At 56.3% G+C, this 43,521-nt stretch carries 37 protein-coding genes and 1 pseudogene; 7 read left to right on the top strand and 31 right to left on the bottom strand.

Annotated features, from left to right (window positions below; genetic code table 11):
- Positions 1-74: 74 nt before the first annotated feature.
- The 10 genes and pseudogenes from QK300_RS12165 to QK300_RS12210 all read right to left on the bottom strand — a co-directional run bounded on the left by QK300_RS12165 (position 75) and on the right by QK300_RS12210 (position 14,470).
- The gene (locus tag QK300_RS12165) at positions 75-2,699 is read right to left on the bottom strand and encodes a DEAD/DEAH box helicase (protein WP_281302045.1); all 2,625 of its coding nucleotides are present in this window, start codon (positions 2,697-2,699) and stop codon (positions 75-77) included.
- Positions 2,693-3,829, bottom strand: coding sequence for an EH signature domain-containing protein (locus tag QK300_RS12170; protein ID WP_281302044.1), 1,137 nt, complete (start codon positions 3,827-3,829; stop codon positions 2,693-2,695). The genes QK300_RS12165 and QK300_RS12170 overlap by 7 nt, the downstream gene beginning before the upstream one ends.
- Before the next feature lie 94 nt (positions 3,830-3,923).
- Positions 3,924-4,391, bottom strand: coding sequence for a hypothetical protein (locus QK300_RS12175; RefSeq protein WP_281302043.1), 468 nt, complete (start codon positions 4,389-4,391; stop codon positions 3,924-3,926).
- 50 nt (positions 4,392-4,441) lie between these two features.
- Positions 4,442-6,367 (bottom strand): anti-phage ZorAB system protein ZorA, encoded by a 1,926-nt coding sequence (zorA, locus tag QK300_RS12180; protein ID WP_281302042.1) that lies wholly within the window; start codon positions 6,365-6,367, stop codon positions 4,442-4,444.
- Positions 6,368-6,594: 227 nt separating this feature from the next.
- Positions 6,595-6,921: pseudogene (locus tag QK300_RS12185) on the bottom strand (transposase family protein); the annotation flags it as partial.
- Positions 6,922-7,214: 293 nt separating this feature from the next.
- Complete coding sequence (locus QK300_RS12190) at positions 7,215-7,610, bottom strand: phosphomannose isomerase type II C-terminal cupin domain (protein WP_281302041.1); 396 nt, start codon at positions 7,608-7,610, stop codon at positions 7,215-7,217.
- A gap of 4 nt (positions 7,611-7,614) precedes the next feature.
- A complete protein-coding gene (locus QK300_RS12195) occupies positions 7,615-8,934 on the bottom strand; it encodes a glycerate kinase (RefSeq protein ID WP_281302317.1) in 1,320 nt (439 codons plus the stop codon).
- A 2-nt stretch (positions 8,935-8,936) separates the two neighbouring features.
- Complete coding sequence (locus QK300_RS12200; RefSeq protein WP_281302039.1) at positions 8,937-10,562, bottom strand: sodium/solute symporter; 1,626 nt, start codon at positions 10,560-10,562, stop codon at positions 8,937-8,939.
- Positions 10,559-11,848, bottom strand: coding sequence for a trehalase family glycosidase (locus QK300_RS12205; protein ID WP_281302038.1), 1,290 nt, complete (start codon positions 11,846-11,848; stop codon positions 10,559-10,561). Before QK300_RS12205 ends, QK300_RS12200 begins: the two co-directional genes overlap by 4 nt.
- A gap of 126 nt (positions 11,849-11,974) precedes the next feature.
- The gene (locus tag QK300_RS12210) at positions 11,975-14,470 is read right to left on the bottom strand and encodes a TonB-dependent receptor (protein ID WP_281302037.1); all 2,496 of its coding nucleotides are present in this window, start codon (positions 14,468-14,470) and stop codon (positions 11,975-11,977) included.
- Positions 14,471-14,953: 483 nt separating this feature from the next.
- Here QK300_RS12210 and QK300_RS12215 point away from each other — a divergent pair, with 483 nt between their 5' ends.
- Positions 14,954-16,120 (top strand): ROK family transcriptional regulator, encoded by a 1,167-nt coding sequence (locus tag QK300_RS12215; protein WP_281302036.1) that lies wholly within the window; start codon positions 14,954-14,956, stop codon positions 16,118-16,120.
- Positions 16,121-16,196: 76 nt separating this feature from the next.
- Here the strand turns inward: QK300_RS12215 and QK300_RS12220 are convergent, their stop codons facing one another.
- From QK300_RS12220 to QK300_RS12260, 9 genes are read right to left on the bottom strand one after another with little or no spacing between them, the layout of a single operon-like run.
- A complete protein-coding gene (locus tag QK300_RS12220) occupies positions 16,197-16,301 on the bottom strand; it encodes a DUF2474 family protein (protein WP_281302035.1) in 105 nt (34 codons plus the stop codon).
- Positions 16,301-17,299, bottom strand: coding sequence for a cytochrome d ubiquinol oxidase subunit II (cydB, locus tag QK300_RS12225; protein ID WP_281302034.1), 999 nt, complete (start codon positions 17,297-17,299; stop codon positions 16,301-16,303). The genes QK300_RS12220 and cydB overlap by 1 nt, the downstream gene beginning before the upstream one ends.
- On the bottom strand, positions 17,296-18,702 hold the full coding sequence (locus tag QK300_RS12230) for a cytochrome ubiquinol oxidase subunit I (RefSeq protein ID WP_281302033.1): 1,407 nt from the start codon (positions 18,700-18,702) through the stop codon (positions 17,296-17,298). Before QK300_RS12230 ends, cydB begins: the two co-directional genes overlap by 4 nt.
- Positions 18,703-18,751: 49 nt before the next feature.
- Positions 18,752-20,521 (bottom strand): sulfate permease, encoded by a 1,770-nt coding sequence (sulP, locus tag QK300_RS12235; protein WP_281302032.1) that lies wholly within the window; start codon positions 20,519-20,521, stop codon positions 18,752-18,754.
- Between the two features lie 3 nt (positions 20,522-20,524).
- On the bottom strand, positions 20,525-21,805 hold the full coding sequence (locus tag QK300_RS12240) for an FAD/NAD(P)-binding oxidoreductase (RefSeq protein ID WP_281302031.1): 1,281 nt from the start codon (positions 21,803-21,805) through the stop codon (positions 20,525-20,527).
- Between the two features lie 32 nt (positions 21,806-21,837).
- Positions 21,838-22,248, bottom strand: coding sequence for a DUF6691 family protein (locus QK300_RS12245; protein WP_281302030.1), 411 nt, complete (start codon positions 22,246-22,248; stop codon positions 21,838-21,840).
- Positions 22,249-22,452, bottom strand: coding sequence for a DUF2892 domain-containing protein (locus QK300_RS12250; RefSeq protein ID WP_281302029.1), 204 nt, complete (start codon positions 22,450-22,452; stop codon positions 22,249-22,251).
- A gap of 22 nt (positions 22,453-22,474) precedes the next feature.
- Complete coding sequence (locus QK300_RS12255) at positions 22,475-22,921, bottom strand: YeeE/YedE thiosulfate transporter family protein (RefSeq protein ID WP_281302028.1); 447 nt, start codon at positions 22,919-22,921, stop codon at positions 22,475-22,477.
- The gene (locus tag QK300_RS12260; protein WP_281302027.1) at positions 22,918-23,835 is read right to left on the bottom strand and encodes an MBL fold metallo-hydrolase; all 918 of its coding nucleotides are present in this window, start codon (positions 23,833-23,835) and stop codon (positions 22,918-22,920) included. The genes QK300_RS12255 and QK300_RS12260 overlap by 4 nt, the downstream gene beginning before the upstream one ends.
- 106 nt (positions 23,836-23,941) lie before the next feature.
- Here QK300_RS12260 and QK300_RS12265 point away from each other — a divergent pair, with 106 nt between their 5' ends.
- Together QK300_RS12265 and QK300_RS12270 are read left to right on the top strand one after the other, a co-directional pair.
- The gene (locus tag QK300_RS12265) at positions 23,942-24,571 is read left to right on the top strand and encodes a peroxiredoxin (RefSeq protein ID WP_281302026.1); all 630 of its coding nucleotides are present in this window, start codon (positions 23,942-23,944) and stop codon (positions 24,569-24,571) included.
- Positions 24,568-24,963 (top strand): metalloregulator ArsR/SmtB family transcription factor, encoded by a 396-nt coding sequence (locus QK300_RS12270; RefSeq protein WP_281302025.1) that lies wholly within the window; start codon positions 24,568-24,570, stop codon positions 24,961-24,963. The genes QK300_RS12265 and QK300_RS12270 overlap by 4 nt, the downstream gene beginning before the upstream one ends.
- A 9-nt stretch (positions 24,964-24,972) precedes the next feature.
- Here QK300_RS12270 and QK300_RS12275 read toward each other — a convergent pair whose 3' ends face one another.
- The 4 genes from QK300_RS12275 to QK300_RS12290 all read right to left on the bottom strand — a co-directional run bounded on the left by QK300_RS12275 (position 24,973) and on the right by QK300_RS12290 (position 30,497).
- A complete protein-coding gene (locus QK300_RS12275) occupies positions 24,973-25,926 on the bottom strand; it encodes a RidA family protein (protein WP_281302024.1) in 954 nt (317 codons plus the stop codon).
- Positions 25,927-25,951: 25 nt separating this feature from the next.
- The gene (locus tag QK300_RS12280; RefSeq protein ID WP_281302023.1) at positions 25,952-28,456 is read right to left on the bottom strand and encodes a TonB-dependent receptor; all 2,505 of its coding nucleotides are present in this window, start codon (positions 28,454-28,456) and stop codon (positions 25,952-25,954) included.
- A 217-nt stretch (positions 28,457-28,673) separates the two neighbouring features.
- Positions 28,674-29,420, bottom strand: coding sequence for a sulfite exporter TauE/SafE family protein (locus QK300_RS12285; protein WP_281302022.1), 747 nt, complete (start codon positions 29,418-29,420; stop codon positions 28,674-28,676).
- Between the two features lie 135 nt (positions 29,421-29,555).
- On the bottom strand, positions 29,556-30,497 hold the full coding sequence (locus QK300_RS12290; protein WP_281302021.1) for an NAD(P)-dependent oxidoreductase: 942 nt from the start codon (positions 30,495-30,497) through the stop codon (positions 29,556-29,558).
- A gap of 304 nt (positions 30,498-30,801) precedes the next feature.
- On the opposite strand from QK300_RS12290, the gene QK300_RS12295 reads away from it, so the two are divergent.
- Positions 30,802-31,830, top strand: a complete 1,029-nt coding sequence (locus QK300_RS12295; protein ID WP_281302020.1) for a LacI family DNA-binding transcriptional regulator — start codon at positions 30,802-30,804, stop codon at positions 31,828-31,830.
- Here the strand turns inward: QK300_RS12295 and QK300_RS12300 are convergent.
- From QK300_RS12300 to QK300_RS12325, 6 genes are all read right to left on the bottom strand, one after another.
- A complete protein-coding gene (locus QK300_RS12300; protein WP_281302019.1) occupies positions 31,827-33,104 on the bottom strand; it encodes a dihydrolipoamide acetyltransferase family protein in 1,278 nt (425 codons plus the stop codon). The genes QK300_RS12295 and QK300_RS12300 overlap by 4 nt on opposite strands.
- Positions 33,105-33,127: 23 nt before the next feature.
- Complete coding sequence (locus QK300_RS12305) at positions 33,128-34,576, bottom strand: NAD-dependent succinate-semialdehyde dehydrogenase (RefSeq protein ID WP_281302018.1); 1,449 nt, start codon at positions 34,574-34,576, stop codon at positions 33,128-33,130.
- A 3-nt stretch (positions 34,577-34,579) separates the two neighbouring features.
- Positions 34,580-35,557, bottom strand: coding sequence for an alpha-ketoacid dehydrogenase subunit beta (locus QK300_RS12310; RefSeq protein ID WP_281302017.1), 978 nt, complete (start codon positions 35,555-35,557; stop codon positions 34,580-34,582).
- The gene (locus QK300_RS12315; protein WP_281302016.1) at positions 35,545-36,555 is read right to left on the bottom strand and encodes a thiamine pyrophosphate-dependent dehydrogenase E1 component subunit alpha; all 1,011 of its coding nucleotides are present in this window, start codon (positions 36,553-36,555) and stop codon (positions 35,545-35,547) included. The genes QK300_RS12310 and QK300_RS12315 overlap by 13 nt, the downstream gene beginning before the upstream one ends.
- A 70-nt stretch (positions 36,556-36,625) precedes the next feature.
- The gene (locus QK300_RS12320) at positions 36,626-37,933 is read right to left on the bottom strand and encodes a Xaa-Pro peptidase family protein (protein ID WP_042087544.1); all 1,308 of its coding nucleotides are present in this window, start codon (positions 37,931-37,933) and stop codon (positions 36,626-36,628) included.
- Positions 37,934-38,122: 189 nt separating this feature from the next.
- On the bottom strand, positions 38,123-40,438 hold the full coding sequence (locus QK300_RS12325; protein ID WP_281302014.1) for an NADP-dependent malic enzyme: 2,316 nt from the start codon (positions 40,436-40,438) through the stop codon (positions 38,123-38,125).
- A gap of 247 nt (positions 40,439-40,685) precedes the next feature.
- On the opposite strand from QK300_RS12325, the gene QK300_RS12330 reads away from it, so the two are divergent.
- Positions 40,686-40,976 carry a DUF2794 domain-containing protein gene (locus QK300_RS12330; protein ID WP_348651894.1) on the top strand — a complete coding sequence of 97 codons (291 nt, stop codon included), beginning with the start codon at positions 40,686-40,688 and terminating at the stop codon, positions 40,974-40,976.
- Between the two features lie 17 nt (positions 40,977-40,993).
- Here the strand turns inward: QK300_RS12330 and QK300_RS12335 are convergent, their stop codons facing one another.
- Positions 40,994-41,740, bottom strand: coding sequence for a glutathione S-transferase family protein (locus tag QK300_RS12335; RefSeq protein ID WP_281302012.1), 747 nt, complete (start codon positions 41,738-41,740; stop codon positions 40,994-40,996).
- A gap of 5 nt (positions 41,741-41,745) precedes the next feature.
- Positions 41,746-42,462, bottom strand: coding sequence for a deiodinase-like protein (locus tag QK300_RS12340; RefSeq protein ID WP_281302011.1), 717 nt, complete (start codon positions 42,460-42,462; stop codon positions 41,746-41,748).
- 356 nt (positions 42,463-42,818) lie between these two features.
- Between QK300_RS12340 and QK300_RS12345 the strand changes: the two genes are divergently transcribed.
- Both QK300_RS12345 and QK300_RS12350 read left to right on the top strand, forming a co-directional pair.
- Positions 42,819-43,187, top strand: a complete 369-nt coding sequence (locus tag QK300_RS12345) for a TonB family protein (protein ID WP_052371243.1) — start codon at positions 42,819-42,821, stop codon at positions 43,185-43,187.
- Positions 43,188-43,237: 50 nt separating this feature from the next.
- The coding region (locus tag QK300_RS12350; RefSeq protein ID WP_281302318.1) for a hypothetical protein at positions 43,238-43,521 on the top strand (284 nt) is incomplete at its 3' end.

Below are 43,521 nucleotides of genomic sequence, written 5' to 3' on the forward strand. Positions count from 1 at the left end.
ATTTTGCGATGACATCTGTGCTTCTCCTTGGTTCCATAGTTACCAAGCAAAGCGTCTATAAATCTAGGGGCATCTCAAACATCGAAAGGCGCCTGCGAAGTCTGGAAAGCCGTCACCATGTCCTGTCGTTTGTGGCCGGCAATCTTCCCGTTGATGCACATGGGCCGACGTCCAAGGGAGAAACGATCCTGAATGGCCATGGCAAGGAAGGCCTGCATTTCGAGGTCTTCGCAAAACAGGAGGGCCTTTTCGCCACGCTGTTCGATCTCCTCGAGAATCTCGAAGGTCTTCTTTAAGCGCGCAGACTGCTCAATATAGCCATTGATATCGGTTATTCCGCGCGGCGGTGCCGGATGGAGCGACGTACCGCGGAGCATATGAAGTACTTTAAGCATCGCGCCCTGTTCGCCGCTTTCTCTGAGCGCCCGTGCTCTGGCGAGCACAAGGTCGTAGGCCTGTGCTTGTGCCAGCGGCATCTCGACAGGGTATTTCCGAGCCCTCTTCTCCGGCAGGCCGGTTAGGATATCATCCTTCATGCGGCGCAGCATGAAAGGTGGCAGGTTCTTGTCGCGCTCAATCAGGCGTTGCTGAAGATCGCCCAAGCGCTCAAGATTATGAGCGGGAAAGCTGTTTTCAAATTCCCGGCTTGAGCCGAGAAACCCCGGATACACCGTATCGACGATTGACCAGAGATCTTGCAATCTGTTCTCGACCGGAGTCCCCGTCATGGCGATCTGGAGACGCCCATTGAGCGCCTTGGCCGCTCGCGTCATTTGGCTGGCCGGGTTCTTGAGTTTCTGGATTTCGTCGTAAACGATGGCCGCGAATGGAATGCGGGCAAAGCTCATGTGATAATCGCGCATCGTCTCGTAGGTCGTTAGAATGATGCCTGCCTCTTCCCATTGGGATACGTCCAGACGCGAAGTTCCTCCACGAATATCGCTCCCGGTTTCGAGGCGAAAGTCGCGCAGGTTCGTACCAAATGCTTCTACCACTGGCCCCATGAGATCAGCTTCGATGTGTTGGACCAGCTCGGCTTGCCAGTTTCGCAGCAAACCAGTGGGAGCGACGATCAGAACGGGCTTCAGGTGCGGAGAGCTCCGGCGCAGCCACAGCAGAAACATCAGGGCCTGAAACGTTTTGCCGAGGCCCATGTCGTCGGCGAGCAGAACGCCGGGCAACCGCCGCTGCCATGCCTCGGTGAGCCAGGCAAACGCCTCAATCTGGTGGGGCTTCGGCTCAGACTTCAGGCCTTCGGGAAGTTCCGGCGCGTCAAACGGCTCAGCGCTGGTTTCTGGGCGAGGCAGCCGGGCGTAGTTGAGTTGTTCGAAATTCTCGCCGACCTGAAGGAAGAAAATATCAACGGTCTCGCGGTCGCTTCTTTCAGAAGGCTGTTTTTGGGTCTCTGCAGTGACCTGATGTTCAAAGTCAGCAATTGCGCGTGCAGCCTGCAGTGTTGCGGGAGTAGCGGGGATGCTCTCGTCACGCCAGGCGATGGATTCTTTACCTTTCGCAATGGCTGTCTCGACTTCTCCTGCGAGCGTTTCGGCTTCGCCCGGAGCCAGCTCGACATGACGCGCATCTGGCGGATCGCCAATCCGCAATCCAAACCCTTCTGGAAGCCAGCTGTTTGGCTTGGGCTTTATCCATGGAAGGACGGGCTTTTGCCAGACCTCAATACCGCTGACCCGCTCGGAGAATTGCTGTGTTTCGATGAACAGACGGTCGGCTGCCTCATCGTCACCTGTTGCATCAAGCTTCAGCACTTCGCGCAGCACACGCTGCGGCGCACGCAGGAAATCACGCTTTTCCTGGGACGTACCAGTTTGTTTTGCCCGCACGATGTCGAGGGCCTTGCCCAGAAGCGGGTCAAGAAAAAGCAGGGTACCGTCTGAGAGCAGATAGCTTCGTCGTCCGCCTTCCTGTTCCTTGAACCGGCGCTGGAAATGCCGGTTGTCCTGCGGTGTCAGGAGCGATGCGTCTTCTTCATCGACCAAGTCTCCGTCAGCGCTCTCACGCACGTTTCTCGAGAAGAGAACCGGATCAAAATCAAAGCGCCCGTGATCGGTCTTGGCGTTCAGCGAGAAATTTGCCGCATAGGCGATCCGAATACGCTCGAGAAAACCATCGATCTCGATCCCTGCTCCAATCTCATCGCCGAGGATCGAGCGAAGCTCGGCGAAGGCCGCCCGCCGTTCATCAGAGTCAGCAGCTTTATTGACTGCGAGCGCTGCCTGGAAGACCGAGAAGATCGGTTCGGGAATTCTTCCGACCTTTCCACCCTCGCGCACGCGAGCGCCGGCGATATCGGCCCGAACCGATAGCCCGCCACGGCGAACCCATTTTATATCGACCCTGATTGTTCCATCAGCGAGCGATCCACCTGAGTTAAGCTGCAGCGTCAACGGCGTGGTTGGCGGGAGCCCGATCGCAAAGGCATCGGCCTCATCAAGCCGCGCCACGATTTTTGGCGGGAGGACGATGCCTTCCGCTAACTCGTTAATGCGGTTCTCATCGTCAAGAGCCCGGGCGAGTGCAAGCGCAGCCTGACCAGCTTCAGGCGCAACCCGGGGCCATTCCACAACTGGAACCATTTCCCCAGACGTCCGGCGGAACAGACGGCCTGACTGCTCGCGCAGCAGTGCAATGGTCTCTCCGCCGCTCTCGTGCTGTGTGGCGATAAACTTGGTGGTCACCATTGGCCATTCCTACTGCGCCCTCGGCCCCGTCCGTAATGGGGGTGAGCGATTGAAGTACGACGATGGATAAGTCCGGCAAACTTGCCTTCCCAGTCCGGACTTCCGGGAATGTGCTTTTTATATTCGAAGTCCGCACGGCCGGTGGTGGTGCGCAACTTTCCGCCTTCGTAAGTCTTGGCGTAAAGTTCCGGGGCTCCGGGGTCGCTGTCGCTCCAGAACCGGCATGATCCGTTGTCGCTCCACTCAGAAATCCGAAGATCACCTATCTGCATGATGATAGAAGAGGACGACGAAGGACCTCCCCGGATTATGCCATATTCTGGTCGTTCGCCGCTCTGTCGGATGATATCCGCAATATTGTTACGTGCCCGGCTCCCTAATGCAGGCCAGGCGTCTGAGACCAGACCTTCGTCGAGATAGGCCAACCAGAATTTTTCGCGCTGGGCCCACTGATCCAGTCTATCCGTTGTTTTAGCGATCGCGCGAAAAAACTCGCGCATGGCGACTTCAGTAAGCCAGCGCTTGAAAACCTGAGTGACTTCGCGCGCGCGCTCCTCGCCAATCGATTCTGCAAGAGAACGGAAGATCCTGTCCCAGCGTGTTCGTTGAAGACGTGGGTCACCAACCTGATCGAGTAACAGCTCCGAGATTGCCTTTCGATGTTCAGATTCCGGTTTGGTCCTGATCCATGGTTCGAGCAATGCGCGGACAACAAGCTCCAATTGTCCTGCCTGAGCCTCGCTATCGAACATTCGCAATATGTTGCGCTGCGCACTGACTGCCTCGTCGGGCTGAAGCTCAGCAGTCACTCTACAGGTCTCGGAAAAGACTGTCTGACCAAAGCCGCTCGCAGCCAAATTCGAACCCAGCCCGGTTTCGCGCATCAGAGGGGATATCCGCTCTGCATCACAGTCGACAAAATCGCGCGCCACCTTGACTGGACCGACTTGAGGCAAAAACAGGTCCCATCGGGAGCCGCGCTCACGCCAGACCCAGTTATGTCGACCGGCAGCGCGGGAAGCAGCTTCAGCAAGCTTCGGCATGACTGGGCGCTCGGTCGGAAAGTACGTGAGATATCCATTGATTATAGCCTGGTCAGAACTGCGTCGATGTTCGCTGTCGGCGCGCATCAGAGCTGCTTCGCCCAAGTCATCGAATTCAGAGCAACACCAAGCGCCGCGCAAGACCCGGTTAAGCTGAAAACGTGGCAGCCCGCCAATGCCTCTATTCGCTACTCCTTGCAAAAATGATTTCAGTTCGGCGTACCGAAAGCCCATAATTGTTCATACCGCCTGACATGACGTCGGAATCCGTGTGTCCCTCGACAAAGACGGCATCGATCAAGTGGGGTGATCGTTCGCCCTTGCATAAGTCAGATGCGGTGTAGCAAGGCAGGACGGCAAGCATAGCGTTGGCAACCTTGCTGATAGCGGCTTGCCCCTTGTCGGTCAGTTCCCACTGACCCTTGCCGAACAGGACATCGTCAGGGAGCCGCAGAACTCCGCTTTTCGTATCGATTTCCACTCGGAGCCCCCTGTCTTTAAGCGACTGCTGCAAGTCGTTGAGGATTTCAGCGCGGGTTCTGTTCGCGCCGGTCAGCGCTTCGGTTTTCGACTGCAGATTGAGGGCAAAATAGGCTAACAGGATGATGAAGATGAGCAGAAGACCCACCATCATGTCGGTCATGGACATGAAATAGCTCTCGCCTTCCTCGGGCGCTCTTCGACGAACGGAACCTTCCATTATTCAGCGGCTTCCTGATTCTGACGGGCCAGTATCTCTGCCAGCTCTTCAACGGTGTCACGCAGGGTGGTCAGCGGTTCGAGAGCACCGGCCAGCTGTGCCACGCCATCTCCCAGAGCCCGGTCGATCTGGCCAACCCGTTCGTTGAGGTTCGAAGCATGGTTTCCGGCAGCATCGGAGATTTTGTCGATGGCCTCTCCGAGCGCACGGTCCACATTTTCGAAACGGGCACGATATTCCGACCAAGCAGACGAAGCAGACGAGGCAGTGTCATTGAGAGCCGTAGCCATCTGGCGCATTTCATCGCGGGCGTTCTCCGACGAATCTGCATTTCTCGAAATGATCAATTCCACTGATTTGACCGCTTCGGCGATCGAAACCGCCGACTGGCGGACAGGCACAGTCGCAGCTTCGGCATCATGAGCGACAGTTCGGAAAGCTGTGGCGAGATCGTTGGAGCGAGCTGCCACCTGCTCGATTGCCCGCGTATGATCACCAATCGCGCTCTGCGCACTTGAAAGGCGATCAGCGGATGTCGATATAGCGCTGCCAGCATCTTTCATGCTGCCGACCAGGGGGGCTCCAATCTGATTGAATCTCTCGACAAATTCAGAGAACGACTTCTCCATTGCCTCCTGTCCGATACGTGCTGCATCATTCGCTGCCCGCGCCGAAGCTTCGCCCATCTGGCTTGCCGCCGACGCAAGGCCCGACTTCATGTCATCAAGTGTGTTGCCGAGATTGCTCAGCAATTCATCCATCCTGGCCCGCGCCAATTCACTTGCCTGTTCGTTTTCTTCACGCATGCGATCGGCCACGACACCAAAATTGCGATTGAGTTCCCCGAAGGCAGAGCGCATCTCTTCGGATGCCTGGCCAAAGCGTTTGATCGCCTCCTCGATCTGGCGGTCGGCCTCCCCGGTCTGCTTCTCAAGGCGCTCCGACATTACGGCCATGGAAGCGGTCATCACGCCAATAGCGTCCGCCAGCCCGGCCATCTCTGCGCCGGCGCCGGAAGCGATCGCGTCACGAACTGCCTCGCCGCCACCACCGCTGATCTTGTCAATTCCCTGCTGAATCGATCCCAGATGCGTGATCATCGGCGCCATTTGTTTTTCAAGCGCACCATCAAGCGCTGCAGCTAGCTGCTCGGAGAAAGTACGGAGCGCCGGGGTCTGCTCCTTGAGCTGCGCGAGCTGATCGCTGGCAATCCGCTGGGGCGGAAGATAGGCCATGCCATGCTCGAGCTTGTCGCACAGCATGGAAAGGCCATCATTGATCCGCTTACCAAACCGATAATCGAAAGACCGTAAGATGATAGAGGCCAAGATGCCGCCTACGGACGCCCAGAATTTGGCTCCGGCGACTTTCATGAGGCTGTTGAGCTTGCCCTGCATTGCGGCAGTATCGCCGCTGAAATCGAGGGTGGAGAGCGCGGCGATAATGCCAAGGAAGGTGATCAGCAATCCAATGGCGATAAAGATGTTCGCAAACCAATTCAGTCCGCGTTGACGATCGCCGAGGCTGATGAAGAAGTGTTCCGGACGGGCAGAGTTTTGAAGAACCTCGGCCGACGGATCGACGATAGTCTCGCGATATTCTTCCCACGTTCTGCGAAGGGGCCGCGCCACGAAGGTGTCCGCCTCCATCATTTGCGCATCGATGTCATTGAAGCGGCGCGCGAATTTGAGTCGTACTTCATCAACATCCGCGGTGCCGCCATCGGTTATTTCATCCAGCATCCGAATACGGGCTTTGATCGCAGACGCAAGTGGAGAGTGGTATTTTCGCTTATAGTGATACGCGATCACAAAGGCGGTTCCGATCAGCACGATTGCGAGAAACGCAGCCATCGCATCGCCGATAAGCGGAATTTCCGTGAAAAAATAGATTAGCCCATGTCCGAGCCATTCGGTAATTTGCACGTGCCCCCCCTTGAAACCCCATCTGATCGCAGGCCTCTGCAGACCGCTGCGATACCAGAACGAGCATTATTGCCGCGAGCGGATTGAGGGACTACTAATAGATTATGTTATCGAAGCACCAGCTCCGCGGCAAGATAGGTTGCGAGAATATCAAGAGGAATTCGCAATTTCGAGGTATTATCCTGAATTTTTATCCATTTGGGGCCAGAGCCTTTTGGGTTGATACGCTAAGTGGCGCGGGTGTCGGTTGCGGTGGAGAGGTGTTTGGCGAATTCCTTTGATGTCTGATAGCCCAGCGCCGAATGCGGGCGTGTTTCATTGAAATCGGCGGTCCAGGCCCGGATCACGACACGGGCGTGCGTCATGTTCCGGAACAGGGTCTCGTTCAAAAGCTCATCGCGCATGCGCCCGTTGAAACTTTCGACAAAACCGTTCTGCATAGGCTTTCCTGGCGCGATATAATGCCATTCGATCTTGCGTTCCGAGGCAAAGCTTGAGATCGCATGACTGGTCAGTTCGGTGCCGTTGTCGCTGACAATCATGCCCGGCTTTCCACAGCCTTGCGGTGTGCGCGGCGCAACAGTTTCGGGCTTTACAGCGGGCCCTAGCTTTTTTTGAAAGCAGTTCCTTCATCGCGCCCGACCAATGCTCGGTCAGAATGCCTATAATCTGTTCTTTCCTGTATCGCGTTCGTTTCATTGTCCGTCCCTTCCTTCGAGCGGACTCAAATGTTAGAAACAAACCACTAGCAGCATTTTCCGATCAAAGTGGATCAGAGGAGGCTCTCAATATCTGTTTGACGGCGATTTCCTTGCCGCGTCGTGATCCCACTCCGCTCGAAATCACTCTAGCGGCCATAATGATCGGCCAGGCGCTCGATGTCGCTTTCCATCAGGCGGTCGCCCAACTGCACTTCGATGAAGATCAACGCGGTGGTTCCGGGATTGCCGATGCGATGGATCATTCCCACGGGAATATCCACCGATTGGCCGGTGCCGAGCCGAATTTGTTGATCATTGAGCCAGATATCGGCTTCCCCGCTTGCAATCAGCCAGTGTTCGGCGCGGTATTGGTGGCGTTGTTTTGACAGCATTTCCCCCGGGGATACTTCGATCCGCTTGACCGCAAAGCTTGCCCCCACATCCAGAACGGTCCAGCGGCCCCAGGGGCGTTCTGCGCTTTCCCCGATATGATAGCCATCGCTGATGGCCTTTTTTGCTTCATCGTCATGGGTTTCGCTCATGCGTTCACCTCTTTTCAAAAGGGTCGTGCCTGGCGCTATGGGGATTGACGAGAATGGCCCGAAAATCATTCACATTGGTGCGGGTTGGCCCGGTTATGATCAGATCACCTAAAGCTTTGAAAAGCGGGTAGCTGTCATGCTGTCTCAGGCTTTCGGCAGGATCGAGACCAAGGGCCATCGCCCGCTCAAGGCTTTGGGGGTTGATGAACCCCCCGGCATGATCCCCCTTGCCATCGATGCCATCGCTATCGCAGGCGAGGGCGTAAATGCCCGGCGCGCCTTTGAGTTCCAGCATCATCCCCAGCAGATATTCCAGATTGGGCCCGCCCGCGCCGCCACCGCTGGATTGATTGAATTGAACGGTTGTTTCGCCCCCGGAAAGAATAAGCGTGGGGGTCTTCAGATCTTGCAGTTTCAAGGCCAGCCGCGCATGATCCTGACCGAGTTCAGCGGACACGCCTTCCAGCCGATCCCCCAGATCAATCACATCAAACCCCATGGTGCGGGCGCTTTTGCGGGCGGCAGACAGGCAATCGGCAGCCCGGGCAGCCATGATAATGCGATGCGGGCAGGGGTCGGATTTCGGGGTTTCCGCCTCTGCCCGGCCCAGAAGATCGAGGATTTCCTCAATATCCGGCGCGCCCCAGCGTTCGATGATCGCGCGCGCCTCTGCGGCTCGGCTTGGATCGGGGATCGTGGGGCCAGAGGCAACAAGGGCAGGATCGTCGCCCGGAACATCGGATATCACTAAAGTCAGGGCTTCGCCGACATGGCGGGCAGCCTCCAGCAAACGCCCACCCTTGATGGCAGAGACATGCTTGCGCACGATATTGATGTCGGAAATGGGGGCGCCACACAGCACCAGATGGCGCATCAGGGCACGCTTTTTTTCGAAATCCAGCCCCGGCATGGGGAGTGACAGCACCGAAGATCCGCCGCCGGATGCCAGAAAGATCAGCCGATCAACCGGCCCGGCGCTTGATGCCAGCGCCAGCATATCGCGCGCGGCTTTCATGCTCATCTCATCGGGCACCGGATGGGCTGCTTCGATCACGGGAATGCCGGGGATTTTTTCTCCGACACCATGGCCATAGCGGGTAACAACCAACCCTTCCACCCGTCCCGGCACAGTTTGGGAAACGATGTGCGCCATGGCGGCAGCCGCCTTACCCGCGCCAAGTACCAGTGTTCGCCCGATGGCAGGGCTTTTGGGCAAATGCTGCGGCAGGCAGTGATGTGCGGCAACCGAGGCCACGGCGCTTTTAAACAGATGCTCAAGCAGGGGGCGCGGGCTCATGGGATTTTGCGGGCTCTTGGGCTGCATGGTTATAAGGCCTTCGCAGCAGTTGCTTCAGGGGAAAATGTCAGGGCCGTCCACAGGCTTTCAAAGCCGATAATAACCCCAAGGATAACGCCAAAGGCGATCAGCAGGATGATGGTTTCACGCCAGGGCGCGATCAGTGTTGGCCCCTTATGGCTCGCCCGGGCAAAGCCTGCGAAAGCGGGTCGGCGTTGATCAATGATCAGACTGACGCCAATGGCAACGCCAAGCGTTATGAGAAGGCCGGTGACATTCCACCAGAACCAGAAAAGCTGAGGAACGAACAGCCAAAGATACAGATTGCTCCCCACACCGGCCATCAAGCCCCAATTGGCCCCCCGGGCGCTGATATCGCGCAGCATGATCGCCAGCAAGAAGGTGGCAAGGATGGGGCCGTAAAACAAAGAGCCAACCTTGTTGATCGCTTCGATCACGGTATCGGCGATGGCCCCACCGAAAAAGGAAAAGCCCAAAATCACCAGGGCCCAGAGCATCGCCGAAATCCGCGATAGCAGCACATAATGCCGCTCGCTCAGGCTATCGCCGCGCAGCAGTGCGATGTCTTCCGTGGTCACCGCCGATAAGGAATTGATGACCGAACTGAGCGAGGACATGGCCGATGACAGGATGGCGACAACCAAAAGCCCGATCAGCCCATGGGGCAAATAGGTGAGGATGAAGCGCGGGATCATGGTATCGGGGGTGGCGGCAATTTCGGATGCCGGAAGATCGGGTGACAGCAGCACAAGAGCGCCGATCAAAAGCCCCATCACACAATAGAGCAAAACCATGGGGAAGCGTAACAGCCCATTGGCGAGCAGGGTTTGGCGCATGGTGCGGGCGTCTTTTGCCGATAGGATGCGCTGCGCCTGTGTTTGATCGCAGCCATAATAAGAGGCATAAAGCACCAGGCCGCCAAACAACATAGGCAGAAAGCCGAATTCGTCACCATGGAGGCCTAAGCGTGCAAAGGATACGGCCTCAAACCGCGCGGGATCGAGCTGTTCGCCCACCGCGCTCAGCCCGCCAAGATGGTGAAGCGCAAAGGCAGCGCAGAGAAAAATCCCCAGAAAGATGATGCCCATCTGAATGGCATCGGCATACACAACGGCCTTCATCCCCCCCTGCAGGGAATAAAGTGCGGTGATCACCCCGATCATCAGCACCGCCCCCCAAAAGGGCAGACCCATCATGCTTTCAAGAATGAGGGCGATGGCATAGATGCTGATTCCCGTGCCGAAAGCGCGGCTGATCTGAAAAACGATGCTGATCAAAAAGCGCGTGACATGATCGAAACGATCTTCCAGAAATTCATAGATACTGACATGACCCGAAGCATAAAGCCGGGGCATGATCGTCCACATCAGAAAAATCATGGCAAGCGGCACAGCCAGTTCATAAGACAGCCAGATCATGCCGCCGCCATCGCGGATGCCGACAAAAGCAGGCGCTGAAATGAAGCTGATGGCGGATAATTGGGTTGCCATGGTCGATAAGGCCAGCGGAAACCAGCCAAGGCTGCGACCGCCGAGGAAATAATCGCCCCGGCTGCCCTGTTGGCGGAAGAGATAGCCCAAAAACAGCAGACCCACCAGATAAATGGCAATGATGCTGTAATCGATGCTGTTCATGCTTTGCCCGCCCAGAAAAGCCACATGGCAGCCGTCCAGGAAAATTGATCGCCCCCTGTGCCGCGTCCGCTGATCGGGCAAAAGGCTTCATAAAAGCCGGTATCGCGGATCAGTGCCGCTGTATCATGGCGCAGGCGTTCGGCCCATGCGCTTTCCCCTTCATCCAAAAGCCCCCGGGCGACCAGAAAGGTGACCACTGCCCAGCATGGCCCGCGCCAATAGCGCATGGGGTCAAAGGCCTCATGATCGGGGTCAAGACTTGGCAGCATCCAGTGTATTTTGCGTTCGATCCGTTCGAGATGTGCAATCAGGCTTTGTCTTTGTTTTTCAGTGCCAACACCTGCATAAAATGAGAGAAAAGAGGCGCTTGTGATCATCGCCGAGGAACGCCCATCGATCAGATCCCGCGAGCAGAAGGCCCCTGTTTCATCATTCCACAGCCAATCGATCCCGGCCCGGGATTTTTCGATCCATGCTTTTATTTCAGCACTATCCTGGCGGCGGCCCAAAGCTTCGGCCAGTGCCAGAAGATCGCGATTGGCCCGCAGCAGGATCATTGTCATCCCCACATCTGCCACCCGAAAGGGTCCTGTGCGGGCGATGATATCATGATCCCAGCCGTGCTCCCGGCCAAATTGCACGATGGCCAGATAGCGGTCATAATCGAGCTTTGTCGGCCGCACATGGGGTTCGAGATGGCTGGTATCGCGGCGTTCATAGGGGCCGATCCTGGAAATATCCACGCGCGATGCAGGTTGATCCCATTCCGGGGAATTGTCGCGCCCCGTTTCCCATGGATGGGTGGCAACCACCAGCCCACGGCCTTCGGGATCGCGATAGCGGGCGAACCAGCGGTGCCATTTCAAAACTTTTGGATAAAGTGCGGCCATGCGCTTTGTTTCCCGCTCAGATTTGGGGCCGGAATCCCACAGCCAGCGGATCATCGATGCAGCAATGGGTGGCTGGGTGATCCCTGATGTTGCGGGGTTTTCATGGGCATCCCAAACCGATGCGCCGGGGAAATAGCCGCTATCATCTTGCCAGAAAACGATATGCGGCAGGAAGCCATCATCCCATTGCGCTGCAAACAGCGTTTCAATTTCAAGCCAGGCGCGGTCGCGGTCAAAATCAGAAAAACCCAAAGCTACAAAAGCCGAATCCCAATTCCATTGAAAGGGATAGACCCGGCCATTGGGGACCGTATAACCGCCCCGGTCATTGGTTTTCAGGATCGCGCGGGCGCTGTCATCAATGATTTGTGTGTCTTTTGAGGGTATGTGCATCATGCCTGCCTAGGGCCCTTTATTGGTGACATCATCTATGGGGGAAAATGGCCGGCATCCGGTGTGTGCATGATGCCGGCCAGTTACAGAGGCAAGGGGAGGTTGCTTCTGTTATCCGTTTAATAAAGTCTAGAAATCATAGGTGAGACGGACGCTGTAGCGGCGCGGCAGGATCGGCCGTCCAACGAAGAACGCTTCGCCCTCGCTTTGCCCCACACCCTGACGCGGCGACCCCTCCGTTACGCCATCGCTATCAAACAGATTGAAGACGCTAAAGCCGATGCGTGCGGTTTGCGTGCCTTTCACGCTGAAAGTATAGCCGGTATCGAGCCGGGCAATATTATGCGAGCCTAAGCGCACCGTATTGGAATCATTGGCGAAATTATTTCCAACAAAGGTCTGGAAGAAGGCAAAATCAAAGCGGTCGTCATCATAGATCACCCCGGTATTGAACAGCAGATTGGGCTGACGACGCAGTTCATTGCCGATGAATTGCGCATTGCTGTCGAAATCGGTGAATTTGTGATCCTGTAAGGTGATATTGCCATCGAGCCGCAGGGCATCGGTCAGATAAAAGCTGCCGGTGGCTTCAATCCCATAGGATCGCGTCGATTGGATCGATGTGACTTCGGCAACACCGCCCTGACCGTCATTGACGAAATCCACGGAACGGCGATCATCCAATTCGGAATAAAACCCGGCAAGAGTACCAGAAAAGCGCGGGCCATTATATTTCACCCCGGCTTCCGCCTGTTTGATGATTTCAGCTTTAAAGGTTTGCGGTTCGCCAAGGCTATTGAAGCTGACACTGCGGATTTCAGGAAAGAAAAAGCCGCGTGCGCCATTGGCATAAAGGCTGATGCTATCGGTCAGCTTATACAAAACCCCAAGGGCCAGGGCCCATTCGCTGGTATCCACCTCGCCAATAGTGAAATCGCCATTGCCGAAAATCACGGATTGCAGATCGGGGGCGAGGCTTGGGTCGTCATTGATCTGGAAGGATTGCGATCCTTCGCGGCTGATATCGCCGAGAATTTTTTCAACCCGCAAGCCGAGATCAAAGACCCAGCGATCCATTTCCATCTGATCGGCGATATAACCGGCAAAGCGGGTAGCGGTATGCCGGTTATTGACGAAGCCGGCACCGGCATTGAGCAGGCCATTGCGTGAAACGGTGATATCATTGCCGTTTTCATCCTGAATGATCAGATTAACAAGATCAGGCCGATCATTGAATTCGGCAAGGAATGTGGTGGTGATATTTTCATCATCGGCTTCGGCGCGGGCAAAAAATCCGCCCAAAGTGATTGAGTGATCGATGGCACCAGTGAAAAGCGTTTTGGTGATATTCAATTCCGCCGTGAAATCTTCTGCCGGGCGGTTGCGATCTAGGATGCGATTGGCAAAAAGCAGGCTGTCGGGGGCCAGCGCCTGTCCGCTTTTCTCGTTGGTGAAGCTGGCATTGGCAAGGCTTCCCAGCCCGCGCGCATCCAGAAAGCCCGAAAGGGTTTCCGGCAGATTGACGATCCCGTCGCCATCAAGGAACAGATTGAACTCATGGGAATAGCGGGCATATTTGGTGCGGGCATTGAGGCCCCAGCCATTATCGAGATCCTTTTCAAAGGCGATGGTGACTGAGCCGCCTTCGGTGCTTGCCCCATCGCGGATTCCGGTTTCAAACACACCATCGGGCGTTTGAAAATTGAGATTTGCCGCCGCGTCGGTTTGCACTGTGTTGATGATCTTGCCGTCATTGCCGGTGGGGCGCTTTCTGTCGTCGCCGGTCAGCGGAAACGGCAGGAAGAACTGCACGCTGTCATCAATCCATTGGCCGTAAATCGTGAAGGAGCCGGACTTGTCTTCAAATTCGCGTTTGATATTGCCGCGCAGTTGAAAACCTTCCGTGGGAAGGCCGGATTTCAGCGGACCTTCATCATAGCGATAAAAGCCGGACAGGGCATAAAATGTGTTTGAGTCTTTCCCGCCAAGCGGCCCGGAGGTTGCAAAATCGCCACGAAAACGGCCTTCATCCGCCCATTCGAGTTGAACCGTGCTTTCCGATTCTGCGCTGCCGGTTTTCGAGATATAGTTGATCAGCCCGGCCACAGAGCCCGCACCAAACAGGTTTGAAACCCCACCCCGCACGAATTCAAGGCGTTCGATCCCAAGGTCATTGCGGTAATAAACATCGAAGGCCGAACTGTTGAGGCCAAAGGAACTGAACACCGGCACGCCATCATATTGCAAAGGCGTGAACTGGAACTGACCGCCTGATGGCAAGCCCTTGATAAAGACATTGGCGGCAACTTCACCGCCGCCGCCTTCGGCCTTGATGGTGGGGATAGAGCGTAAAATATCGGCCTGACTGCTGGCCGAATAACGACGAATACCCTTTTCATCGAGGTTGGTGAGCGACAAGGGCGTGTTCAATCCGCTGCGCGCCCGGCTGGTGCCGGTGATAACGATTTCTTCCAACGCAGCGGTGCGGCGCGGTTCATTGCTCGCTTCATCTTCCGCTGCACGATCAGTGTCGGCGCTTTGCTGGGCGAGGGTGGCGGTGGGGCTTGCTGCTAAAAATGCAAGGATAGCGCAGGATTGCAGATATCTATTCAGCTTGGATGTCATGTCGTCCTCCCAATTGATCCGTTCCCAGTCTTTTCTTAGCGAGACATATGGGGCGGTTGATGTGCTCGGCGAATGGTGAGGCAGCCTTGCCGCCGCCACCCATGGGCAAGGCGCGGATAGGGTGACAAAAGTCCGGCAAAAATTCCTGAATCTTCAGATGCGGCGATCATGAGAGAAGGGTGAAGATAGCTCTCAGATGATCCTGTGGTCCGACTTTAAGGGCGTCGATCCTGTCGCTCCCCGATCCGAAATTTTGCGCTTCTGTCTATCGGCATCTTCATTGCCCGCGCTTTGTTGTGATCTTTATGGCATAGCTGAAACATACAATCAACCCATTATGGGTATAATTTTGAGTTAATTAAATTCATGCAAAATATTGATGTCTTGCCTGAAGGCTTGCATAGGGGGCAAAAGCTCGCATGATCGGGTTGAAACGGATAAGAAAAGATGCTTGGGCTATCATTGAAAAGAAAGGCGAGAGACATGCGCATCAGTCAGGAAATGCCAGCATTGCCGCCATTTTTCGCGGACAATGGCATTTCGTCCATTTCGCAACGTGAAAAGGTCATTCTCGATCTGATCTTGCGTCATGATGGGCTGTCGCAGGCCGATATCGTGTTGCAATCGGGATTTGCCCAGCAAACCGTTTCGCGTTTGGTCAAGGGATTGACCGATGCAGGCATCCTGCGCGATGGCGAGCGGCAGGCGCAGGGGCGGCGCGGTCAGCCTGCGGTGATGATGCATGTAGTGCCGGAATTTGCTTATAGTTTTGGCATTGCCATGATGACTGATGCGCTTTCCGTGGTTTTGATGGATTTTTCCGGGGCTGTTTTGGAAGAAGAACACTGCGATATGCCGTCAATGTCGCGGCAGGCGGTTCTGGCGCAGCTTTCGCGCATGTTTGAAACCATTCGCGCCCGCCGTCCTATCGATCCCCGCTGCCTGTTTGGGATGGGGGTAGGGATTTCCGGCTATAATCTGGGTGGGCGTGCGCGATACAACACACCGCGTCAGCTCGATGATTGGGCGCTGGTCGATATCGACGATATTCTGATGGCGCAATTCGGGCTGCCGGTTTGGGTTGAAAATGATGGCAATGCAGCCGCCATCGGCGAAAGCCTTGTGGGGGTGGGGCGCAGTTATGGATCTTTCGCCTATTTATATATCGCGGCGGGGATTGGCGGCGGCATTATCGTCGATCATCATCTGATGCGCGGCACCAATGGCAATGCCGGTGAAATCGGCCTGATCCTGCCCAGCCTGATCTATCCTCATCCCAATCTGGAACTTTTGCGGCAGATGATTAGCCGCAAGGGGGTGGCGGTCGATGGCTTATCGGATATGGTGCGCCGCTTTGATCCATCCTGGCCCGGCGTGGATGAATGGTTGTCGCGCACCCGCGATAGCCTGTCGATGATCGCCTCGGCTTTATCGGCGATCCTTGATCCCGAAGTGATTGTTCTGGGTGGGCGAATCCCGCGCGAGCTGGCGCGTATGATGATCCCCCATATCGAAATTCACGATCACCGCAGGCGCGCCGAGCCGCGCCCCATGCCGCAGCTTGTGCTGGCGGAAAGTCCGGGGGATGCCTGCGCCATCGGGGCCGCCAGCTTGCCTTTTAAGCGCTATTTCTTCGCCGGTTCGCGATGAAGGGCCTCTCTATGAGGACAATTCAGATTTTGTAAGCGAATCAAAGGCTTCGCCCTTCCGGGGGCTCTGGTCAGCGTCAGTGCAATAGCCATCGGATCAGATAAGCAACAACCCCGAGGGCCAAAACACTGGCCAGCCAGATGCCGCCGAACCAGATCAGTTTGCCAAGGCCTTTACGCATCAATGATAGCCCTCGCTTCCCACTTTCCCGCGGAAAACCCAATAGGACCATGCGGTGTAGGCAAGGATGATCGGCACCATGATTGAAGCGCCAACCAGCATGAAAACCTGGCTGCGATGCGGTGCAGCGGCTTCCCATATTGTCACACGCGCCGGGATGACATCGGGCCAGATCGAAATGCCCAGCCCCAGAATGCAAAGACCGAACAAAGCGAGCGCCCAGAGAAAGGGCTGAATGTCTTTCCTCAGGCGGAGACTGCGATAGAACAGCCAGGTCGCAATCACCGTCAGAAAGGGCACCTGCGCCGTTGCCAGAACACCGGGAAAATCGAGCCAGCGTGCGTGATAGCGCGGTTCCAGCGTCAGCGTCACAAGACTGATCGCGCCGATCAGCAGTAAAAGCGCAATCCCCAGGCGCCCGGCATATGTCACGGCCTGTCGCTGCAAATTCCCTTCGGTTTTCCAGTTGAGCCAACATGCTCCCAGCAGGCTGTAGCCGACGACCAAACCGAAACCGGTCAGCACACTGAACGGCGACAACCATTCCCACCAGCCACCTGCATAGGCTCGATTTTCAACTGAAATACCCTGCAAAAGAGCGCCGAGCGCCAGCCCTTGCGCGAATGTCGCAATGAACGAACCGGCCGTAAAGGCGAAATCCCAAAATGCCCGATGTCCCGGGTCGCGCCAACGAAACTCAAAGGCCACGCCGCGAAAAACAAGCCCGAGCAACATCGCGATCATCGGCGCATAAAGCGCAGGAAGAATAATGGCATAGGCAAGGGGAAAGGCCGCGAGCAACCCACCTATGCCCATGACAAGCCAGGTCTCATTGCCGTCCCAAACGGGGGCGATGCTGTTCATCGCCCTATCGCGGTCCTCGCCAATCTCGAAGAAGGGAAACAAGATACCCATGCCGAGATCAAATCCATCCATCACGACATAGGCGATAATGGCAAAGCCGATGATGGCGGCCCAGATCATGGTCAGGTCGATCATTTTTTGGCTCCTTCCAGAATGGCTGGCGCGAGCGTGATCCCGGCGCTGCGGATGGGGGTGCCATCAAGCGTCGTTTCATGGGCCTCTGGCGGCTTCTTCATCAGGCGCAGGAGATACCAGATGCCCATGCCGAACACCGCGAAATAGACAAGAACAAAGGCAAGCAGCGAGGCGGCAATCGCCGGGGCATCAAGTGGCGATGCGCTATCCACCGTGCGCATGACCCCGTAAATCGTGAAAGGCTGTCGCCCGACCTCGGTCACGACCCATCCTGCGAGCACCGCGATCAATCCGGATGGTCCCATCATGACCGCAAATTTATGCAGCAGGGGCCAATCATAAAGCCGTCTTTTCCAGCGCGCGATCAAACTCCAAAGCCCTGTGCCCAGCATGAGAAAACCGATCCCGACCATGATCCGAAACGACCAGAAGACGATGCCAACCGGCGGCTCGTCAGCGTCGGGGATCGTATCGAGGCCAGCCAGCGGAGCATCAAGATCATGCTTCAAGATAAGCGATGATGCTTTGGGAATTTCGATGGCATAATCGATACGGCGTTCGGCGCTATTGGGAATCCCGAACAAAATCAGGGGTGCGCCATTGGGATGGCTGTCATAATGCCCCTCCATCGCCATCACCTTGGCGGGCTGATGTTCCAACGTATTGAGACCGTGAAAATCACCGGCAATAATCTGCAATGGCGCAACGATTGCAGCCATCCACATCGCCATAGAGAACATTTTACGGGCGCCGATATTTTGACGGTCCTTCAACAGATGCCACGCACCTACCGCGCCGACGATGAACGCTGTGGTGAGATAGGCTGCGAGCAGGGTATGGACGAGCCGATAAGGAAAGCTTGGATTGAAGATGATCGTCCACCAACTGTCGCCGGGCATGAATTGCCCGTTGGCTGCAATTTCATAGCCAACCGGCGTCTGCATCCAGCTATTGACCGACAAGATCCAGAAGGCTGAGATGAATGTGCCCACAGCAACCGCTAGTGTTGCAGTGAAATGCAGCTTGCGGCCGACCTTGTTGATGCCAAACAGCATGACCCCAAGAAATCCTGCCTCCAGAAAGAATGCGGTGAGCACTTCATAGGCCATGAGCGGACCGATGACCGGCCCTGCCTTGTCTGAAAAGACCGACCAATTAGTGCCAAACTGGTACGACATGACGATACCGGAGACGACACCCATCGCGAAGACGATGGCAAAAATCTTGAGCCAATAGCGAAAGAGATTGGCGTACACACCTTGTCCGGTCCTGAGCCACAGACCTTCCAGCACAGCGAGATAGCTGGCGAGGCCAATCGTAAAAGCCGGGAAGATGAAGTGAAAGCTGACCGTGAAGGCAAACTGCACCCGTGCAAGCAGTATGGCCCATTCCTGTTCAATCATTTTTCACCTCTTTCGGTTTTTCTGTCGATGCTTGAGATCATTGCGCTGGTCAGATCAGGCCACGGGCCAGCCACAGGTCGTCTTGCTTGTTTGATTCCTCCAGATCATTGGCCAGAATCATGAGGGCTGAGAAGGCTTCATTCTGCGAAAGCCATATTTTGCCCGTCAGATCATGGATCAGATGCGATCGTTCCAGCGCATCCATGACCGGGCCTTTCACCTCGGACAGGTGCAACTGGATGCCACCATCTGTCAGCCGATGATTGATCGCCTCGACACTTTCCAGCGCCGAAGCGTCAATGGCGTTTACAGCCGAACACATCAGGATCAGATGGCGAAGATCAGGCTGATCGGCCACCTGCTCCAGCACGAACGTCTCCAGCCAGCGCGCATTGAGATAAGTCAGGCTCTCGTCAATCCGAATGGTTAGAATGCGCGGATCTGTTAGCACCTTGTGCCGCTTAACATTTCGGAAATGCTCGGTTTTTGGCACGCGGCCAACGATCGCGGCATGAGGACGGGACGACCGCCACAAAAACATCGCCAGCGAAAGTCCGACCCCTGCCATCACCCCTGATTCGACCCCGGCCAGCAGGGTGACCAGAACAGTCGTTGCCATCGCTGCGAAATCGGGCTTGGAATAGGTCCAGATGGCCCGCGGGGTCTTGAAATCCACAAGGCTCAGGACCGCCACGATAATCGTCGCGGCCAGCGTAGCAATCGGAAGCGAGGCGAGCAGCGGGGTGAGAAACAAGGCGGCAATCGCAATCCCGACAGCGGTATAGGCCCCGGCGGCAGGGGTTTGGGCACCGGCATCGAAATTGACCACCGAACGAGCAAAGCCACCCGTCACCGGATAGCCGCCGGTGAAACTGGCAGCGATATTGGCCGAACCCAGACCGATCAATTCCTGATCGGGATCGATCCGCTGGCGTTTTTTGGCGGCCAGTGTCTGCGCAACAGAGACGCTTTCGACAAAGCCGATGACCGAGAGAAGCAAGGCGGGCACCGCAAGTTGTCGCCATAAATCCGCATCGAACAGCGGCAGGGTAAAGGGTGGCAGGCTTTGCGGAATGGTACCGACCACTTTTACGCCCGCCGCTTCAAGATCGAACAGCACCACGGCCATGGTTGAGAGGGCGACCGCAGCAATCGGCCCGGCTTTCGCCGTCAGATCCGCAGCCCTTGGATTGAGGCCAAGGCGGATGAGCAGTGGCTTCAGGCCTTTGCGCACCCAGAACAGAAATGCGATCGCCGTTCCCCCAATGATCGATGTGGGAAGATTGGTATCAGCCAGATTGGCAAATAACGTGCGAAGCAACTCGGGCATGGCCTCGCCACTGCCTGAAATGCCGAGAATTGACTTGAACTGGCTCGTGGCGATGATCAGGCCCGATGCTGTAATAAAGCCTGAAACAACCGGATGCGATAGCAGATTGGCCAGAAAACCGAGCCGCAGCACGCCCATGATGAGAAGGATCGCGCCCGATAAAAAGGCAAGGACCAGAGCGGCGGCAATGAACTGGGCGCTGCCCGGCGGCGCAATGGCGCTTGCCGCGGTCAGGGTCATCAGCGAGACAACCGCCACCGGGCCGACCGCCAGCGCCCGGCTGGTGCCGAATATGGCATAGGCAATGATCGGCAGGATCGATGCGTAGAGCCCGACTTCGGGCGGTAGCCCGGCCAGCATGGCATAAGCCAGGCTTTGCGGGATCAGCATGATCGTCACGATGGCAGCGGCAACCAGATCATTGGTCAGCGTGGCTCTATTATACGCGCGCCCCCAAGTAAGGATCGGAAGATAACGCCCCAAGGACATGAATCAGGCCTCGATCATATGCGGTTTCACCATCCACTCGCGCCCCTTGAGCATACCATGCCAGTAGATTGGTGGCAGGATCGTATCTTTCAGCAGCCACGATAGCCGCGAAGGCCGGGTGCCGTCGATCAGCCAATTGGGGAAGCTGGGGAGGAGTTTACCACCATAGCCGAATTCAGCGAGGATGATCTTGCCCGCCTCGACGGTGAGCGGGCACGAACCATAGCCGTCATAATCAGCCACAGGCGATTTGCCTTCGAGCGCGGCCAGAACATTGACCGCGACGACGGGAGCCTGCTTGCGTGCGGCGGCCATCGTTTTGGCATTGGGCGCAGAACAGGCATCGCCCAGCGCAAAAACATTGGGATAACGCACATGTTGGAGTGTCGCCTCATTCACGTTGATAAAGCCGGACGCGGCAGCGAGTGGGCTTGTGCGGACGAAATCAGGCGCGACCTGCGGCGGCACGATATGGATGATGTCGAACTTTTCCTCGACAATGCGCACAGTCTCATCTTGTTTTTGTTCAAAAATTGCTGTCTTGCCCGGCCCGTCGATTGCGATCAGACAAGATTCAAAATTGAGCTTTGCCCCATAGCGGTTCACATAGTTCATTAAGGCGGGCACATAGGCCGCAACACCGAACAGTACGGCCCCGGCGCTATGGAATTGAACATCGACATCCTTGAGAACGCCTGCCTTTTCCCAGCGGCTGCATGACATATACATCGCTTTTTGCGGCGCACCCGCGCATTTGATCGGCATCACCGGTTGGGTGAAAAGGGCGCGGCCCCCCCTGAAATCCTTGACCAGCCGGTTGGTATAGGGCGCAAGGTCATAGCCATAGTTGGAGGTCACTCCGTTGCGGCCAAGGGTTTCCGAAAGACCGGGAATGGCATCCCAATCCAGCTTGAGCCCCGGACAGGCAACCAGAACCCGGTAGCGGATATTATCGCCACTGGCCAAGCGCACGCGATTGTCTTCCGGGGCGAACCCGCTGGCGGAGGCCTTGATCCATTCGGCACCACGGGGCATCACAGATGCGGTGCTGCGGCGTGTGAAATCCCGGTCGAAAACGCCGCCGCCAACCATTGTCCAGCCGGGTTGATAGTCGTGAAATTCGGATGGTTCGATGATGGCAATGGTCAGTTGCGGCTTGCGCTTGAGCAGGCTGGCGGCCGTTGCGATGCCTGCGCTGCCGCCGCCAACGATGACCACGTCATAATCCGCCCTGCCGTTCCGGGGCGAAACGCTGCTATGGTCGCCGATTTTGGTGATGTGCATAGGATGTTTCCCCCGGATTGCGTTCGCACGCGTTATTGAACGGTGATTTTGTGCAGTGCCATGCCGCCCAGCATTGCGCCGATAAAAATGGCAGCAGGCCCGGGGGCAATGGCCAGATCGGCCAGCGCCGGTCCGGGGCACAGGCCGCTTATCCCCCAGCCAACGCCAAAGAACAGCGCGCCCAGAGCCAGCTTTTTATCAATCTGCCTTGTGCCGGGCAGATCGAATGCGCCTGCGGCCAGCGGCTTTTTCATGCCTTTGCGCAGCTTCCAAGCGATGGCCATCGGGATCATGGCACCACCCATCACGAATGCCAAAGTGGGATCCCACGCCCCGAAAATATCGAGGAAGGCCTGCACCCGCGCCGGATCGGCCATGCCGGATATGGCCAGACCCGCGCCGAAAATCAGGCCGGATAACAAGGATAAGAGGAGGCCCATCATCTAATTCCGCGAACAGGTGGATTGACCCAGCAATCTGTAGAGCGGGCAGAAACTGATCAGGCTGGTGAGGAGAAACACCGCGACTATCACTGTCAAAACAACGGCCAGCGTCCCCGATACCACGCCGGAATAAACCAGGATGCCCAGCGCAATCGCCGCGATCAGGCGCAGGATGCGGTCTATAGTTCCCATATTTTTCTTCATCGTCATTTTCCTTTTTAAAGACTTAACTCATGAATCCGAAAAGCCGCATCAGGCCCACTGTGGCAAATCCTGTGGCCATGAACAGAGCCGTCGCGACCATAGACCGTGGCGAAAGGCGCGATACGCCGCACACGCCATGGCCGCTGGTGCATCCCGATCCCAAACGCGTGCCAAAGCCCACCAACAGCCCACCGATAATCAGCGGCACGGGAGACGCGGGGAAATGAACCTCTATCTCTGCATAAAACAGGTTGATCATCCATGCGCCCGCAGGCAGCCCGAGGATGAAGGCAATGGCCAGCGCGCGTGCTTTGCTGCTGCCAGCAATACCGACCGACCGTGCAGCCAGGCCGCTGACCCCGGCGATGCGGCCAAGGCCCAGCAGCATGATGGCCCCGGCCAAACCGATCAGCAATCCGCCCAGCAATCCTTCGATGGGCATGGCATCGGGAAATCCGGGCAGGCTCATAATGCATTCACCGGGATTTTCAGATAAGTGACGCCATTGTCATCCGGCGGCGGCAGATGGCCTGCACGCATATTGACCTGAACGGAGGGCAGGATCAGGCGCGGCATAGCGAGCGTGGCATCACGAGCTTCACGCATGGCCACGAATTCATCCTCGCTTACACCATCATGGATATGAAGATTTTCTTTGCGCTCTGCCTCGACGGTTGTTTCCCAAACGAATTCCGTGCGGCCCGATGGCAAATAATCATGGCACATGAACAAACGTGTTTCGGGCGGAAGCGATAAGATACGCCGCGCCGAGCGATAGAGCGTGCGGGCGTCACCACCGGGAAAATCGGCCCGTGCCGTGCCATAATCGGGCATGAACATCGTATCGCCGACGAACACGGCATCGCCGATCACATAAGCGATACAAGCGGGTGTGTGCCCGGGGACATGCAGCACCGTGACGCCAAGCGACCCGATCTGGAACTGGTCGCCGTCTTTCCACAGTTGATCGAAATCCGAGCCGTCGCGTTGGAAATCACTGCCCGCGTTGAATAATTTGCCAAACACCTGTTGCACGCCGGTGATCTGCGCGCCGATAGCGATTTTACCCCCCAGTCTTTCTTGCAGATAGGGCGCTGCCGACAGATGATCCGCATGGGCGTGCGTTTCAAGCAACCAATCAACGGCCAGCCCCTTTTCCTCGACATAGGCGATAATCGCTTCTGCTGACGTGAAAGCGGTGCGACCCGAAGCCGGATCATAATCCAGCACGCTATCGATGATCGCAGCGTGATGGCTTTCGGGATCGTGGACGACATAGCTGACGGTATTGGTCGGCTGATCAAAGAAGGATTTAATGATGGGCACACCCGCTTGCGCGGCTGAAACCTGCTTGATGGCACTGGCAAGGGGGATGTCGCTCATGCAAAATTCCTTGAAATTCATAATTACATAAAATATGTAATCTAAAAGAAAGATTGCGTCAAGCCTGTATGAAAGGCATGGTCATAGACATGAGACAGCACAAGCCATGACAGACACACAAAACCCCGATCTAAACCGTGCCGTAAGGATTGGCGACCCCGCCCCGGATTTCGTTGCCCGCTCGACCAAAGGAGAGGTGAAGCTCTCGTCCTACCGTGGTCGTTGGCTTATTTTCTTTTCACATCCGGCAGATTTTACGCCCGTTTGCACAACCGAATTTATCGGTTTGGCCAAGCGCCAGCCCGCCTTCGATGAGTTGGATTGCGCACTCCTTGGGCTTTCGGTCGATAGCCTTTATGCGCATTTTGCCTGGGTTCGGGCGATCGAGGAACAGTTCGATATCACTATTGATTTTCCAATTATCGAAGATCCCAGCATGGCGATTGGCTTTGCCTATGGCATGATCGATCACACAAGCGCTGATTCCATGGCTGTACGTTCGGCTTATTTTATTGATCCGGAAGGGATCGTCCGCGCTGTCACCACATATCCGCATGATGTTGGGCGTTCGGTTGACGAGATGCTGCGATTGATGACGGCGCTGAAAGCGGTTGATGATGGCAAAGGATTTGCCCCCGAAGGCTGGCAGCCCGGCACCGCCCTTCTCGCGCCACCGCCTGATGGCAGAGGGCCGCTTGATGAGGGGGCAGACTGGTTTTGCAAAACCCGGCCATGACCGCACTTTATGAAAATCGCGATCTGGCCGCCAGCGTTTCAGAAAAGCTGAAGGTTTATGCGCAGCCGCAACGTCTGATGATTCTCAGTTGCTTGTGGCGCGGCGAACGCACTGTGGCAGATATAGGCCAGGCGACCGGCATCGTTCAGCCTGCGCTGAGCCAGCAACTGGCAGAATTGCGCCGCGCGGACCTCGTGCAGACACGCAAGGAAGCCAAACAGGTCTGGTATCGATTGGCGGATGATGGCGTTGCTTTATGCGTTCAAACGATGGAAAAAATCTTTTGTGAGACGCCTGAGCATGTGATGCCCATGCCGCCTCTTGTCAGTGGGCAGGACAAACGACCGGTCAAAGGTGCTGCGCGTTTTGTGCGCATGATTATAAACCGATGAGGCCCTGATTCAGGGGGCGGCGATGATCAGATCGAACATGATTTTCGCCCCCTTCATAGGCAGGGCATTCACCCCGATGGCCGAACTGCACGGCCGCCAGCCTTCCAGATAGCGCCCCATTTCGCGGCCGCTGAAATCTTCGGTGTAGAAAGAAACGATGCGGATGATGCGGCTTTTGTCCGCCCCGATGCCCGCCAGAATGTGATCGATATTCTGTGTGGCCATCCGCACCTGCATATCGAAATCATCGGGCAGGGGGGATCGGGCTTCATCCTGATCCAAAGGGGCGGCGGTGATCCCCGATAAAAAGATCATATCCGTTCCGGCATCGATGCGAATGCCCGGCGCAAAGATCATGCTATCGGCAAGGGCGGGGCGCGAGTGAATGACATCAATATCGTTCATCTTTCCATTCCTTTTGGGATCAGCCTTGGCAGCCGGGTGTGATGGGGGGGCAATGGCCATCAGCTCGATTTCAAGGAGCGAGTTGGGGGCGCTCAAACGTCTGATTTCAACGGCGGAAAGGGCGGGGTGCCAATCGCCAAAATAGCGGCGCAGCACAGCAAGGATGGCCGGGTAATCGGCCATCGCGCGCACATAAATCAAGGCATGGACCACATGGTTCCATGAAAGTCCGGCGATGCGCAGCACCTCATCAAGATTGCGCAGGGTCATATGGGTTTGGGCAACACTATCATCGGGCAGGATTTCATCGCGCGGCTGATGGGGATGGCGATGATAAAGATCAAGGGCCGCAGCCCCCGATAAAAACACCATATCCGCTGCAGCATCGGCTTTCACCCATGTGCCCGTGCCTGATCCGGGGCGAGGATCGGGGCCGGTGCTTTGGAAGGGGGCGGCGGCCTTGGCCACCACACCATTGGCTGAAAGGATCAGGCTGCCACCCAAAACCCCATTGAACAGATTGGAGAGAAACCCGCGTCTGTCGGCTCTTGGGCTCATGATCGCCTGATCCCTTTATTTCGCATCAGAAACGATAGGTAACATTCCCGCCCCAGGTGCGCGGACGACCAAACATGGTAGGACGATCCACGGTATTGGGCTGCGGCGGTCCGATATTGAGGATTTCCTTTTCCTCGAACAGATTTTGCACCCAAAGGGAAGCAAGCCAGTTGGTATCGGAGGATTCCCATGTCAGGCGCGAGCCAAAGATATGGGCGCTGGGGCGCAGGCGCATGGGCTTTGAGCTATCGGCCACCTGCGTCAGTTCGCGATTGATGATATCATCCCAGGCATTGCCCCGGCCGCGATAATCCCCGCGCAGGGTGAGCACCGAGCCATCATCAAGATCGAAATGATATTCGGCTGCGATGGTGGTGGTCCATTTCGGGGCATTATCAAGGCGGAAGCCATCGGTGGCATCGGGAATCCCATCGCCGGTGATATCCACATCGGCGGTCAATTCGGGATCTTGCAGGGCACCGCCGATTTCAAGACGCAGATTGGGGGTGATGAGGAAGGTGCCTTCCACTTCCACACCCAAAGTCCGGGCACTGCCGGCATTGGTGATGATCTGGAAAAAGCCCTGCTCGGTATTGCGGAATTGCAGCAATTGCAGATCATTATAATCGAGCCAGAAAGCGGTGACGCTCAAACGCGCCCGATTGCCAAAGCTGCCGCGCCAGCCAAGCTCGTAATTGTTCGATGTTTCTTCATCAAAAGGAATGCTGGCCGTTGAAACCGATTCCGGCTCGACCTGAAAACCCCCAGCCTTATAGCCCTGCGAGAATTGGGCATAAAACATGTGGCTATCATTCAGCCGATATTCGGCGGTGGCTTTCATCATCAGATCTTCCCAGCTATCGGAAACGATAACAGGTGTGGAAAAGCCAACCGGATTGGCGGCATTGCCGCAGGTGAACTGGACCGGTGGATTGAAATTACAGCCTTCGATCTGGGCAATCGGACCACCAAAGCCAAAGGCGGTGTGGACGATCGTGCCGTCTTTTTCATCTCGCGCCCAGCGGGCCCCGAAGGTAAGATTGAGCTTTTCCGTCACGTCATAGCTCAATTCACCGAAAATACCGATGCTATCGGTAGAGGTGGTGGTGAATTTGGTATCGCGGGTATCGGGCCGTCCGGCGGCACCATTCTGGAAAAACTGGTTTTCGCTGAACCAGTCATGATCATCGGCAAGATACATGGCCCCGGCCAGCCAACGGAAACGATTGCCCGTGCCGTGATTATCGATCCGCACTTCCTGGGTAAAGATATCGGCGGTTTGGCTGCCAGCCTGGAACAGGACATTTTCCGGCGTGCCATGGGCATCCTGCAATTGTTCCACATCGCCATCCACATAGGCGGTCACCGATGTGATATTATAGCCATCGGCCACTTCCCAGCTTATTTCACCGGTGAGATTGATCATTTCCCGATCAAGGAAGAAATCGCCATCGGAAATTTCGGTTTTCCAAGGGTCGCAGGGATCAAAGAAGGTTTGCGCAAAGGGGGGATGTCCCGGCGGGGCAAATTGCCCCCGCAAAGCCCCATCAGAGGCCGCGATCACCTGAGGCACCGAGCAATCCCGCGAACGCCGCACCGGCGCTTCGTCATTATCCTTGTTGTATTCCGCCTTCAGATAGATGCTCAGGCGTTCGGTCGGTTCCATCAGCAAAGAACCGCGAATGGCAAAATTTTCCTGACCATCCAAACCCTTGCCGGTGGAAACCGATTCGGTATAGCCATCGAATGTATCAAAATTATACGCGATGCGGGCGGCGACTTTTTCCGACAAAGGCACATTGATATAGCCATCGGTTTCAAAGCGTTCGTGGCTGCCAGCGCCAACGGTCAACCGCCCGGAAAGATCGAATGTCGGGCGTTGGGTGACCAGATGGACAAGGCCCGCCGAGGCATTGCGGCCAAAGGATGTGCCCTGCGGCCCGCGCAGCACTTCCACGCGCTGCATATCGAACATGGCCGGATTTTTCAGGATATCCTTTGAAATCGGCACATCATCAATGACCGTGAGAATGGCGGATTCAAGGGAACTGCCCTCGGTGCGGGAACTGATGCCCCGGATGCTGTATTCCGGCTGGGTTTTATTGAAGCCGACGAAGGTGGCCCCGGGGGTATTCTGGATCACGTCATCGGCGGTTTCGATGCGCTGTTTGATCATATAATCGGCGGTCATGGCCGTCACTGAAACCGGCGCATCCTGCACCCGGCGCGCATAGCGCTGGGCGGTGATGGTGATTTCCTCAAGGCCCTCAAAAACCACCGGTGCTGAAGGGCTATCGGTTTGGGCATCAGCCTGTGATTCCGTTTGAGCAAAGGATTGCGTGGGCAAAGCTAAGCTCAGCAGGCCGATGGATAGAGCCATCAGCGATGCGCCTGAGAGGTTTTTGGCGGGCCAGCGTTGGGTTGCCCGGCTTTGTGTGGCCCGGGTTTGTGTGGCCCGGGTTTGTGTGGCCCGGGTTTGTGTGGCTATGGCTTTATGCGGATCGTGGGACTTGATCGTTTTGATAGGCATAGATGATACTCCCCGAGGTTCAGTTTAACTTTTCCAAGCCTTCTGGCCCTTGTCGTCCATGCGGTCACACCGTCTTTTGCGGCATCTGCATGTGAAAGATGCCCCTTGTGAGCATCCATGAGAGACGCCTGTTAGGGCAAACGTTTGCATTTGACAGGCTAACCGATGAAATTTCCAAGCGCAATAACAAAGATGTGATGCCCTTATGAAAAACAGGTTAACTTTGTGAAATAAACCCGGAATAAATCAGCTCGATTTCCATCAGGATGAAAATGATCAGGAGCGCGATGCGAAATGTTTCCGCATTAAAGCGCCGCCCCAGCCACACCCCGATCTGAACGAAAATCATCACCGGAACAAGGGCATAAAGGCCTTGGACCAAGCGCTCCATCGTCCAGAGATCGGCAACAGAAAGGGCCGCGATCTGGGATGCGGAAAAAAGGGTGAAAGAAAGCGCGATGGAAAACACAAAGCTTTGGGCGGTAAGGCCAAGGCCGGTAAGATAAGGCGCAATGAGGGGCGCGGAAATCCCAGTGGCCCCTTGAACAGCCCCGGATAAAAGGCCGAATATTGGCCCCAAAAAGGGTGTTTTGGGCATGCGAAAGGATGGTTTCAGCACCAGTTGCAGCAGATAAAGCCCCAGCCACAGGGCGAGAATCCGGGTAAGGCTGCGATCATCCATAATCGCTAAAAGCCAGGTGCCCAAGGCCCCCCCAATGATCCCCGCAACAAGAAACGGGGCCAGAAGCCGGGCGGGCGGGGCCTGCCGACGATGGACAAAAATCAGCCAGCCATTGGAAAACAGGCTGGGCAGCACCATCAGCACCACCGCATGTTCAACGCCCAGATAGATCGATAATAAGGGCACCGCCAGCAAAGGCAGGCCGATTCCCGTTATGCCTTTCGAGATGCCGCCCAAGGCAAGGGCTGCGAATATCAGAAGAAGGGTGAGAGGATCATTCATCACGAGAGCGCATCCATTGCGGGACCAGGGCAGTGAGGCCACCATGAGAGTCGCTGAGGCCCGCCCCTGTCCTTATGAAAGGAGAAGGATGGGCCACAGCCATAGACCTTTTAGACGTTGGATGCGCTAAAGGCTTTATTTTTTCAGCCCGTCAGAAACGGTCATATTTTCAGATTTGAGGTCAAGGCCAGCGGCTTTGGCTTCCAGCTCCAATAGCGCACCGAAATCGATATCCTCATAGCCATGGCCGATCATCGCCTGTACCAGTTCACGGGTCATCGCGGTCAGGGGTTGGGGAACCCCCAATTCACGGCCCGCCGCCAGCCCCAGATCCAGATCCTTTTTCAAAAGGGCGGGGGTGAAGGTGGGTTTCCAATCCAGATTGACGAAAGCCGGTGTTTTATAGCGGGTGAAAACCGATCCCATCACGCTTTTATTGATGAAATCGAGGAAGGCATGGCGCTTCACACCGCCCTTTTCCGCCAGCACCGTAATTTCCGCAAGGCTTTGGGTCACCACACCCAAAAGGATATTGTGGCAGATCTTGACCATCCGGGCCAATTCGCCATCCCCCACATAAGATACGCCTTCGCCCAAGGCATCGAGCAGGGGCTCAACGGTTTTAAACGCCTGCTCCGGCCCGGAAGCCACGATCGATAACATGCCCGCTTCCACCACCTTGGCATTGCCAGAGACCGGTGCGGCGATCATGTCTGCGCCCCGTGCTGCCAGATCCTTGCGCACATCCGCTGAGCCTTCGGCGGAAACGCTGGAGCAATCCACATGGATTTTCGGGGCATGATCGGGATCGGATAAAACGCCTTCCGCGCCCGAGACGACCTGCTTGAGATCGGCGGGGCCAGAGACCATCGAGAAGGTGACATCGCAGCGCGCCAGATCGCGTGGGCTGTTGACGATTTTGGCGCCCAGGTCCGCCAGGGGTTCGGCTTTGGCGCGGGTCCGGTTGTAAACCGAAACTGTATATCCGGCCTTGAGCAATCGGCCTGCCATGGCATAGCCCATGCGGCCCGTGCCGATCCAGCCGATATGAAGCTGTTCTTTTGATGTCCCTGACATGATGTGACCTTTCTTTTATTCTGAACCGGTTTTTAAAGGCTGCCTGCCCTTTGTGGTTCTGGCTGTTTGGCTGACAGGCATGCATTGCCCGCCGGCCGTGTGAAGTGGGTGTCGAAATCTGGCGCTTATGCTGTTACGCAAAGCTTTGCGTAGATATAGCCTCAAACAATCTTTAGTGCAACAGTTTTACAAGTCTGTGTGAAACAGAGTTTGTAAAATTTGACGCTTTGGCAAAATCGGCTATGAATAGCGGAGATGAGATAGAGTTGATCTGGTGACAGGATCAAAAACCGGGGATAGAGATATGGCACGAGCGCGGGCAACGCTGCGGGATGTGGCAGAGCGCTGCGATGTGCATTTGTCCACAGTCTCGCGGGTTCTCAATAATAAAAAAGGCTATGCCGTTTCCGAGGAAGTGGCGGATCGCATTCGCCGCATGGCGGCTGAACTGGGCTATAAAACCAATCCTTTTGCTTATTCCCTGCGTGTTAACCGGTCGTTCACCGTGGGGGTTTTGATCCCTGATCTGAGCAATCCGATTTTCCCGCCGCTCATCCGCGGGATCGAACATCGCCTTGAACAATCGGGCTATACCGCCATTCTGGGCGATACCGATAATCGTGTGGAGGAAGAACGGCGCATCGTTGAGCGATTGAAGGCCCGGCAAACCGATGGCCTGATCCTTGCCACCGCGCATCGGGCCGATGATCTGATCCGCAGTTGCATCGATGAAGGCTATCATGTGGTGTTGATCAATCGGTCTTTGGATGATGATGCGGTGGCATCGGTGGTGAATGATGATGGAACTGGCATTGCCATGGCGGTGCGGCATCTTCTGGATCAGGGGCATCGCAGGATTGCGCATATTGCCGGGCCCCAGGAAATTTCCACCGGCTTTCGCCGCTATCTGGCCTTTAAAGAGGCGATGAAAAAAGAGGGGCTCACCCCTGATGAGGATCTGATCGCCTTTTGCCATAATTACAGCGAAAAAGAAGGGTTTGCGGCCCTTCGCGGTTTGTTCGAACGGGAAAAGCCATTCACGGCGGTGGTGGCGGCGAACGACCTTCTGGCTCTTGGCTGCTATGATGCCATCACCGAGGCCGGGCTTTCCTGCCCCGAAGATATTTCGGTCACCGGCTATAATGACATGCCCTTTTCCGACAAGTTCAAACCGCCTTTGACCACGGTGCATATCCCCTTGCACAAGATGGGCGAAGAAGCCGCATCCGCGATGCTGAAACTGATCGAGCAGGCCCCCGACAAGACGAGACAGCATATGGTGACGCCTCATCTTGTCGTGCGCGGCTCCACCGCGAAATGTTCAGAAATCTAGATGAACTCGGCGGCCCAATCGCGGGTTTCGATGATCTCTTTCACGCGATTGAGAAAAGCCCCGGAATAGGCCCCATCGATCACGCAATGATCAAAGCTTTGGGCCAGCACCCCGATGGGCCGAATGGCAATCTCATCGCCATTGGAGCCTTCCACCACCACGGGCCGCTTTTTGATGCCATCGGTGGATAAAATGGCCACCTGCGGCTGATTGATGATCGGTGCCGTGATGAGCGTGCCAAAGCTGCCATTATTGGTGATGGTATAGCCCGCGCCCGAAAGCTCATTGGCGGTCAATGTGTTGCTGCGCGCCCGGTCGGCCAGATCCATGATCCCACGGGCAAGGGCGGGTACCTTCAATGCATCCGCATTGCGCAGCACCGGTGCCATAAGCCCTTTATGATCAAGATCGATGGCAAAGGCCATATCGATATGCCGATGCCTGAGCAGGCTATCGCCATCCCGTTCGGCATTGAGATCGGGATAATCGGGCAAGGCAAGGCACAGCGCGCGGGCAATGAAGGGCAGGTAGGTGAGGGATGCCCCCTCGGCACTGCGCCATGCGCCTTTCATGAAGCTCCGCACCCGCTCGACACCGGAAAAATCGGCCTCCACCGCTTGCAGAACATGGGCCGAGGTGTTTTTCGACTGGATCATATTCTGGGCAATTTTGCGCCGCAGGGATGAGAAGGGCTGGCGCTCCACATCGCGCCCTGATGGCTTCACCGGGGGGAAGGCCCCGGGCATTGGGGTAGCGGCTTTTGGGCCTGCCCTATCGAGATGCTTCATCACATCATTGCGTTGGATGCGGCCATCGCGACCGGTGCCGGTGATTGCCGCGGGATCAAGATCATGATGGGCGATCAGCCGCCGCACGGCGGGGGAGAGGGGGGTGCCATCGGGTGCGGTTTTGGGCAGCGGCGCTTTCACCCGGCTGGGCGCTTTTGCGGACTCCGTTTTGGCGGTGTCTGCTTTTGCGCCTGCTGAGCTTGCCGACTTCTCATCACCTGCCGATTTGTCATCGCCCGTCGCCTTCTCATCAGAAGCCGTGGAGATGACGCACAAAACCGTACCCACCTTGGCTGTTTCCCCTTCGGCGACAAGGATATCCTTCATCACTCCGGCAACGAGTGATGGCACTTCGGTCGCCACTTTGTCGGTTTCGATCTCAAGCAGAATCTCATCGATGGCAACGCTATCGCCGGGCTTTTTATGCCATTGGGCAATGGTGCCTTCTTCTACCGATTCCCCAAGCTGGGGCATGATCACGTCCATAAGGTCACTCTCCTGCCAGCTTTTTACCAGCTCACTGCAATATATTTTTTTTCCAGAAATTCGAGCATGCCATCATGCGCGCCTTCACGGCCCAGCCCCGATTGCTTGACACCGCCAAAGGGGGCCGCCGGATCAGAAACCACACCGCGATTAAGCCCCACCATGCCCGATTGAAGACGTTCCGAGACCTGCAGGCCCTTTTTCAGATTTTCCGTGAAAACATAGGAAATCAGGCCGTATTCCGTATCATTGGCGCGGGTGATCACATCATCGAGATCATCGAATCGCTGGATCGGGGCGATGGGGCCGAAGATTTCATCTTGCAAAAGCAAAGCATCGGCACCGGGATCGCTGATCACCGTGGGATTATAGAAAAAGCCACGCTGATCGGGCCGCGTGCCGCCGGTTTCTAGCTTGCCGCCATGCGACAGGGCGTTTTCCACCAGCTTTTCCATATCATCGCGGGCCCCACGGTTCACCAGCGGGCCCAATTCCACCCCATCATCAAGGCCATTGCCCACTTTCAGCCCCGCCATCGCCTGGCTGAAGGCGCGGATAAAGGCATCGGCAATGCCGTCTTCGACGAAAAAGCGATTGGCCGCAGTGCAGGCTTCGCCGCCATTGCGCATTTTGGCGGTCATCGCCCCTTCAATCGCAGTCTCTAGATCGGCATCGTTGAAGACGATGAGCGGTGCATTGCCCCCCAATTCCATCGAGCAATTGACGATGGTTTTGGCGGCATTGCCCAAAAGGATGCGCCCCACCCCGGTAGACCCGGTGAATGACAGCTTGCCCACCCGGGGATCATCCAGAATACCCGGCACGATGGCCGATGAACGGGCCGAGGGGATCACATTCACCACCCCTTTGGGCACGCCCGCTTCCTCCAGAAGGCTGGCAATGGCCAGTGCGGTGAGCGGGGTTTCCGATGCCGGTTTTAAAATCACCGAACAGCCCGCCGCCAGCGCCGGCCCGATCTTGCGGGTGGCCATGGCCGCCGGGAAATTCCATGGCGTGATCAAAAGCGCCACACCCACGGGCTGCTGTAAAACCAAAATCCTGTTTTTGCCCGAAGGGGCGGTGGAAATATCCGATAGATTGCGCACGGCTTCTTCGGCATACCAGCGGAAAAATTCGGCGGCATAGGCCACTTCGCCCCGGGCATCGCGCAGAGCCTTGCCATTTTCAAGGGTGATGAGCCGGGCGAAATCCTCGGCCCGGGCAGTCATCAGATCAAAGGCCCGGCGCAGGATTTCAGCCCGTTCGCGGGGCGGGCGGGCGGCCCATAAGGGCTGGGCCGCATGGGCGGCATCCACGGCGAGCAGGGCATCTTCTTTTGATGCCGATGCCACATCGGTGATGACCTCTTCGGTGGCGGGATCGATCACTTCGATCCGGGCACCATCCAAAGACGGACGCCATTCACCATTGATATAGAGACCTGTTTCCACAGGCATATTGGCTTTGGCCATGATTTACCCCAATGATTTGAGAATGCGATCCGTGATCCGATCAACGCTCGGGATGGTCAGATCTTCCAGATGATCGGCGGCGGGCAAAGGAATATGCGGTGTGGTGATGCGGGTGATCGGCGCATCCAGATCCCAGAATAATTCTTCGCTCACAAGGCTGGATATTTCCGCCCCCCATCCGCACAGCCTCGGGTTTTCCTCGACCGTGAACAAACGCCCGGTTTTGGAGACTTCGCGGAAGATGGTTTGGGTATCCAAAGGCACCAGCGATCTCAGGTCCACCACCGTTGCATGAATGCCATGCTCGTCCTTCAGGCGCTGGGCGGCTTCCACCGCGCGCGGCACCATATTGGCCAGCGCCACGATGGTCAGATCATCGCCATTGACCAGAACTTTGGCTTCGCCCAGCTTATCCACATATTCGCCATCGGGCACTTCGCCCTTCACCGGATAAAGGGCTTTATGTTCAAAGAAAATCACCGGATCGGGATCGCGGATGGCGGCCGCCAAAAGGCCCTTCACATCGGCGGGTGATGAGGGGGCGACCACCTTCAGGCCGGGGATCATCATCGCCCAGTTTTCGATGCTCTGGCTGTGTTGCGCACCAAAACGCAGGCCGCCGCCATTGGCGGTGCGGATCACCAGCGGCAAGGACACCTGCCCATTGGTCATATAGCGGGTTTTGGCAATTTCATTGGCCACGATATCCCAGCAAACCGCGAAAAAATCGGAAAACATGATTTCCGCGATGGGCTTCAGGCCCACCATCGCCGCCCCCATGGCGGTGCCCAATATCGCCTGTTCGGCAATCGGGGTATCGCGCACGCGCGTCGGCCCGAATTGGTCTAAAAGCCCAACGGTCGCCTTGAAAACACCACCGGCAGCGCCGATGTCCTCGCCCAGAAACACGACATCCTCGTCACGTTCCATTTCTTGCGCGATGCCTTGTGCAACCGCGTCGCGATATGTCAGTTCCGCCATGCCCAGCCTCCGTCAGCCCATACATCCTTCAAGATCACATCTTCGGATGGGGGCGGTGCGTTTTTGGATTCTTCCGTGGCGGCATTCACTGCCTTTGCCACATCGTCTTCAATTGTCTTGATGGCCTCTTCGCTGATCCCGAAATCCAGCATCCGCTTGCGATAAAAGGGGATCGGGTCTTTGGCGATCCATTCCTTGACCTCGGCATCGGGGCGATATTTGCCCGGGTCGGCGCGGCTATGGCCATGATGGCGATAGGTTTTGCATTCGATCAGGGATGGGCCATCGCCCGCCCGGGCCTTGGCAAAGGCTTCCTGGGCCACCCGATAAACGGCATCGGCATCATTGCCATCAACAATGATCGAAGGCAGGCCATAAGCCGAGGCCCGATCCGCCGCCGGATTTTCCACAGGCGTGACATCGCCAATGGCGGTATATTCCATATAAAGATTGTTTTCGCAGACAAACACCACCGGCAGTTTCCACACCGCCGACATCGAGACAGCTTCGTGAAAGGCCCCGATATTGGTGGTGCCATCGCCAAAGAAACACACCGAAACCTCGCCGGTTTTCTTATATTGGGCTTTCCACGCAGCCCCCATGGCGATGGGCAGATGGGCACCGATGATGGCATAGGAACCCATCGCCCCCTTGGTGACATCGGTGAGATGCATCGAGCCGCCCTTGCCGCCCAGAAGGCCGCACTCACGGCCCATCAATTCGCCCAGAACACCGGTCATCGAAGCGCCCCGGGCCAGAGTGTGGCCATGGCCGCGATAGGTGCAAAAGCTCCAGTCGCCCGGCTTCATGGCCACCCCAAAACCGGCGGCGATGGCCTCCTGACCGATGCACAGATGGCTGGTCCCTTTGATCATATTCTGCAGGAAAAGATCATAGGCGCGCTTTTCGACCTGCCGCACCTCCTGCTGTGTCCGATAAAGGGCAAGGCGGATGTCCTCGCCAATATCGTCATTTTTCCTCGTGGGTTTTTTTACCAAGGATCTTATCCTTTTCGTGATGGACCCCGATCATTGGATCGGGGCTGGTCTGTGATGAAAATCCGGTATTTCAATAGCGATTGGCGATGGGCAATTCCTGCGCCGGGAACAGGGTGATGACCTTGGCGCCGTTGGCGGTGACCACCACTTCTTCCTCGATCCGGGCCGCCCCCGAGCCATCCTTGGCCGGGCAATAGGTTTCCAGCGCAAACACCATGCCTTCCTTGATTTCCATCGGATAATCCATGGAAACAAGGCGCGAAATGATCGGCCGTTCATGCAGGGCGACACCAAGCCCATGGCCAAATTGCAGGGCAAAGGCTTCCATCTCATTGGGGAAGCCGAAGTCTTCCGCTTTGGGGAAAGCGGCCGCGATATGATCGGTGCTGGCCCCGGGGCGCACCCGGCTCAGGGCTTCATCCATCCATTCCCGCGCCTTGGTATAGGCATCATGATGGGCGGGTGTTGCCATCCCCACATTGAAGGTGCGGTAATAGCAGGTGCGATAGCCCATATAGGCCTGAATGATATCGAAAAAGGCCTGATCGCCGGGGCGGATGATGCGATCGGTGAAATTATGGGGATGCGGGGCGCAGCGTTCGCCGGATACCGCATTGATCGCCTCCACATCATCGGAGCCCATTTCAAACAGGCGCTTTGATGCCATGGCCACGATATCGGATTCCCGCACCCCGGGTTTGAGCTTTTCATAGATATCCTGATACACCCCATCGACCATCGCCGCCGCCGTATTGAGCAGCATGATTTCATCCCGGCTTTTGATTTCCCGGGCATCAAGCATCACCTGCTGGCCATCGCGAATATCAAGGCCCAGCCTTTGCAACTCGAACATCATCGGCGGTTCGATCACATCCACACCCACGGGCATATCGGCCACACCCTGTTCGCGCAGAACATCATGAATTTCCTGCGCCGCCCGCTTGATCAGCCCCTGATCGGGGGGGATGGTGCCGCGCAGGCCCACATTCCCGGCATGACAGCAAACGGGCTGAAGCCAGGGGGCATAGATGCGGTGATGCGCCGCTGCCGAGCCGAAATCCCACAGATGCGGTTCGCCATTGCCGGTCAGCACCGTGTAGCGGCAGAATTTATCCCGCGACCATTCCCCGATCATAGTCGAGGTGATGTAGCGGATATTGTTGTTATCAAAGCACAAAAGGGCGCCAAGCTCGGAATTGCGCAAAGCCTGCCGGGCGCGGGACAGGCGATAGCGATGCAGGCGCCGGAAATCGACCCGTTCCTCGAAATCCACATTCATCACGCCATGGGCATTCAACCGCGTCCAATCATGATGGGGATTGATGTCATCAGGCAGAATTTCCAAACGATCCGAAACCGCCCGGGGCTTGTTCAACATGGTCTGTTCATGCTGATGATCGCGGGCTTTGTTATCGTGCGAATGCTTGTGGTCATCAGAGCTCATGATTTTCCCTCAGCCTTGTGTTGATGTGTGTACATGCAAACGTTTGCCTTATCATACACAGATAAAAACGCCCGTCAATGATCAGGATGCATGATCTTTCATCCTGATCGAAAAGGCGGCCCTTTAATCCTGTAAGGAGTCGATCGATAGAGAGCGGCGCAATTCCGGCGGATCAATGGCATCCACAAGGGCCAGAGCGCCGATATTCAACAGCCCCCGCGCGGTCACCGATGGGGTGACGATATGCGCCGGCTTTCTTGTGCCCAGAAGCAGCGGGCCGATGGGCAGGCCATCGCCCAGAACCTTCAAAAGTTCATAGGCGATATTGGCCGAATCGAGATTGGGCATCACCAGCAGATTGGCCATGCCATTGAGCCGGGAATGGGGAAAGATATGATCGCGAATGGCTTCATCAATGGCCGCATCGCCATGCATTTCGCCTTCCACCTCCAGATCGGGGGCGGCTTCATGGAGCAGGGCCAGGGCCGTGCGCATCTTGGCGGAACTGGCAGATTTCGACGTGCCGAAATTGGAATGCGAGAGCAGGGCCACTTTCGGCTCCAGACCAAAGCGCCGCACTTCATCGGCGGCCAGCATCGTCACTTCGGCGATTTCTTCGGCGCTGGGATCATTGGTGATGAAGGTATCGCATAAAAAGAACGTGCCCTTGCTCAGCATCAGAACCGAGAGCGCGGATGCCGCCTTCACCCCATCCGACAAGCCCACAATATCGAGGATATGATGAAGATGGCTGTCAAAACGCCCCACAGACCCGCAGACCATGGCATCGGCCTCGCCACGCTTTAAGGCCAAAGAGGCAATAGCGGTATTATTGGTGCGCATCACCGTGCGCGCTTCATCGGGGGAAACGCCCTTCCTTTCCATCAAAAGATGGTAAGCCCGCCAATAGTCGCCATAGCGGGCATCATTTTGCGGATTGACCAATTCGAAATCGCGGTCGGCCCGCATCCGCAGGCCCAGCTTTTCGATCCGGCTTTCAACCACGGCAGGCCGCCCCACAAGGGTGATATCGCCCAGATTTTCATCGAGCAGGGCCTGGGCCGCACGCAAAACCCGCTCTTCCTCGCCTTCGGCCAGCAACAGGCGCTTTTTATGGCTGCGGGCACGCTCGAAAATCGGCTGCATCAAATTGCCCGAACGGAAAACAAAGGTATTCAATTGAGTGAGATAGGCATCGAAATCCTCGATGGGCCGGCGGGCCACCCCGCTTTCCATCGCCGCTCTGGCCACCGCAGGGGCCACTTCGGTCATCAGCCGGGAATCGAAGGGCTTGGGGATCAGATAATCCGGCCCCAGCCGCAAGGGTTCGCCTTCATAGGCGCGGGCCACCACATCCGAGACTTCCTTATCGGCCAAAGAGGCAATCGCCTTCACGGCGGCGATCTTCATCGCTTCATTGATATCGCTGGCCCCCACATCCAAAGCCCCGCGAAAGATGAAGGGATAGCACAAAACATTATTCACCTGATTGGGGAAATCCGAACGCCCGGTGGCGATGATCGCATCAGGCCGGGCTTCGCGGGCCAGATCAGGCATGATTTCCGGCTCGGGATTGGCCAGTGCCATGATGATCGGCTGGCTGCCCATTTTCTTCACCATATCGGGTGTTAAAACCTTGGGTGCTGAAAGGCCCAGAAACACATCGGCATCGGCAATCGCATCATCCAGCGTGCGCATATCGGTTTGCCGGGCATAGCGGCTTTTATAGGGGTTCATGTCTTCCTTGCGGCCTTCATAAACCACGCCCTCGATATCGCACAGAATGACATTCTCGCGCTTCAGCCCCATCGAAACCAGCAGATCAAGACAGGCAAGGCTGGCCGCCCCGCCTCCGGTGGAGACCAGCCTGATCTCGTCGATCTTTTTCCCCACCACCTTCAAGGCATTATAGATCGCCGCCCCGGCCACGATGGCGGTGCCATGCTGATCATCGTGAAAAACCGGGATATCCATTTCCTTGCGCAGGCGCTCTTCGATGATGAAGCACTCAGGCGCCTTGATGTCCTCAAGATTGATCGCCCCGAAGGTGGGGCCAAGGGCGGCCACCACCTTGCAAAACAGATCCGGGTCTTTGGCATCCACCTCGATATCGAAACAATCGATATTGGCAAATTTCTTGAACAGAACGGCTTTGCCTTCCATCACCGGCTTTGAGGCCAGCGGCCCGATATTGCCCAGACCCAAAACCGCCGAGCCATTGCTGATCACCGCAACCAGATTGCCCCGGGCGGTGAGATTGGCGGCTTCATCGGGATCATCCATGATCGCCTTGCAGGCCGCTGCCACGCCGGGGGAATAAGCCAGCGCCAGATCACGCTGGGTGACCAGCGGCTTGGTGGCGACAATGGCGAGTTTTCCGGGGGGCGACATGCGATGATAACGCAGGGCGGATTCATAAAGCTTATCTGTATCGGACATAAAATAAGACAATCGTGGCTGTGGACGGGATCTGATGCTGCATCTTATAGCGCAGCAATTTCACGAACGCACCCTGTGCGACAGGGATCTGCAAACTATTTTATGGCGCAGCGCAGCAAATGGGCCGGGACCAGCGGCTGAGTGCTTGCCAAGCCCCAGTACAGGACGCACAATGAAGGGGATGATGAATTTTCATGTGACACAAAATTCAGATGGGCCTCCCATCCTGGGCCATCAGCCTGCGGTGATGTTTGCCCGCCCTGAATTGATGCGGATTCTCGATCTTTATGGTCGCTTTGTGGCCGCCGGGCTGTGGCGCGATTATGGCCTTCATGCGGGGCGGGATCGGGCCGAATTTGCCATCTTTCGCCGGGCCAGCGAGCGACCGGCCTATCGCATCATCAAAATCCCCGCCCGAGCCAATCGGCAAGGGGCATGGCTGGTTTTGGGGATGGAAGGGCAGGTGCTGCGGCGGGGCCATCATCTTGATCAGGTGTTGCGTCTGTTTGATCGGCATCTGCTCAAATTGATCGATTGAGCATCATGGATTGAGGATCAGGGCACATAGGATGTGATCGCCTGATGGAAGCTGGGCCGCGCCTCTATTGTTTCATACCATGCAAGGGTGGCGGGATAGGCCGCCAGATCATGGCCCAGCTTGGTGGCCCGATGCACATTCACCACGGCGGAAAAATCGGCCAGGGTGATGGCATCCCCCGCAAGCCACGGGGTTTTTCCTAATTGGCGGTTGGTTTGGGCGAGGAAATCCGCCACCGCCTCGTCATAGCGCCTGATATCATCGGGATCAAAGCCATCGAGAAACCGACGGTAAAAAGCCACCAGATCGGGATTGCGCTGATGGGCGGCATAAAAGGCGTATTTTTCTTGAGTGGGCGGAAATTTATCGCGGAACAGGCGATCATAGGTCAGGCTTTTGATGCTCATCTGCAATGCATCGCCCAATTCCATCCAGGGCCTGATCCGCGCCGCTTCATCATGGGATGCGGGCATCAGTTTCGGGCCGGGAAAATGATCATCCAGATAGCGGATGATATCGTGGGATTCTACGATCACCACGCCATCATGAACCAGCGCCGGCACCACCCCCTTGGGATGAATTCCCTGATAAAAAGGGGTGAGATGTTCGAATGCCATCAGGTTGATTTCGTGGCTTTCCCAGGCGATCCCCTTTTCCGCCAGCACCAATCGCGTGCGCTGGGAACAATTGGAAAAAGGGCTGTGGTAAAGATGCACCCCTAAAAGCGATGCAACCTCTTTATTTTCTGCGGTGATGATGGGCATGAGGCTCAGGAATTCCTGAATTTGCCATGCTTGTTATAATAATCATCCACCAGCTTGTGCCGCTTCATCAGCTTGGGCGTGGCAATGATGAAATCCCATAAAGCCAGAAAGCCGCCGGTCCACATGGTGCGCAGGGCGACCATCATGCCACGGCTGGCTTTCAGCTTGTGCATATCAGCATTTTCAACGGTATGAAGATTTTCGCGATCGCTCAAAGCTTCGCGCACCCCATCCACCGTGGCCCAATTGCAGCGATAATGCACGATTCCATCGGGATTGATCACATAAACGATATTGGGCATCCCACCATAAGCCTTGTGCATATCGCCCTCATAGGCATCGATATAAACCGGACGATCTTCTTCATAGCGGGGGGCGAGAAGGCTGGCCGCCTTCTTTTTGTCCTCGAAAGACTGATGCTGGCCCAAACGTTCGCCGGGATGGGCTTCGCGCACATAAACAACAATGAATTCCACATCCGGGAATTCAGCGCGCAATGCCTTCATGCCGGGAATATTTTTGGTATACATGGAGCAGGTGGCAGAGCCGGTTTCCACAACCACCCATTTGCCCTTGAAATCCGATAGATGAACCGTGCTGCCATCCTGGGCTGTGAGCGCGAAATCCTGAGCCTTTTCGCCAGCCCTTGGGCCTTTGAACAGATCCCAATCATATTGTTTCACGGTGAAGCGTGGCGCATTATAGATCATCGGCTTATTCATAGCAGCGCATTCCTTTGATAGACCAACCCTTATCGAGCAAACGTTTGCACAGTGTAACACAAGATTGTCCGCGATGAAAGCGTGGATCGGCATTTTTGAGGCGCAAGGCCACAGCGGGGGCCACGGTAAAGTGAAGATCCCTATTTTGCGGATGATCTGCGGCTAAAGTGACAGCGATCCTCATGCCAGTTGCAGAGCAGCGGTGATCGTTCAAATTTTATCGGAAAATAAATGTTATATTAGGGATATTTCTTGGCAAACTCTTAATATGTTGCGGTGCAAAAGGTCGGGGCGCAGAGATGGGTCGATTGTCATGTCGCGCAGAATTTGAACCCGTGTTCACAAAAGGCAAAAACATGTTCGCACGCAAAGCTCTCGCTGTTGCATTAATGACGACAGCCGCCCTGTCCGCCTCTTTTGGCGTGGTTAAAGCAGCCAGTGTTGCGGATTGGCAAACCGCCATCGCACGCACCGTAGCTTCAAAGCAGGTTTATCCCCGCTCAGCCATGATGCGCCAGCTTGAAGGCTCGGCCCGGGTGAAGGTTGTGATGGATCGCACCGGCGCCATTCAATCCTATGAAATCCTTCAGCCCACTGGCCATAATGTCCTCGATTCGGAAATCGAACGTTTGATGGGCCGGGTCAATCCCCTGCCAAAGCCTCCTGCTGAATTGTCCGATGATCGCCTGACGATCATTCTGCCCCTTAACTGGACTTTGCAATAAGCCACGATTGAGTTCATCAGCTAAATTGACACCCCGGCCCCCGAGCCGGGGTGACGATTTTTGATCTCGCGTGCATTCGCTGCGCTCACGGCTGCTTATTTGTTGTTTCCGCCGCGCTCGGCTTCGCCAATGCTCACATGAAACGCGCTCAAGGCTGCGGGGCGGCGCAACAGCGCCGGCGCTCAGTCGCGCTGGCTTCTTCTTCTCTCGGCCACTATCAACGTCACCCGGCCCTTTCTCCCTCTCGTCACCCCGCCCCCCGCATCACCCCACCCCCTCTTTCGTCATCAACTCTGTTGTTGGAGTTTCATATCTCTGATTTTTGCGTTAGCGA

The sequence above is a fragment of the Iodidimonas sp. MBR-22 genome (assembly GCF_029946565.1).
Lineage (GTDB): Bacteria > Pseudomonadota > Alphaproteobacteria > Sphingomonadales > Rhodothalassiaceae > Iodidimonas > Iodidimonas nitroreducens.

What these genes read in the sequence shown, in the direction of transcription:
- QK300_RS12290 (WP_281302021.1), bottom strand. Translation starts at nt 30,497, where the DNA reads ATGTCAGGGACATCAAAAGAACAGCTTCATATCGGCTGGATCGGCACG.
- QK300_RS12310 (WP_281302017.1), bottom strand. Translation starts at nt 35,557, where the DNA reads ATGGCGGAACTGACATATCGCGACGCGGTTGCACAAGGCATCGCGCAA.
- QK300_RS12190 (WP_281302041.1), bottom strand. Translation starts at nt 7,610, where the DNA reads ATGAGCGAAACCCATGACGATGAAGCAAAAAAGGCCATCAGCGATGGC.
- QK300_RS12165 (WP_281302045.1), bottom strand. Translation starts at nt 2,699, where the DNA reads ATGGTGACCACCAAGTTTATCGCCACACAGCACGAGAGCGGCGGAGAG.
- QK300_RS12285 (WP_281302022.1), bottom strand. Translation starts at nt 29,420, where the DNA reads ATGAATGATCCTCTCACCCTTCTTCTGATATTCGCAGCCCTTGCCTTG.
- QK300_RS12270 (WP_281302025.1), top strand. Translation starts at nt 24,568, where the DNA reads ATGACCGCACTTTATGAAAATCGCGATCTGGCCGCCAGCGTTTCAGAA.
- QK300_RS12240 (WP_281302031.1), bottom strand. Translation starts at nt 21,805, where the DNA reads ATGCACATCACCAAAATCGGCGACCATAGCAGCGTTTCGCCCCGGAAC.
- QK300_RS12280 (WP_281302023.1), bottom strand. Translation starts at nt 28,456, where the DNA reads ATGCCTATCAAAACGATCAAGTCCCACGATCCGCATAAAGCCATAGCC.
- sulP (WP_281302032.1), bottom strand. Translation starts at nt 20,521, where the DNA reads ATGTCCTTGGGGCGTTATCTTCCGATCCTTACTTGGGGGCGCGCGTAT.
- QK300_RS12265 (WP_281302026.1), top strand. Translation starts at nt 23,942, where the DNA reads ATGACAGACACACAAAACCCCGATCTAAACCGTGCCGTAAGGATTGGC.
- QK300_RS12250 (WP_281302029.1), bottom strand. Translation starts at nt 22,452, where the DNA reads ATGAAGAAAAATATGGGAACTATAGACCGCATCCTGCGCCTGATCGCG.
- QK300_RS12335 (WP_281302012.1), bottom strand. Translation starts at nt 41,740, where the DNA reads ATGCCCATCATCACCGCAGAAAATAAAGAGGTTGCATCGCTTTTAGGG.
- QK300_RS12175 (WP_281302043.1), bottom strand. Translation starts at nt 4,391, where the DNA reads ATGTCCATGACCGACATGATGGTGGGTCTTCTGCTCATCTTCATCATC.
- QK300_RS12275 (WP_281302024.1), bottom strand. Translation starts at nt 25,926, where the DNA reads ATGAGCCCAAGAGCCGACAGACGCGGGTTTCTCTCCAATCTGTTCAAT.
- QK300_RS12220 (WP_281302035.1), bottom strand. Translation starts at nt 16,301, where the DNA reads ATGCGTAAAGGCCTTGGCAAACTGATCTGGTTCGGCGGCATCTGGCTG.
- QK300_RS12230 (WP_281302033.1), bottom strand. Translation starts at nt 18,702, where the DNA reads ATGATTGAACAGGAATGGGCCATACTGCTTGCACGGGTGCAGTTTGCC.
- QK300_RS12210 (WP_281302037.1), bottom strand. Translation starts at nt 14,470, where the DNA reads ATGACATCCAAGCTGAATAGATATCTGCAATCCTGCGCTATCCTTGCA.
- QK300_RS12195 (WP_281302317.1), bottom strand. Translation starts at nt 8,934, where the DNA reads ATGCAGCCCAAGAGCCCGCAAAATCCCATGAGCCCGCGCCCCCTGCTT.
- QK300_RS12300 (WP_281302019.1), bottom strand. Translation starts at nt 33,104, where the DNA reads ATGGACGTGATCATGCCCCAGCTTGGGGAATCGGTAGAAGAAGGCACC.
- QK300_RS12245 (WP_281302030.1), bottom strand. Translation starts at nt 22,248, where the DNA reads ATGATGGGCCTCCTCTTATCCTTGTTATCCGGCCTGATTTTCGGCGCG.
- QK300_RS12305 (WP_281302018.1), bottom strand. Translation starts at nt 34,576, where the DNA reads ATGGCCAAAGCCAATATGCCTGTGGAAACAGGTCTCTATATCAATGGT.
- QK300_RS12295 (WP_281302020.1), top strand. Translation starts at nt 30,802, where the DNA reads ATGGCACGAGCGCGGGCAACGCTGCGGGATGTGGCAGAGCGCTGCGAT.
- QK300_RS12205 (WP_281302038.1), bottom strand. Translation starts at nt 11,848, where the DNA reads ATGATGCACATACCCTCAAAAGACACACAAATCATTGATGACAGCGCC.
- QK300_RS12200 (WP_281302039.1), bottom strand. Translation starts at nt 10,562, where the DNA reads ATGAACAGCATCGATTACAGCATCATTGCCATTTATCTGGTGGGTCTG.
- QK300_RS12340 (WP_281302011.1), bottom strand. Translation starts at nt 42,462, where the DNA reads ATGAATAAGCCGATGATCTATAATGCGCCACGCTTCACCGTGAAACAA.
- QK300_RS12170 (WP_281302044.1), bottom strand. Translation starts at nt 3,829, where the DNA reads ATGCGCGCCGACAGCGAACATCGACGCAGTTCTGACCAGGCTATAATC.
- cydB (WP_281302034.1), bottom strand. Translation starts at nt 17,299, where the DNA reads ATGATCGACCTGACCATGATCTGGGCCGCCATCATCGGCTTTGCCATT.
- QK300_RS12215 (WP_281302036.1), top strand. Translation starts at nt 14,954, where the DNA reads ATGCGCATCAGTCAGGAAATGCCAGCATTGCCGCCATTTTTCGCGGAC.
- QK300_RS12320 (WP_042087544.1), bottom strand. Translation starts at nt 37,933, where the DNA reads ATGTTGAACAAGCCCCGGGCGGTTTCGGATCGTTTGGAAATTCTGCCT.
- QK300_RS12330 (WP_348651894.1), top strand. Translation starts at nt 40,686, where the DNA reads ATGTTTGCCCGCCCTGAATTGATGCGGATTCTCGATCTTTATGGTCGC.
- QK300_RS12260 (WP_281302027.1), bottom strand. Translation starts at nt 23,835, where the DNA reads ATGAGCGACATCCCCCTTGCCAGTGCCATCAAGCAGGTTTCAGCCGCG.
- QK300_RS12345 (WP_052371243.1), top strand. Translation starts at nt 42,819, where the DNA reads ATGTTCGCACGCAAAGCTCTCGCTGTTGCATTAATGACGACAGCCGCC.
- QK300_RS12255 (WP_281302028.1), bottom strand. Translation starts at nt 22,921, where the DNA reads ATGAGCCTGCCCGGATTTCCCGATGCCATGCCCATCGAAGGATTGCTG.
- QK300_RS12325 (WP_281302014.1), bottom strand. Translation starts at nt 40,438, where the DNA reads ATGTCCGATACAGATAAGCTTTATGAATCCGCCCTGCGTTATCATCGC.